The following is a 55,599-nucleotide window of genomic DNA, read 5'->3' as shown; positions in this document are numbered from 1 at the left end:
TCCTTCCGTGTTCTGCTTCCCTTTCTCCTTCTCGACGATCCGCTCCTTCCTCGCGCGTGCTCGTCGTGCTTCCTTCCCCGCTAGGGCCTGGGCGTGCTCTTCGTGGCCTTCGCCGATGTCGCGGCGCAGACGATTCCGAGGAGGAGGGCCAGTGCGCCGATGACGACGTTGTTGGTGATCACGCCGGCGTCCGGGGCGCTGCCCACGATCCACGGAGCGATGATCATCCAGACGCCCAACGCGCACATCGCCCAACTGAGGCCGTACATCCGCTCGGGGGCCCTGGTGAATCCCAGCGCCAGCAGCCCGATCGCGATGCCCATGATCAGGTTGTGGGTCATCAGCGCCGGCTGGCCGGCGGAGTAATGCACGATCCAGGGCGATGCCGCGCAGTACAGACCGAGCAGCAACACCGGCCCGTCCACGAGCGCGACATCACGACCGCCGAGCATGCGGGCGTAGCGTTCCCGCATTTCGGGGACATCGGGGTGGGTCGATATGTCACCCCTGTGCGACACGTTGGCCATGACTTTCGTCTCCTTCGAATGCGCAGGCCAGACCGCTTATGGGAGCGGTGTTCGAGGAGCACCGCACTACCCATTTTGCGCTTGTTCGCGGTTTATGTGTAGCGGTGGGGCGGGTTGTCATGTATGGGGGCACGCACGGGCCGGTACAACCCTGTGCCGGTCGTGGCCGCGGTTGGCGCGCACGACGGGCGTGGCCGGGCCGCGCGGTCGTATGACTACCATCGTGTAGACGGTCCGCACGCGGACGACGAGGAGGGTGAGGACGTTTCCATGACCGACGGCAAGGACGAGCGCCGGCCGGCCGGTGGACTAGAGGCGAGCGTCATGGCCGCGCTCTGGGCCGCCGATGGGCCCCTGTCCCCCGGACAGGTCCAGTCGAGCCTGGGCGCGGACCTGGCGCGCACCACGGTGACGACGATCCTCAGCCGCCTGCACGACAAGGGCGTCGTCGAGCGGCAGCGCAAGGGCCGCGGCTTCGTGTACTTCCCGGTCCAGGAGGTCCAGGACGCCCACGGTCTCACCGCCCGCCGGATGCACAGCGAGCTGGACCGGGACAGCGACCGCGAGACCGTGCTCGCCCGCTTCGTCGCCCAGCTCAACCCGGACGACGAGCGCATCCTGCGGGACCTCCTCGAATCCGACGGCTGATGAGGGCCCCCGCCCGATGACCGCCCTGCTCCTGCTGCCCCTGCTGCTGCCCTGCGCCCTGCCCGCGCTGGCCCGGCGGGCCCTCGCCCGGCTGGCCCCGGCCGTCGCGCTGTGGGCCGTCACGGGCTGCGCGGTGGTTCTCGCCGGCTGCTCGCTCGCCGCGCTCGGCGCCTTCGTGCTGATCGGGCTGCTGCGGCTGCCCCTGTTCGCCGCGTTCGGCGAGTTCATCCACCCGCTGCACACCGCCCCCGCTCTGATCGTGGTGCCGGCCGCCGCCACCTCGGTCGGCGTGCTCGCCGTCTGCTGCTGGACCCTCGTGCGCTCGGTGCTGCGCCAGGGCCGGGCCTTCCGGCTCGCCCGCACCGAGGCCGGGCGCCGGCCCGCCGCCGGTGACCTGTGCGTGGTGGACTCGCCCCGCCCCGACGCCTACGCGCTGCCCGGCCGCCCGCACCGCATCGTCGTCACCACCGCGATGCTGCGCAGCCTGGACGGGCCCGAGCGGGAGGCGCTGTTCGCGCACGAGCGGGCGCACAACGAGGGCGGTCACCACTACTTCCTCGCCGCCGCCGAACTCGCCGCGCACTGCCACCCCGCGCTGCGGCCGGTCCGTACGACCGTCCGGCTCGCCGCCGAGCGGGCCGCCGACGAGGCCGCGGCCGCGCGGGTGGGGGACCGGCGGCTGACCGCACGGGCCATCGCCCGCGCCGCCCTCGCCGGGCACGCCGCCGGCACCGCGCGGCCCGACTTCGTGGCCGGGGCGACCACGGGGCCGGTTCCGCAGCGGGTGCGGGCCCTCCTGGACACGCCCGGCAGGGCCCGCGCGGGCCGGGCCGTCGCCGCGCTGCTCATCGCCTGCACCGCCCTGTCCGGCGCGACCGCCGCGGCCGGGCTGGCCGACTTCCACCACCGGGTGGAGGTGGCCCAGGGCGAGGAAGCGCCCTGAGCCCGCGGCGGCGAGGGGGGTGTTGCCTCGGGCGGAAGCGTCCGGGCACGCGGTGCCCTGAAGCGGCCTCGGGCAAGGGTGTCTGGGGAGGGAGGGGCGGTGCGCTGGGGTGGCTTTGGGTGAGGGTGTCCGGGGGGAGCAGGCTGCGCGCTGAGGCGGCCTTGGGGTGCGGACGCGGGCATCCTGACGCGAGCCGCCCTGACACCGGCCCGCCTCGTACGGCACGCCTGCGCGGGCCCAAAGCCTCCCCCCGCCCCCGGACACGTCCCCCGCCCCGATACGACGTGGCCCGCCGTCCCGCCACGAAGCGCCGTGCCTCCCGCCGCCTCGCCGCGAAGCGCTGTGTCGCCCGCCGCCTCGCCTGTCGCTCGCCGTCCTGCCGCGAAGCGCTGTGTCGCCCGCCGCCTCGCCTGTCGCTCGCCGTCCTGCCGCGAAGCGCTGTGTCGCTCGCCGCCCCGGCCACGAAGCGTCATGCCTCCCGCCGCCCCCGCCACGAAGCGCCGCAACAGCGCGCCTCGTCACCCCGACGCGACCCCCCTGACCGTCCTCCTCCCGACACCCTCCCGACGCCCCACGGACGCGCGTAGACAACTCCTCGGCAACGCGCGTAGACAAGGATCCGGTTTTACGTATAACCTCACCGGCTAACTGCCCCGTCGGCACCGTCGGCCGCCTGATCGACCCCGGTACAACCTGCTGAGGAACGCCCTGCCATGACCGCCCCCCGCATCGACACCGACACCCTCCGCCGCCTCCCCAAGGCCGTGCTGCACGACCACCTCGACGGCGGTCTGCGCCCCGCCACCCTCGTGGAGCTGGCCGCCGAGGTCGGGCACCGGCTGCCCACCACGGACCCGGACGAGCTGGCCGCCTGGTACGTCGAGGCCGCCAACTCCGGTGACCTGGTGCGCTACATCGCCACCTTCGAGCACACCCTCGCCGTGATGCAGACCCGCGAGGGCCTGCTGCGCACCGCCGAGGAGTACGTCCTGGACCTGGCCGCCGACGGCGTGGTCTACGGCGAGGTGCGCTACGCCCCCGAGCTGAACACCCGCGGCGGGCTGAGCCTCGCCGAGGTCGTGGAGGCGGTGCAGGAGGGCCTGGCCGCAGGCATGGCGAAGGCCGCCGCCGCGGGCACCCCGGTGCGCGTCGGCACCCTGCTGTGCGGCATGCGGATGTTCGACCGCGTCGCCGAGGCCGCCGACCTCGCCGTGGCCTACCGGGACGCCGGGGTCGTCGGCTTCGACATCGCCGGCGCCGAGGACGGCTTCCCGCCCGCCGACCACCTCGCCGCCTTCGAGCACCTGCGCCGCGAGAGCGTGCCCTTCACCATCCACGCCGGCGAGGCGTACGGGCTGCCCAGCATTCACCAGGCCGTCCAGGTGTGCGGCGCCCAGCGCATCGGGCACGGCGTGCGGCTGACCGAGGACATCGTAGACGGCAAGCTCGGCCGGCTCGCCTCCTGGGTGCGCGACCGCCGTATCGCCCTGGAGATGTGCCCCACCTCCAACCTCCAGACCGGCTGCGCCACCTCGATCGCCGAGCACCCGATCACCGCGATGAAGGACCTCGGCTTCCGGGTCACCCTGAACACCGACAACCGTCTGGTGTCGGGCACCACGATGACCCGTGAGATGGCGCTGCTGGTCGAGGAGGCCGGCTGGGGCGTCGAGGACCTGCGGACGGTCACGGTGAACGCGGTCAAGAGCGCGTTCATCCCGTTCGACGAGCGCAAGGCCCTCATCGAGGATGTGATCCTGCCCGGTTACTCCGCCGCGCTCTGAACCAGCCCCTTGAGGTAGGCGGCCTGTCCGATGTGCTGGAGATCGTCGGACAGGACGCTCACCAGGCGCACGCCCAGCGTGACCGGCGGGTCCCAGCGCTCGTCCACCACGCCTTCGAGGTCCTTGGCGGCCAGTGAGCGCAGCGCGCCCAGCGTCTGCTCGTGCACCGCGTCGTAGTACCCGGTCAGCAGGTCGGCGCTCGCCACCCGCACCTTGGCGACCTTGGCCGGGGTGTGCCCGTAGCCGGTGTCGCCGCGCGGCAGATCGAGGCCGAACCGCTTCTCCCAGCCGTCAAAGAGCCACACCTGGTCGAGACCGAAGGCGTCGGCGATGTGGTCGTCCTGCACCCGCGTGAGATGCCAGACCAGCCAGGCGATGGTGTTGGCACCGGGCGCCGGACGGCGGTGCAGCTCGTCCGGTCCGAGGCCGTCGAGGGTGTCGTGGACTTCTTCCTGGATGCGGCCGTAGCCGTCGATGAGGATGTCCTTGGCATGCATACCGTCCACCATCACAGACGCACGGCCCGCACGCGCCCGGAATCGGACAGACGTCTCAGCCCCCGGCTTCCAGCAGGGCGACGAGCGCGCGGGCCGCGGGGCTGGTGGACCGCTCCGGCGGCAGCAGCGCCACCGTCTCGTACTCGGCCTCGCCCGTGCCCTTGAGCGGGAGCGCGGTGAGCGTGGGCCGCTTGTGCCGGAAGTGCCGGGGTACGACCGCGATGCCCAGGTTCTCGTCCACCAGGTCCAGCAGCGTGTGGACGTCGTTGACCTCCAGCGCGACGGTGCGCCGTACCCCCGCCGCGGCGAAGGCGGCGTCGGTGGCGCGGCGCGGCCCCCAGTCCGGGTGGAAGTCCACGAAGACCTCACCGGCGAGGTCCTCCGGGTCCAGCAGCCCCCCGGCCGCGGCGAGCCGGTGCCGGGGATGGCACAGCACGGTCATCGGCTCGCTGGTCAGCGACACCGAGCGCGGCTGGTCGCCGTCCGCCCGCGTGCGGTACGCGAACGCCAGGTCCAGGCGCCCCGCCGCCACGTCCTCCGCGAGCGCGCCCGAGCCCGCCTGGCGCAGCCGGATCTCCACGTCCGGGTGCGCGCCCCGGAACCCCGCCAGCAGCCGGGCCACATGCACCCCGGCGATGCACTGCTCGGTGCCCAGCGCCAGCGTGCCGCGCAGCACGCCCTGCACCGCCGCCACCGCCTCGTGTGCGGCGCGCACCTGCGCGAGGATCCGCTCGGCCTCCACCAGCAGCGCCCGCCCCGCCTCGGTCAGCGTCACCCGGCGCGTGGTGCGCACGAACAGCGGCGCCCGCAACTCCCGCTCCAGCGCCCGGATGGACGCGGACAGGCCCGACTGGGACACCATCAGCCGCTCGGCGGCCCGCGTGAAGTGCTGGTCCTCGGCGACCGCCATGAAGTGCTGGAGATGACGCAGTTCCATGATTGAGCAGCCTAATCGCTCAATCCGATCCGATTCTCCCGTTGGACCGCAGGGCGCCACCGGAGGAATCCTGGACCGGGAAGATCCGTGCCGACCCCCTGGAGTCGTGTTGTACACCGCATCCCCCGACCGTTACGCCGAGATGCCCTACCGGCGCACCGGACGCAGCGGCCTCAAACTCCCCGCGCTGTCGCTCGGTCTGTGGCACAACTTCGGCCCCGACCGTCCGGTGGAGACCCAGCGTGCCATCCTGCGCCGCGCCCTCGACCTCGGCGTCACCCACTTCGACCTGGCCAACAACTACGGCCCGCCGCCCGGCGCCGCCGAGTCCGCGCTCGGCGCCGCCCTCGCCGCCGACCTCGCGCCCTACCGCGACGAGCTGGTCATCTCCACCAAGGCCGGCCACCTCATGTGGCCCGGTCCGTACGGCGAATGGGGCTCGCGCAAGTACCTGCTCGCCTCCCTGGACCAGAGCCTGAAGCGGATGGGCCTGGAGTACGTCGACATCTTCTATTCGCACCGCCCCGACCCGGACACTCCGCTGGAGGAGACGATGGGCGCCCTGCACACGGCGGTCCAGCAGGGCAAGGCGCTCTACGTCGGCGTCTCCAACTACTCCGCCGAACAGACCCGGCAGGCCGCGCGCATCCTCGCCGACCTCGGCACCCCGCTCCTCATCCACCAGCCGCGCTACTCGATGCTCGACCGGCGCCCCGAGGACGAGGGCCTGCTCGACGCCCTGGACGAACTGAGGGTCGGCTCCATCGTCTACTCCCCGCTGGAGCAGGGCCTGCTCACCGGCCGCTACCTCGACGGCATCCCGGAGGGCTCCCGCGCCGCCGGCGACAGTCCGTTCCTGGGGCCCGACGCGCTCACCGAGGACCTGGTCGGACGGCTGCGCGCGCTCCAGGAGATCGCCGTCTCGCGCGGCCAGAGCCTCGCCCAGCTGGCCCTCGCCTGGGTGCTGCGCGGGGGCAGGGTCACCTCCGCCCTGGTCGGCGCCAGCAGCGCCCGGCAGCTGGAGGACAGCGTCGGCGCCCTGCGCAACCTGGACTTCGACGCGGAGGAACTGAAGCGGATCGACGCGATCGTACGGTCGTAACACCGCCCCCGGCGCCTCGCCCCGGCGCCCCACCTCCGCGCCGCACTCCCGGCGCCCCACCTCCGCGCCACACCACCCGCGCCGGTCTCCCGGCGCTGCCCCCGCCGGCCCCCGCACGCGGCCCGGCTCCCGCCCCGCTCCGGGGCAGGAAGCCGGGCCGCGTGCCGTCACGCACCCTCGGGCGCCCGGTCCAGGAACCCCATGACCTGCCGGATACGGCCCTCGCCGTCCAGCGTGACCACGTCGAACCCGGCGACCGGCGCCGAGCCGTCGGCCTCGTTCACCAGCTCCCAGCCGAAGCGCGCCACGTCGTGGTGCCCGTCCACCGTGCCCAGCGGGCGGAAGACGAAGCCGGGGAACTGCTCGTGCACCGCGGTGATCACGGCCGCCAGGGCGTCGTGCCCCCGGACGTCGGCGAGCGGGTCGGTGTAGGAGCCGTCCGGGGTCCAGGCGGCGGCGACCGCCTTGCGCAGCGCCTCCGGCTCGGTGGCGTTCCAGGCCTCGAAGTAACGCGCGGCGGCGGTCTCGTAGCGTTCGGTGTTCACGGACATGGCGGATCAGCCTCCATCGGAGTCGTCTGTGCTGGTCGTCGGCCGGATCGGGGATCTCGCCGACCCGGTGGAACCACCATGCCCGAGGGGTGCCGGGCGGGTCGATTACCTCCGGGGTCATGCCCGCACCGCCCGCAGAATCCCACCATTTCCACGGAAAAGGGTGGGGAATATGCCAGCAGAGTGGCCGGAAAGTCGTGGTGACAGTGTTTCGGCCGTGGCGATACTCGAACAGCGAGGGGCACTTCACCGCACGGAGCCGCACGGAGAGCGAGGTCCGCCCGGCACAACCGGACGAGGCGACGGGGGAGTGATACGTGCACGACGAATTCCTGTGCCATGTCACGGCATACGGGATGTGCGACGGCCGCCGCATCGGCGTACCGCTCGGCACCTACCGCGCGCCGACCCTGGCACTGGCCCTGTGGTGGCTGCGCGACCGCGCGTCCTGGATCGCCGAGCGGCTCGACCCCACCCCGGAGGCCGCCCCCTTCCCGGCGGGGGCGCTGGTGCCGGTCGCGGAGACGGTGGCCGACGTGCCCGCCCTGCTGCGCGCCTGGTGCGCCGACGACGTCCGGCAGGAGCGCATCGCCGAGGAACTGGCCCAGGGGCGGCTGGTGCGGATCGCCGCGCACGACGACACCACCGAGTACGAGCTGCTCGCCGAGTCCGTCGACGCGCTACGGATGCAGCGCACCCTTCCCGCGCTCGTGCTGCCCATCGGATGACCGCCGCCCGCGGCGCACCGGCAGCGCGAGCAGATGGCCGAGGAGCCCGGCGACCAGCCCCCACAGCGCGCCCAGGCCCACCGCCTGCCAGGTCCGCGGCCGCAGCAGCAGTTCCCCGGACAGCCCGCCGCCCAGATCGCCGATGCCGAGCAGGGACAGCCCGTAGTGCGCGGAGATCCGGCACAGCAGGCAGATCGCGAGCACGGTGAGGGCGAGCGCGACGCCGAGGCGTACGGCGTCCAGCCACAGCGGGGTCCGGGGCGGTGAGCGCAGGGCCGCCCGGACGGCGACCGCGAGCAGCAGCGCCCCGGCCGCCACCGGCAGCCACGCCATCCGGCCGTCGTACTGCGTCAGCGCCCGCAGATCGACCTCGGAGACGTCGGGGGTGCGCAGCAGGACGTCCAGGACGTGCGGGACCGGCAGCCCGAACGGGCCGTCCACCCGGCCGTTCCAGGTCGCGCCGAGACCGACGGTCAGCGCCGGCCAGACCAGGTTGGGCAGCCCGAGCAGGATCAGCGCGAAGGTCGTACGCGCATCCCCCCGGCCGGCCGCCGTGCCGAGCGCTACCACCAGCCCCACGACGACCGCGGCCAGCAGCAGCTCCACCATCGCGCGGGCGGCGGGGCGCGCCCCCTGTCGCCACCGCGGTGGCCGCCCCGGCAGCGGCACCCCCCGCGCCACCAGCAGCGCCACCACCAGCACCCCGGCCAGCCACAGCAGCGCGAACAGCACGGTCGGCGGCACGTCCGCGGCGAAGCCGACCCGCGGCTCCGCCTCGAACAGCGAGGTCAGATCGTTCAGCGTGCCGCTGCCCACGTCCACGGCGAACGTCTCGCGGGCGGCGAACGCCAGCCCGGTCAGCGCGAGCAGCCACAGCACGGCGATCCGCGCGGCCCAGCCTGCCAGCGCCCCGGCCGAGGCGAGGGTCCGGTGGCGCAGCGGGCGCAGGAAGCCCGCGCCGACCACCAGGGCACCGGCCAGTGTCACGGACAGGGGGAGTACGGTGATCCCGGCCTCGGTCCTGGCCAGGGCGCCGGCGTCGCCGGCGAGCCGGATGCTGCCGCCGACCGCCGTGACCACGGTGGCGGCCAGCACCCGCGGGAACGCGCCGTCCGGCAGACCCGCCGCACCCGCCGCCCACAGCCCGGCCGCGGCCACCAGCACCATCACCGCGAGCCCGGTCAGCACCACGGCCAGCGCCTGCGGCCAGCCGTGCCGGGCGGCGGGCCGCGCGGAGACGGTCAGGGGGCTCACGTCTGCCACGCTAAGCAGCGGCGGGGCGGGCCGCCCGCCGGGAGGGCCGTCCGCGCCGCACCCGGCCGGGACCGTGACGCTCGCCACGGTGCGCGGCGAGCGAACGCCTGGACTGCGGGACGCGGCTCGGGGTAGGAGGACTGGTGCGCATACGGCCGACAGACCGGGCCACCGGCCCGCGAGGAAGACAGCATGACCGAGTATCTGGGCGGGGCAGTGATACCGACCGGCTTTGACGTACCCGTCGAGCCGCTGAGACGCGCGGCGCATTTCACCGGTGAACCCGGTTGCATCGCCGAGGCGCGGGCCTTCGCGGCACAGTTCCTGGAGCAGCTGCGCACCGAGTGGTGCGCGGCGATCGACCGCGCCGCGGACGGCGAGCTGCTCCTGCTGGTGAGCGAGCTGGTCACCAACGCCGACCGGCACAGCGACGGCCCCTACATCCTGGAGCTGGAGGGCACGGACGCCTCCGTCACGGTGTCCGTCTGCGACAGCAGTACGGCCCTGCCGCAGATCTTCCCGAAGAACCCGCGGCGCATCGGGCGGCACGGCCTGGAGATCGTGCACGCCCTCGCCACCGAGGTCACCGTCGAGCGGGTCCCGGTCGGCAAGCGCGTGGTCGCCCGCTTCGCACTGCGGCGCTGAGCGCCCGGACCGTCTTCGGTGCCGGGCGCTCAGCGCGCGGAGAAACCCTCGTACGCCGGCTCGCCTCCCGGCTCAGGCGCAGCCCAGCTCGCCCAGCATGCCCTGCCGCAGCCGGGCGATGATCCGCTTGATCAGCCGTGACACATGCATCTGGGAGCAGCCGAGCCGTTCCCCGATCTCCGCCTGCGTGGCCTCCTCCACGAACCGCAGATGGATGATCTGCCGGTCCCGCTCGCTCAGCTCCGCCATCAGCGGCGCCAGCGCGTGGAAGTCCTCCACCAGGCGCAGCCCCTCCTCCTCCACCCCGATGAAGTCGGCGAGCACCGCCTCGCCGTCCTCGGGGCCGTCGCCGGTGAGGGCGGCGTCCAGCGAGGAGGAGTTGTAGCCGTTGGCGGCGAGCTGGCCCTCCAGCACCTGCTCCTCGGAGAGGTTCATCAAGGTGGCCAGCTCGGCGACGGTCGGCTCGCGGTCGAGGCGGCTGGACAGTTCCTCGCGCGCCTTGGCCAGCTCCACCCGCAGCTCCTGGAGCCGCCGCGGGACGTGTACCGCCCAGGTGGTGTCGCGGAAGAACCGCTTGATCTCGCCGACGATGTACGGCAGCGCGAAGGAGGTGAACTCGACCTCGCGTGACAGTTCGAACCGGTCGATGGCCTTGATCAGCCCGATCATGCCGGTCTGGACGATGTCCTCCATGTCGTCGCCGCGGCCCCGGAACCGGCCGGCCGCGAACCGCACGAGCGACATGTTCATCTCGATGAGGGTGTTGCGCGCGTACTGGTACTCGTGGGTCCCCTCCTCCAGCTCGGTGAGCCGGCGGAAGAACTGGCGGGACAGCTGGCGCGCGTCCCTCGGGGCCACGGAGGTGGGGTCTGCGATGCCGGGCAGTGTCCCCGTGTCCGCCTCGTCCTGCCCGGTCCTCTCGATGACCGCTGTCTGCGCCCGCGTCCCGGCGGTGTCCATTACCTCTCCCACGAAAGTCACGTTTCGACGTCTGCCCATGTCGGCCGCTGTTTCTGGTCCCTGCACTGTTGTGTCCTCGGCGTGTACCCCGGATCCGGCGCTTCATTCCCGCCGGTCGAGTCGTTCACGGCGCGGGTACCCCCGGTGACTCCGTGCATGCTCGCTCCGTACGGCGCTGGCGCGAAATCGCTGTTCCCCGCCACCCCCGCGCACCTCCGCCGGCCCCTGCGGGGATCTGCCGTTCCCCCAGCGGTTCCGGCGAAATCGAGCGCACGTCCCCGCCCGGCGGGCCCCGGTTCCCCCACCGCCGTAAAGTGACCGCCGCGGCCGGATTCCGCCCCCGCCGATGAGTTCCGGGCCGCCCGCCGGTCTGCACCCCGACCGGATGTCCCCACCAAGGAGGTGCTCATGACCACCGACGGTTTCACCACGTGTCTCTGGTTCGACGGCCAGGCGGAGGAGGCCGCGCGGTACTACGTGTCGGTCTTCGAGAACTCCCGCATCGACCGTGTCACCCGGCACACCGCGGCCGGACCCGGCCCGGAGGGCTCCGTGCTGGCCGTGGAGTTCACGGCCAACGGCCAGCGGTTCATGGCGCTCAACGGCGGCCCCCAATTCACCTTCGACGAGGCGATCTCCTTCCAGATCATCTGCTCCGACCAGCGGGAGATCGACCACTACTGGAACCGGCTCACCGAGAACGGCGGCGAGGGCGGCCCCTGCGGCTGGCTCAAGGACCGGTACGGCGTCTCCTGGCAGGTCGTCTACGACCGGCTGCTCACCCTGATGAGCGACCCGGACCCGGAGAAGGCGGCCCGTACGGCTCGCGCCATGATGAGCATGGGCAAACTGGACGCCGCCGCCCTGGAGAAGGCCCACGCGGGGGAGTGACGCGAAGGCCGCCCCGAGCGCGCCGGCGGCTCACCCGGCCTCGGTCAGGATCTGGGCGATCACATGCCGGGAGTTCTCCGCCAGGGCCGGGTTCGTGTCCCAGTAGTACGGGAGCTGGATCAGCGCGACCGACAGCGCCCAGCCCCGCCCCCGCGCCCACTCGGCGTCGTCCGCGCCGACCGCCGCCCGGAAGGTGTCACGGGCGGGGGCGGGCAGCAGGTTCCACGCCGGCATGAGGTCCACGGCCGGATCGCCCGCCCCCGCACAGCCGAAGTCGATGACCGCGCCGAGCCGGCCGCCGTCGACCAGCACATTGCCGGGGGACAGATCGCCGTGTGCCCACCGGGGCGGACCGCTGTGCGCCGGGGCCGCCAGCGCCCGCTCCCACAGCTCCGTGACCGCCTCCGCGTCGATCCGGTCGCCCAGCCCGGCCACCGCGGCGCGGGTGGGCGCGTCCCGCTCCCGCAGCGGGCCGCCCCGGTAGCCGGCCGGCGCGGCCCCCGCGTCGATGCGCCGCAGCGCCCGCACGAACCGCCCCAACTCCTCGGCCAGGCGCAGGGGTTCGGGCAGGGCACCCACCACCGGGTTGCCGCCCGCCAGCCAGCGGTAGACGGCCCAGGGCCAGGGGAAGTCCTCGTCCGGCTCGCCCGCGCCCACCGGCTCCGGCACCGCCACCGGCAGCAGCGGTCCCAGCCGGGGCAGCCAGCGCAGCTCGTGCGCCAGGTCCGGGACCGCGCCGGGGCGCCTCGGGAGCCGTACCACCAGCTCGGTGCCGAGCCGGAACATGGCGTTCTCGGTGCCCGAGGACACGAGGCGGCGTACCGGCAGCCCGGACCACTCGGGGAAGCGGCGGGCGAGCAGACGCCGGACGAGCGGGGCGTCGAGGTCGAGTTCGTCCGGGTGCATCCGCCGCGCGTTCACGGCACCCATTCGAGCGCCCCGACGCCCTTGCTGTCGAGGGGATTTCAGTGCCCGGCGGAAGGGACCAGCACCGCCGCGCCGTCGAAGCGGCCCGCCTTCAGATCGCGCAGGGCCTCGGGGGCCCGGTCCAGCGGATAGGGGTGAGTGGTGGCCCTCACGCCGTAGCGGGCCGCCAGGGTGAGGAACTCCCGCCCGTCCGCACGGGTGTTGGCGGTGACGCTGCGCAGCTCCTTCTCGTAGAACAGGTCCGTCTCGTAGCGCAGCGGCGGTACGTCGCTGAGGTGGATGCCCGCCACCGCGAGCACCCCGCCCCGGTCCAGGGCGCGCAGCGCCACCGGCACCAGATCGCCGACCGGGGCGAACAGGATCGCCCCGTCCAGCGGCTCGGGCGGCGGCTCGTCCAGGTCCCGCGCGGAGGCCGCGCCCAGCCGGCGGGCGAGCCGGCGCGAGACCTCGTCCCGCGTGACCACATGCACGGTGGCGCCCTCGGCGAGCGCGACCTGCGCGCACAGATGGGCGCTGCCGCCGAAGCCGTACAGGCCCAGGCGCCCGCCGCGCGGCAGCGCGCAGCGGCGCAGCGCGCGGAAGCCGATGATCCCGGCGCACAGCAGCGGCGCCGCCGACACGTCGTCCAGCGCGTCGGGCAGCCGGTAGGCGAAGGCGGCCGGCACGGTGGTGTACTCGGCGTAGCCGCCGTCCGCGTCCCAGCCGGTGTACTGCGAGCGCGGGCACAGGTTCTCGGCGCCCCGCGCGCAGTAGGCGCACACCCCGTCGGTGCGGCGCAGCCAGGCCACGCCCACCCGGTCGCCCGGCGCGAAGCCGAAGACCTGGGAGCCGAGCCCCGCCACCTCGCCGACGACCTCGTGTCCGGGCGTCACCCCGGCCCGGCGCACCGGCAGCTCGCCCTCGGTGACATGCAGATCGGTCCGGCACACCCCGCACGCCCGCACCCGCACCAGCAGCTCGTCCGGCCCCGGCGCGGGCACCGGCCGCTCCACCGGCTCCAGCGGCTCGCCCTCGACCGGTCCCGGCGCCACCACCGACCACGCCCGCATCGTCGCCATCGCCCGTGCCCTTCCGCAGCCGACCGGTCCTCCCCCCCCCAGTGTCCGGCAGCACCCCGCTCGGCGCGCGGCCCCGCCGGGGGCTGGCTAGCGTGGGCGGACGGGGGCCCCGACGACATCAGGAGGGCGGCGGGCATGGCCGTACAACCCGAGGGAACGCCCTGCTGGGCCGATGCGATGTTCACCGATCTGGAGGGCGCCAAGAGGTTCTACGGCGACGTCCTCGGCTGGACCTTCGGCGACTCCCCGGCGGAGTTCGGCCGCTACACCCAGGCGACGGTGGACGGCAAGGCCGTCGCCGCCGTCGTCCCGCCCATGCCCGGACAGGAGGGCCAGTCGCGGTGGTGCCTGTACTTCGCCTCGCCGGACGCCGCCGCCACGGCCGAGAAGGTGCGGCGGCACGGCGGTGACGTCCTGCTGGAGCCGATGCGGGTCGGCGACTTCGGCACCATGTGCCTGGCCCGCGAGCCCAGCGGGGCCGTGTTCGGGGTGTGGCAGGCGGGCACCCACGAGGGCTTCGGGGAGACGGCCGTACCGGGCGCCTACTGCTGGGCCGAGGTGTTCACCCGCGAGCCCGAGAAGGCGGACGCGTTCTTCCGCGCGGTCTTCCCGTACCGGATCAAGGACCTCGTGGACGACGCGGTGGACTTCCGGATGTTCGCCGTCGGCGAGGACACCGTGCTCGGGCGGATGCGGATGACCGAGGACTTCCCGCCCGAGGTGCCCTCGTACATCAACGTCTACTTCACCGTCGCCGACTGCGACGAGGCCGTCGCCCGAGCGACCCGGCTCGGCGGCATCGTCCGCTTCGGGCCGATGAGCAGCCCCTTCGGCCGGTTCGCGACGCTCAGCGATCCGCAGGGCGCCGACTTCTCGGTGATCGACATCACCACCACCGAGGGGGAGCCGCCGCGGATCGAGGACGCCTGAGCGGGGACCGCACAGGGCCGGTCGGGGCACCCGCGCCGTCATGGGATGATCGTGCGCATGCGTGAACGAGTGGTGGCCGCGTGCGACGGGGCTTCGAAGGGAAACCCCGGACCGGCCGGATGGGCGTGGGTGGTCTCGGACGACGACGAGCGGACGCCCGCTCGCTGGGAGGCGGGCCCGCTGGGCCGGGCCACCAACAACGTCGCCGAACTCACCGCCCTGGAGCGGCTGTTGAGTGCGGTCGATCCCGACGTGGAGCTGGAGATCCGGATGGACTCCCAGTACGCGATGAAGGCCGTCACCACCTGGCTGCCCGGCTGGAAGCGCAACGGCTGGAAGACGTCCGGGGGCAAGCCGGTCGCCAACCAGGAGCTGGTGGTCGGCATCGACGCGCTCCTGGAGGGCCGCTCGGTGGAGTTCCGCTACGTCCCGGCCCACCAGGTCGACGGCGACCCGCTCAACGACTTCGCCGACCGCGCCGCCAGCCAGGCCGCCATCGCCCAGGAGGCGGCGGGCAGCGCGCTGGGCTCGCCGGTGCCGCCGCCCTCGCCCGACACGCCCAAGTCCGGCGCCCCGCGCAAGAAGACGGCCCGCCGCACCGGAAGCGCCTCGTCCTCCTCGCGCACCATCAAGGCGAAGTTCGCCGGGCGCTGCCTGTGCGGCCGCTCCTACGCGGCGGGCGAGTCCATCGCCAAGAACGCCCAGGGCTGGGGCCACCCGGAGTGCCGTACCGCCGAGGCCTGAGCGGGCGCCGCCCCGAGCGGCCGGCCGCCGGGTGACAGACTGTCGCCATGGACGAACGTGTAATCGACAGGTCGGGTCAGTGGGCGTCGGTGGTCGGACTCGGCACCTGGCAGCTGGGCGCGGACTGGGGCGACGTGGCCGACAAGGACGCGCTGGCCGTCCTGGAGGCCGCCGCCGAGTCCGGGGTCACCTTCTTCGACACCGCCGACGTCTACGGCGACGGGCGCAGCGAGCAGACCATCGCCGCCTTCCTGAGCGGCCGCCCCGATCTGCATGTGCTGGTGGCCACCAAGATGGGCCGCCGCGTGGACCAGCTCCCCGAGAACTACGTCCTCGACAACTTCCGCGCCTGGAACGACCGTTCGCGGCGCAACCTCGGCGTCGACCGGATCGACCTGGTGCAGCTGCACTGCCCGCCCACCGCCGTCTACTCCACCGACGCGGTGTACGACGCGCTGGACACCCTGGTCGAGGAGGAGCGCATCGCCGCGTACGGCGTGAGCGTGGAGACCTGCACCGAGGCGCTGACCGCGATCGCCCGGCCGAACGTGGCCAGCGTGCAGATCATCCTGAACCCGTTCCGGATGAAGCCGCTGCGCGAGGTGCTGCCCGCCGCCCGCGCGGCCGGGGTCGGCATCATCGCCAGGGTGCCGCTCGCCTCCGGCCTGCTGTCCGGCAAGTACACCAAGGACACCGTCTTCGCCGCGAACGACCACCGCACCTTCAACCGGCACGGCGAGGCCTTCGACCAGGGCGAGACCTTCTCCGGCGTCGACTACGCCACGGGCGTGGAGGCGGCCGCCGAGTTCGCGGCGCTCGCCCCCGAGGGCTACACCCCGGCCCAGCTCGCCCTGCGCTGGATCATCGAGCAGGAGGGCGTCACCACCGTCATTCCCGGCGCCCGCAACCCCGAGCAGGCCCGCGCCAACGCGGCCGCCGCGAAGCTGCCGCCGCTGCCCCCGGAGACGTTCACCGCGATCCGGGACCTGTACCAGCGGCGGATCGCGGAGCAGGTCGAGCACCGCTGGTAGCCGCGCCGGCGCGCACCGTTTGAAGGAACGGCCGCGCGGTTACCTGCTTCCCATGACCGAGGAAGGACGACGCAGCGGGCGCGACGAGAGCGGGGAGGAGCGGGCCGACCGGATGTGGGGTGAACTCATCCAGGAGGTCCGCGTCGCCCAGACGGGCGTGCAGATCCTGTTCGGCTTCCTGCTGACCGTCGTCTTCCAGCCCAAGTACGCCCGGCTGCCCGACATCGACCAGCACATCTACATCGTCACCGTGGCGCTCGGCGCCTGCGCCACCGGCGCCCTGATCGGCCCGGTCTCCCTGCACCGCCTGGTCTCCGGCCGCCGGGTCAAACCCCGAGCGGTACGGATCGCCGCCCGCCTGACCTTCGTCGGCCTGGTGCTGCTGCTGGCCACCATGACCTCGGCCCTGCTGCTCATCCTGCGGGTGGCCACGCGGGACAGCTATGTGCCCTGGCTGGTCGCGGGCGTCGTCGCCTGGTACCTGGTGTGCTGGTACGGCCTGCCGCTGTGGGCCCGGCGCCGGCACACCACGGGCACGGAAAACCGGTAACGGGGCCCGGCGAGCGGGGCGCGTAGGGTCCCGCCATGCCCGAGCTGCGACCGCTGTGCCCCGACCACGCCCCCGCGCTGCTCGCCTTCGAGCGGGAGAACCGGGCGTACTTCGCCCGCACCGTCCCCGACCGGGGCGACGCCTACTTCGCCCGGTTCGGGGAGCGGCTGCGCGCCCTGCTCGCCGAACAGGAGGCGGGCGTCTGCCGCTTCCACGTCGTGACCGGCCCGGACGGGGCGATCCTCGGCCGGATCAACCTCGTGGACCTGGCGGACGGCGGCGCCGATCTCGGCTGCCGGATCGCCGAGCGCGCCGCGGGCCGGGGGCTGGCGACCTGGGCGGTACGGGAGTTGTGCGCGCGGGCCGCCGACGCATACGGGCTGACCTTCCTGACGGCGGCGACCACGCTGGACAACGCGGCCTCGCGGACCGTGCTGGGGCGCACCGGGTTCACCGTGACCGGCGAGACCCGGCTGTCCGGCCGGCCGGGCCTCACGTACCGCCGCTCGCTGACCCACGCCCTCTGACCTCGGCCGGCGTTCATCCCAGGGCGAGGATGTCCGCCAACAGCTCGTCCACCGGGGCCCGTTCGCTGCCCGGCGGCACGATCTCGCGGGTCTCGCGCAGGAACGCGGCGACGGCCGGCGCCCAGGCGTACACCACCGCGCGCTGCCGCCCGCCGTCCGGGCGCGCGTCCCCGAGGAACTCCATGCGCAGCTCGTGCCCCACCCCGGTGCCGGCGGGCCGCAGCCGTACGTCACCGATGCCGACCGGCCTGGTCAGACCCTCGGCGAGCATCTCGCGGTCGAGGCGCCACTGGGCCAGCACCCGGCCGTCGTGCGCGAAGACGGCCGTGACCGCGAACGGGTCGGCGGCGTCGTAACCGAGGTGGACGAGGACCGGGAAGCGGCCGGTGCCGGGGGTGTGGAGCTGCACCACCAGGGTCTGGTGCACGAAGGCGTTCACGCGAGGACCTCCCAGGACGATCGGCGTAGAACCCTCAGGTACCCCCGTTCGCCCTGGTCGAGCACTCGATCAGCCGAACGCCTCCCGCAGCGCGGGCAGCAGGGTCTTCGCCGACCAGTCCAGGAACTCCGGCTGGGTGTCCCCGCCGATCTGCACCAGCGCGACCTCCTCGAACCCGGCCTCGGCATACGGCCGTACGGCCTCGATGAAGTCCTCGGGGTTGTTGCCGCACGGGATGGAGGCGGCCACGTCGTCGGGGGTGACGAACTGCGTCGCGGAGTCGAAGGAGTCCGGGTGGGGCAGCTCGGCGTTCACCTTCCAGCCGAGCCCGAACCAGCGGAACTGGGCGTGGGCGCGCTTGACGGCGGTGTCCCGGTCGGGGTCGTAGCTCACCGGCAGCTGGCCGACGCGGGGCTTGCCGCGGCCGCCGTGCCGGTCGAAGGCCGCCAGCAGGTCGGGCTTCGGCTCGGTCGCGATCACCAGGTCGCCGAGCTGCCCCGCGAGCCGGCAGGACTGCTCGCCGGAGACCGCGATGCCGATCGGCGGGGCCTGCTCCGGCACGTCCCACAGCCGGGCCGACTCCACCTGGTAGTGCCGGCCGTGGTGGGTGACGTGCTTGCCCTCGAACAGCGCGCGGATGATCTGTACGGCCTCTTCCAGCATCTCGTGGCGTACGTCGACCGGGGGCCAGCCGCCGCCCACCACATGCTCGTTCAGGTTCTCGCCCGCGCCGAGCCCGAGCCGGAACCTGCCCTCGGACAGCAGCTGCACGGTCGCCGCCTTCTGCGCCACGACGGCCGGGTGGTAGCGCCGGATGGGGCAGGTCACGTAGGTCATCAGCGGAATCCGCGAGGTGGCCTGCGCGGCGGCGCCCAGCACGGTCCACGCGTAGGGGGAGTGCCCCTGCGCCCGCAGCCACGGGAAGTAGTGATCAGAGATCACCGAGAAGTCGAACCCCACCTCCTCGGCCCCGACCACATGCTCCACGAGCTCCCGCGGCCCGGCCTGCTCGGTCATCATCGTGTATCCGATTCGCACCATGCCCCCCGAGTCCCCGGCCCGACGGCCATGAAAACGGGGGCGGGGCGGCGGCCGAACCGAGGACGAGGGGGCGGGCTCGCGGACCGTCGCGCTTGCCGTAGCACCGACCGCAGACCGGGGGCTCACCGCGAGCCGGTGGGCTTTCCCTGAGCCGATGGGCTTGGGGGAGTCCGTCGGGGTCACCGCGTGGTGAGGCGGCTCCGCGGGCCGGCGGGTCTCCTCGCAGACCGACGGGCCCGCCGGGGAACCGCAGAGTCCGCGCTGGCCGACAGAGATGCCGCGCCGCGGGACGCGAGCAGCGGACCGGCGGGCTTACCGCGTGGTGTGTCCGCCGCGGACCGGCGGCCTCACCGCGTTGTGGTGCGCCCGACGCAGAACCGCACGCCTGCCCTGTCGTCGCGCGCGTTCCGCAGACCGGCATGCCCACCGGCTCGCGGCGCGTCCTCCGCGGACCGGCGCCCCGGCCGCCCGGCCGTGGGCGTGCCGGTCTGTTCGCCGTGAGCCGGTGTGCCCGCGCGGCCCGGTGCCCCGGCTACGCCAGCCCGAAGCGCTTTGTCCAGGCGGTCAGCTCGGGCAGGGTCGTGTTGCCGCCGCAGACCACGAGGCCCAGGTGGGCGTCGGGGCCGACGCGGGAGATGACCTCCCGTGCGGCCGGGAGCAGGCAGCCCGCGGCCGGTTCGGTCCAGAGTTTGGCGTGGGTGGCCAGGTCGAGGCTGCCGCGGACGGCCTCCCGGTCCGGGACCACCAGGACGTCCTCGACCAGCTTGACCGCATGGTCGTAGGTCAGCCGGCACACCGTGGGCGCGCTCAGCGTCGTGACCAGGGAGGACAGCGGGACCGGCACCGGGCCGCCCGCCCGCAGCGCGGCCGACATCGCCTCCGCGCCCGCCGTCTCCACGCCCCACACCCGCACTCCGGGCCGCCGCGCCCGCAGCGCCGCCGCGATGCCCGCGATCAGCCCGCCCCCGCCGATGCTGACGACGACGTCCGTCAGCTCCCCGGCGGCGTCCTCGGCCAGTTCGAGGCCGACCGTGCCCTGCCCGGCGATCACCACCGGATCGTCGAAGGGGTGGACCAGCGTCAGCCCCTCGCCCGCGAGCCGCATCCCCAGCTCGAAGGCGCTGTCCATGCCGTCGGTCAGCCGCAGCGACGCCCCGGCCTCCTCGGCGAGCGCGAGCGAACGCGCGGGCGCGGTGCGGGGCATCACCACGGTCGCCTTCACATCGAGCGCCGCCGCCATCACCGCGAGCGCGATCCCGTGGTTGCCGCCGCTGACCGCGACCACGCCCGCCGCCCGCTCCGCCTCGGTCAGCGACAGCAGCTTCGCCGCCGCCCCGCGCGCCTTGAACGAGCCGGTGCGCTGGAGCAGTTCGAGCTTGGCGGTGACCGGCACGCCGAGCAGCGCGCCGAGCCCCGGACTCGCCACCGTCGGCGTCCGCACCACGTGCGGGGCGATCCGTTCGGCCGCGGCTTCGATCTCGGATATGCCGATCAAGGTGTGCCACCCTTCCCGTTCAGCGCTGCTGCGGCTTGTGCTGGGTCAGCTCGCTCGGGCGTACGACGACCACGCCCTCGCCCCGGAGCATCAGCTGTACCGCCTCCCCGGAGCCGCCGCGCAGTATCGACCCTATCGACTGCGAGCGGTGCAGCGAGGTCTCCAGCGCCTCCGTCCAGCCGACCACCGCGTCCGTGTCGACGTACACCGGCTGCTCCGCCGAGACCGGGATGACCAGCGGATTGCCCTCGCAGACCAGCCCGAGCCGGCCGCTGCCCGCGAGCACGGTGTTGAACAGGCCGCCCGCGGTGACACCCGAGCCCTTCACCGTCCGGATCTCGTACGACAGCGACGGGTCGAAGCACAGCACATGCCGGCCGCCCACCGTGAACCGGTCGCCGGGCTCCAGCTCCACCACGAAGCAGTTCTGCGCCTCGTGCGCGAGCCACACCTCGCCCCGCCCGCGCACCGCCATCAGCGGCAGCCCCTCACCGGTCACCGCGCGCTTGAGCATGCCCCCGACGCCCTGCCCCTTGCGCTCGAAGCGCAGGTCACCGCGGTGGGCGACCATCGCGCCCTGCCGGGCGTACATCTCGCCGTCCACCGCGTACCTGAGGCACTTGGCGTTCTCGACGGACATACCGGGTTCGACGGCCGCCCGCACCAGGTGCCGGCTGGAAAAGAGATCACCCTTCATACGGGCATCCTGACCCGGCGGCACACCTTCTGCCAAGATCGACGCTCGGCGCCTACTCCTTGCCCGCCCCCTCGGGCCACCGCTTGCCCTGCTTCCCGCAGAACGCCGAATCCAGCGCACCCCCAAGCGTGTTGAGCACCTTGCCGTTGTTCGACGTGGTGGCGACGGCCGTCATGCTCCGGCCGCCGTCCTTGGTCGCGAACGCGTACGTGTAGTAGCCCTGCACCGTACCCGTGTGCCCGTACACCGAGATCCCGCAGGACAGATCGCGGCGGCGCAGCCCGAGCCCGTACGCGGTGGTGGCGTCGACCCGGTTCATCCTCTCCATCTCGGCGAGCCGCGCCGCGGACATCAGCTTCCCGCCGAGCAGCGCGCTGTAGAAGGTGTTCAGGTCCCGCGCGCTGGAGATGATCGCCCCCGCGCTCTGCGCCCACGACACCGTCTGCTCGGTGGCGTCCACCAGCGGATCGCCCGCCTTGTCGGGGGTGAGGTAGCCGTGGGCGTGCGCGCCGGGGATCGCGGTGTCGGGGTGCACGTAGAACGTGTCCCGGAGCTTCAGCGGCCCGAAGATGCGGTTCTGGTACTCGGTCCGCACCGAGTGCCCGGTGATCTTCTCGATGAGCATTCCGGCGACCACGAAGTTCGTGTTCGAGTACGAGTACGCCGCGCCGGGCGCGTTGGTGCGCGGGTGCTTCAGGGACAGCGCCACCAACTCGCGGTAGCTGAACACCTTGTTGCGGACCGCCTCGAAGCCGGGGACGCTGTCGGCGAACATGTCGTTCGTGAAGTCGTACAGCCCGCTGCGGTGGCCGAGCACCTGGCGCACCGTGATCCGGTCGTCCGGCAGCAGCCCCGGCAGATAGCGGTTCACCGGCGCGTCCAGCTCCAGTCGGTGCTCGTCCACGAGTTGCAGCAGGACGACCGCCGAGAAGGACTTGGTGACGCTGCCGACGCGGAACCGGTCGCCCGCGTCCATGGCCCGCCGGGTGCCGCGGTCGGCGTACCCGTAGGTCGTCCGGTACACCGTGCCGTGGTCGTCGATCCGGGCCAGCGCGCCCGGCGCGCCCTGGGCCACCGCCGACCGCAGCACCGCGGTCAGACCCGCCGTGTCGGGCGCCGCGAGCCCGTCCGCCGCGGCCGACTTCACCACCGGGACCGCGAGCAGCGACAGCGCGACCGCTCCGAGGACCGCGCTCCTGCTCACCGTGGCTGACACCATCCGGCACCCACTCCCATCCGTACGACTGTCGATGCGACATCGGTCACATTCAGGCCTGGGAACCTAGGGGATCGGGACCACGTCTCCACAGCCGACACACAGTTGGTCATTTCCCGATCACTCTCTGGCGCTCATTTGCAAAGGATTGCCATAGAAGATCGCGAAATGGATCATTCCTGGTTTACGTGCTCATGACTGATCCGTAAGGGTGAGCCTTCGGGGCCCGACCAGCCCCGTGGCGCCGAAGCGCGCCATGTCACAGGGCGGTTGACGGTTCGCGCCGCCCTTCACAGAAGGAACCCTGATCAGATTGCGTAAACCGCACATACGCTCAGTGGCGGTCGCCGTCGCGGTGGCGACGGCCGCCACGGGCCTGGCCGGCACGGCCTTCGCGGGACCCACGACGGGGGAGGCGCGCTCCGTCGCGTCCGTCACCGACAGCGCCGCCGTGGTGACCGCGGCCCGTGCCGCGGCCTTCGCGCACGCGTCCGCGACCGGCGTGTCCACGGGTGACGAACTCCAGGCCCAGGACGTCATGCTGGACCCCGAGGGCGCCCGGCACGTCCGCTTCGAGCGCACCCACAACGGCCTGCCGGTGCTCGGCGGCGACCTCGTGGTCCACCTCGACCACAAGCTCGCCTACACGGGCGTGACCCGTGCCGCCGACCAGACCGTCAAGCCGGCCGCCGCCGCCAAGGCCAAGCTGACCGCCCATCAGGCCGCCGCCAAGGCCGCGCAGGCGGCCAAGGGCGAGGCGGGCACCGCCCAGCTCGTCGTGGACGCCCGCGACGGCGCCTCCGCGCTCGCCTACCAGGTCACCGTGACCGACCAGGACGGCACCAGCACCGTCGTGGTCGACGCCGTCACCGGCAAGGTGCGCAGCAACACGCCCGACAGCGACCAGTTCCTGTCGCCGAAGCTCGTCAAGAGCCTCCAGCGGCAGGGCGTGACGGCCACCCCGAGCACGGGTGCCGCCCGCGCCGCCGCCCTCGGCCGCGCCGACGCCCCCACCGGCGTCAAGTCGGCCTACCCGTCCGCCGCGAACGGCACCGGCAAGACCCTCTACGACGGCAGCGTCGGTCTCACCACCACGCAGACCTCGCGCGGCCACTACCAGCTCGCCGACCCGAGCCGGTACGGCACCGAGGTGCGCGACGCCAAGGGCAAGACCACGGAGAGCTTCGGCGCCGGCACGAAGTTCACCGCCACCACCAACGTGTGGGGCAACGGCACGACCGCCAACCGGGCCAGCGCCGCCGCCGACGCCCAGTACGGCATCACCAAGACGCTGGACTTCTACAAGAAGACGTTCGGCCGCAAGGGCATCGCCGGCAACGGCAAGGCCGCCCACGGCCTGGTGCACTGGGGCAGCAAGGTCGCCAACGCCTTCTGGGACCCGACCTGCACCTGCATGCTCTACGGCGACGGTGACGGGCGGACCTTCAAGAAGCCGCTGGTCGTCCTCGACGTCACCGGTCACGAGCTGACCCACGGCGTGGTGGACGCGACCGCCAAGCTGGAGCCGACCTACGTCGACTCCGACGGCAACCAGTTCGGCGAGCCGGGCGCGCTCAACGAGTCGCTGGCGGACATCTTCGGCTCCAACGTCGAGTTCTACGCCAACAACAAGCAGGACAAGCCCGACTACCTGATCGGCGAGAAGCTGGGCCTGTCGCAGAAGTTCCTGCGCCGCCTGGACCACCCCTCGCTGGACAAGCTCGAAGGCACGATCGACTACTGGTCGCCGGCCGCCTACGACACCGAGGTGCACGCCGGTTCCGGTGTCTCCTCGCACGCCTACTACCTCCTCGCGGAGGGCAGCGGCAAGAAGACGATCAACGGCGTGGCATACGACTCGCCGACGTACAACAAGTCCACGGTGAAGGGCATCGGCCGCACCAAGGCCACCGCCATCTTCTACCGTGCGCTGACCCGCTACATGGTCTCCACCACCGACTTCCACGACGCGCGCGTCGCGACGCTCCAGGCAGCCAAGGACCTGTACGGCGCGAACAGCACCGAGTACAAGACGGTGAACCAGGCGTGGGCGGCGGTCAATGTGACCGCCGCGAACACGCCGGCCGCCAGGCACTGACGGCCCCGCGCACGACCGGATGCCCCGCCCCCGCGCGGGGCATCCGCATGTCCGGGCCCGTGCGGGGCAACCGGACCGTCCGGCGCCGCCGGCGCCGAGGACGAGGACGAGCGGACGAGGAGGACCCCCGGATGACCACCCGCCGAGGTGCGGAGCCGTCCCCGCGGCGGGACCATGACGTGCGTGGGATACGCGGGTACGGCCGCGGGCATCCGGCCGGGTTCCGATGGGCCGGGCGCCTCGTGAACGGCCGGACCGGGCGCGGCCTGTGCCTCGCCGCCGCCCTGCTGACGGCCGCCGCCTGCCAAGCCGGGCCCGCCCGCCAGTCGGTGGGCCTGTCCGGCGCCCCCAGCCGGCCCTCCGGCGTGCTCACCTGGGCGGCGAGCGCCGAACGCCTGGGCGTGGGCGTACCCGGCGCGCAGTACCGGATGATCGTGCACACCAGCGTCGGCGGCAGCGCACCGCGGATCCGCTTCACCAACGCCTTCGGCGACCACCCGCTGACCCTCGACCACGTCTACGCCGGCCTGCGCGCCCGCGGCGCCGCCCTGCGCCCCGGCGGCAACCACGTCGTCACCTTCGGCGGCGCCCACCGCGTCACGGTCCCCGCCGGCTCCGTCGCCTGGAGCGACCCGCTGCCCGGCCGGGTGCCCGCCGGCGCCGACCTCGCGGTGAGCCTGCGCACCCCCGGCGCCGCGGGACCGGCCAGCGGCCACCAGCTGGCCCTCCAGACCTCGTACACGGGGCTGGGTGGCGACCTCACCGCCGGGGACGGTGGTACCCGCTGGACGGGTACCACCGGCTCCTGGTGGTACCTCGACGCCGTCGCCGTACGCCCCGACCGCCCGGCCACCGGTGCCGTGGCCGCGCTCGGCGACTCCCTCACCGACGGCCGGCACTCCACCCCCGACCGCAACCGCCGCTGGCCCGACTACCTGGCCCGGCGCCTGCACACGGCCCGCGGCGCCCTCCAGGGCGTGGCCGACGAGGGCATATCGGGCGACAAGCTGCTCACCGACGGCGCCGGGGACGGCGCCGGGCAGAGCATCGGACACCGCCTGGACCGGGACGTGCTGTCCCAGCCCGGTGTGCGCACCGTCGTCCTCTTGGCGGGCGTCAACGACCTCAAGGACCACACCGGCGTCACCGCGGCCCGACTGATCGCCGGATACCGGCAGTTGGCGCACCGGGCGCACGCGGCGCACCTGTGCGTGATGGCCGCCACCATCACCCCGTTCAAGGGCTGGCCGGAGTGGGACCGCGAGGCCGACGCCGTGCGCCGCGAGGTCAACGACTACCTGCGCACGCGCGGGGAGTTCGACGCCGTCGCCGACTTCGACCGGGCCCTGCGCGACCCCCGCGACCCCGCCCGCCTGCGACCCCGGTACGACGGCGGCGACCATCTGCACCCGGACGACCGGGGCATGCGCGCCCTCGCCGACGCCGTCGACCTGAAGCGCCTCGACTGCGCGCGCTGACTCCCGCCGGGTCCGCTCCGAGGGCCGGGGTACGCGTGGGGCGCGCGGTGCCCGATAGTGGGCAGCAGCGGCACGAACGGTCGGCACCACGAGGAGGCCACGGATGACACGGGCGATCACGGCAGGTCTCGACGGCACGGAGGAGTCCCTGGCCGCGTTGGACTGGGCGGCCAGGGAGGCCGTGCGCCGGGGGCTGCCCCTGCGGGTCCTGCACGCCTGGCGCCACGCGGAGAGGGTCGCCGGGGCCGGCCGGGACACCCAGCGCGGGTGGGTCGAGCAGGGCGTCGCGCAGGCGGTGCGCCAGGTCGCCGGGCGGCATCCAAAGCTCACGGTGAGCGTCGACGTGGTCGAGGAGGACGCCGTGCAGGCGCTGGGCCGCGCGGCCCGCGACGCGGAGCTGCTGGTCCTGGGCTCGCGCGGGCACGGGCCGGTCGTCGGCTTCCTGCTTGGCTCGGTGGGACAGCACGTCATCGCGGAGGTCACCCGGCCCGTGGTGCTGGTGCGCGCCGGCGACCGCGCCGCCCTGGAGGCCGCCGGACGCGAGGTGGTGGTCGGCCAGCAGGGCGACGCCGGGGACAGCGCCGCCGCGCTGCGCTTCGCCTTCGAGACGGCCGCGGCCCGCGGCGCCACCGTTCGTGCCGTGCGGGCCTGGACCCTGCCCCCGGTCTTCGCCTACAGCCCCGGCTCGCTCAGGCTGCTGGACGAGGCCGGGGGCCTGGAGCCGTACGAGAAGCAGGCGCTGGCCGACGCGCTGCGGCCCTGGCGCGAGCGGTTCCCCGCGGTGCCGGTGGCGGAGCAGGTGGAGATGGGCAGCGCCGGGCAGGTGCTGCTGTCGCTCGCCGGCCGCGCCCAGCTGATGGTCGTCGGCCGCCGGGCCCACCGCACCGCCGTCGGCGCCCGCATCGGCTCGGTCGCGCACGGGGTGCTGCACCACGCGGACTGCCCGGTGGCGGTGGTCCCGCACGACTGACCGGCCTCAACTCCGGGCAGGCGTACGGTACTTACGGCCTGCCCGGTCCCGAGCCTGTTCGGCGGCGGCGCGCACCGCGCCCCGGTGGACCGGGCCGTGGCCGGGCAGCAGGGTGTCGCCGTCCAGGCCGGCGATCACGTCCAGGGAGGCCAGCACCTCGCCGCGCTCGTGGTGGAAGAAGCAGGGCAGCAGCTGCGGCCCCTTGACGCGGGACACGGCGTGCCCGCTGACCAGGGCGTCGCCGGAGATCACGATGCCGGCCTCGGGCAGGTGGTAGACGCAGTGCCCGTCGGTGTGGCCGGGGGTGTGCACGGGCACCGGGCGGCCCGGCAGATCGAGCGCGCCCGCGCCGGGGAACGGCTCGGGCGCGGTCACCGGGTGCTGTTCCATGCCGCCGACCTTGATGACGTGCGCGGCCCAGGGCAGCATGCCCGGCCGCCAGGCGTTGCGGACCACGTCGCCGAGAGTGGCCTGGTGCAGGAACTCCCGCCGGGCGTGCGGGACTTCGGCCGGATGCAGGTAGACGGGCGTGCCGTGCGTGGCACGCAGGTACTCGGCGGAGCCCAGGTGGTCGTTGTGCGCGTGGGTGATCAGCACGGCGGAGACCGCCTCGGGCGAACCGCCCACCGCCGCGAGGGATTCCAGGATCCCCGGACGGTCGCCGGGATACCCGGTGTCGATCAGGGTGAGGTCGCTCCCGTCCTTCAGGATCACCCAGTTGACGTTGTTGCCGTGCACCAGGTAGGTGCCGTCGGCGACTTGGTGTACCTCTGCCCGCATGGTCTCTCCGCGCCCGAGTGCCAGTGATCGTCGGGAGGACAGCCAATCAGATCGTTCACCGGGGGGCCGCAAGGGGGTGGGATGCCTCAGCGCACGCCGTGCGGCCGGAACTGGATGCTGATCCGGGGTCCCGCCGCCCGCGCCGTCTTGGGCACGCAGTGCTCCCAGGTGCGCTGGCAGGAGCCGCCCATCACGATCAGATCGCCGTGCCCGAGCGGCCGCCGTACCGTTTCGCCACCCCCGCCGGCCGGGCGCAGCAGCAGATCGCGGGGCTCGCCCACGGAGAGGATCGCGACCATGGTGTCCTGCCGGGCGCCCCTGCCGATCCGGTCGCCGTGCCAGGCCACGCTGTCCCGGCCGTCGCGGTAGAAGCACAGCCCGGCGGTGGCGAACGGCTCGCCCAGCTCCTCGGCGTAGTGCCGGGACAGAGCGGCACGGGCCTCGTCCAGGACCGGGTGGGGGAGGGGGTCCGCGGCGCCGTAGAAGGCGAGCAGGCGGGGTACGGCGACCACGTTGTCGTACATCTTGCGTTGCTCGGCGCGCCAGGGGACCTCCGCCGCGAGCCGTTCGAACAGGGCGTCGGCGCCGGTCAGCCAGCCCGGCAGGACGTCGATCCAGGCACCGGCGCCGAGCACGGTGCGGCGCAGGCCGCCGAGGGGGCCCAGGCGCAGCTCGTCGGTCTGGTCGAACAGGGAGCCCTGGAGGTGCGTGGCCATGAGGCCAGCGTACTCCTTATTCGAAAAGCCGTTCTAATACGATCATCGGCTCACAAGCCGGGGCTGGCTCCTCTTTCGATACATCGGTGTATCGGATACATTCCCGTATCGAACGGAGGTGCCGTCATGCGGGAGACCGCCAAACGCGTCACCCGGCGCCGGGCGGAGACCCGCGCCCGGCTGCTGGACGCCGCGTTCCGGGTGTTCGCGGCCAAGGGGTTCGGACGGGTCTCCATCGAGGAGGTCTGCGAGGCCGCCGGGTACAGCCGGGGCGCCTTCTACTCCAACTTCGCCACCCTGGACGAGCTGTTCTTCGCCCTCTACCAGGAGCGCGCCGACCTCATCGCCGCCCAGGTCGCAAACGCCCTCGCCGAGGACGGCCCCGAGCTGGACGTACCGGCCGCCGTGGACCGCGTCACCGAGGTGCTGCTGCTCGACGTGGACTGGCTGCTGGTGAAGACCGACTTCCTGGTGCACGCGGCCCGTGACCCGCGGGTCGCCCGCGTCCTGCTCGGCCATCGCGCCCGGCTCCGGGAGGCCGTCGCCGACCGCCTCTTCCGGGCCCGCGGCCACACCGCGCTGCCCGCCGTGCTCGGCGACACGGCCGGCGCCGCGCACGCCGTCGTCGCGGCGTACGACGGCGTCACCACCCAGCTCCTGCTGGACAAGGACGTCGGACACGCCCGTCGCTGGCTCAAGCAGCTGCTCACCGCGCTGCTCACGGACGGCACCGCCCCCGCCACCTCCACCCACTGAGGAAGGACCCCCACGCCATGGACGCGGACGTCATCGTCGTCGGAGCGGGCCTCGCCGGCCTGGTCGCCGCCCACGAACTCACCCGCCGGGGACGCCGGGTGGCCCTCGTCGACCAGGAGAACGCCGCCAACCTCGGCGGCCAGGCGTACTGGTCCTTCGGCGGCCTCTTCCTCGTGGACTCGCCCGAACAGCGCCGCATCGGCATCAAGGACTCCCTCGACCTGGCCTGGAGCGACTGGCGCGGCAGCGCGCGGTTCGACCGGACCGAGGACGAGGACTCCTGGGCGGTGCGCTGGGCCCGCGCCTACGTGGAGTTCGCGGCCGGCGAGAAGCGGTCCTGGCTCCAGGGACACGGCATCGAACTGCTGCCCACCGTCGGCTGGGCCGAGCGCGGCGACCTCAGGGCCGACGGGCACGGCAACTCCGTGCCCCGCTTCCACATCGCCTGGGGCACCGGCACCGGAGTGGTCGAGCCCTTCGTCCGGTATGCCCGGCAGGCCGCCCGCGACGGACTGCTCGCCTTCCACCACCGCCACCGGGTGGACGAGCTGGTCATCGAGGACGGCACCGCCCGCGGCGTGCGCGGCACCCTGCTCGCCGCCGACGACTCCCCGCGCGGCGTCGCCTCCAGCCGCGAGCGCGCCGGCGACTTCGAACTCACCGCCCAGGCCGTCGTCCTCACCACCGGCGGCATCGGCGCCGACCACGACATCGTGCGCCGCTACTGGCCCGCGCGGCTCGGCACACCCCCCGCCCGGATGGTCACCGGCGTCCCCGCCCATGTGGACGGCCGGATGCTCGACATTAGCGCGGCGGCCGGCGTACGCCTGGTCAACCGGGACCGGATGTGGCACTACACCGAGGGACTCCAGAACTGGGACCCGATCTGGCCCGGCCACGGCATCCGCATCCTGCCCGGCCCCTCCGCCATCTGGCTGGACGCCCTCGGCCGCCGGCTGCCCGACCCCTGCCTGCCCGGCTACGACACCCTCGGCACGCTCAAGTACCTGCGCACCACCGAGGACATCGCGGGCTACGACCACTCCTGGTTCATCCTCACCCGGAAGATCATCGAGAAGGAGTTCGCGCTCTCCGGCTCCGAGCAGAACCCCGACATCACGGCCAGGGACCGCAAGGCGGTGGTGCGCGCCCGCGTCCTCGGCAAGGGCGCGCCCGCACCGGTCCGGGCATTCCTCGACAAGGGCGCCGACTTCGTCACCGCGGACAGCCTGGAGCGGCTGGTCGAGAAGATGAACCGCCTCGCCGGACAGCCGCTGCTGGACCCGGCCGGGGTGCGCCGCCAGATCGAGGCCCGCGACCTCCAGATCGCCAACCCCTACAGCAAGGACTCCCAGATCCAGGGCATCCGCAACGCCCGCCGCTACCTCGGCGACCGGCTCGGCCGGGTGGCCGCGCCGCACCGCCTGCTGGACCCGGCCGCCGGCCCGCTGATCGGCGTACGGATGCATGTGCTGACCCGCAAGACGCTCGGCGGCATCCAGACCGACCTCGACTCGCGCGCCCTCTGCGCCGGCGGCGCGCCGATCGAGGGGCTGTACGCGGCCGGCGAGGTGGCCGGGTTCGGCGGCGGCGGGGTGCACGGCTACAACTCCCTGGAGGGCACCTTCCTCGGCGGCTGCCTCTTCTCGGGCCGCGCCGCGGGCCGGCACGCGGCCCGGCACACCGGCTGACCTCAGCCGCCGAGCAGCTCCAGGAGCACCTGGGCGTGGCTGCGCTCCGGGGACTTCGCCGCCGTCAGCAGCGTCACCGGGCCCTCGCGGACCGACTCCCGCAGGCCGTCGAGCAGCCCGGCGGCCTCGGGGGCGGCCAGCTCCGCCTCGTACCGGGCGCGGAACTCGTCGTACGGCCCGCCGCCGTGGAACCAGGCGCGCAGCTCCGCCGAGGGGGTGAGCCCCTTGGGCCACTCGTCCACGTGCGCCGCCTCCTTGGCCACACCGCGCGGCCACAGCCGGTCGACCAGCACCCGCAGCCCGTCGCCGGACTCGGGCGGTTCGTAGATCCGGCGCACCCGCACGCTCACGATCGGGCCCTTCCTTCGCGACAGCGGCCACTTTCCGCGAGCGTACTGCGGGCAGGGGCAGGATGCCGGTCGGCGGTCCGGCCCCGACCACCCTCGGCCGGCCGGAACGACAAGAGGGGAAAGAGGGGAGACCCGAGGACACCGGCGCCTCTAGTCTGTGGGCCAGTCGATCAGCAGCCACCTCCGAGGAGCGCACGTGACGTCACCCCGCAGACAGCCCGCACGCCGTCGTACCACGGTCCTCGGCCGCAGGGCGGTGCTCGCCACCGTGCCCGTCGCCGTGGCAGCGCTCGTCGGTGCCGCCGGACCGGCCGGCGCGGGCACCACCGGCGCGGCCGGCGCGGGCGACCCGTACTTCCCGCTCAGCGGCAACGGCGGCTACCACGTGCGCCATTACGGCCTCACACTGAGCTACCACAGCGGCGGCCGACTGGACGGCACCGCGGTCCTCACCGCCCGCGCCACCCAGCCGCTCACCCGCTTCGACCTCGACCTCTCGGGGCTGACGGTCGACGGCGTCACGGTCGACCGCGCCGCCGCGGGCGTCAAGCGCTCCGGGCAGGAACTCGTCGTCACCCCGCGCCACGCCCTGCGCACCGGCCAGGACTTCGAGGTCACCGTCGCCTACCACGGCACCCCCAAGCCCGTCACCGACCCCGACGGCTCGGCGGACGGCTGGATCCCCACCGACGACGGCGCGTTCGTCGCGGGCGAGCCGCAGGGCGCGATGACGTGGTTCCCGGCCAACGCCCACCCCAAGGACAAGTCGTCGTACGACTTCACGATCACCGTGCCCCGGGGCCGCACCGCCGTCGCCAACGGCGCCCTGCTCGGACAGCGCACCGCCCAGGGCCGGACCACCTTCCGCTGGCGCGAGACCCAGCCCATGGCCGCCTACCTCGCCACCGCCACCATCGGCACCTTCCAGGTCACGCAGTACACCACCCGCGACGGCATCCGGGTCTACAACGCCGTCGATCCCCGCGAGGCCAGGGCCGCGGCCCCGGTGCTCGAAAAACTCCCCTCGGTCCTGGAGTGGGAGAGCAAGCTGTTCGGGCCCTACCCGTTCAGGTCCGCAGGCGCCATCGTGGACCACGCGGACGTCGGCTACGCCCTGGAGACGCAGACCCGCCCGCTCTACGACTCCGCGCCCGACATCGACACCCTCGTGCACGAGAGCGCCCACCAGTGGTTCGGCGACTCGGTGTCGCTGACCTCCTGGAAGGACATCTGGCTCAACGAGGGCTTCGCCACCTACGCCGAGTGGCTCTACGAGGAGCAGCACGGCGGCGCCAGCGCCCAGCAGACCTTCGACGGCCTCTACGCCCGCCCGGCGGGCAACGACCTGTGGGCCTACCCGCCCGGCGACCCGGGCAGCGGCGCGAACATCTTCGGCACCCCGGTCTACGACCGCGGCGCCATGGCCCTGCACGAGCTGCGCAAGGCGGTCGGCGACCGGACATTCTTCGCGATCCTGCGCGCCTGGGCCGCCGGACACCGCGACGGACACGGCACCACCGCGCAGTTCGTCCGGCTCGCCGAGCAGAAGTCCGGCAAGCCGCTGGACTCCCTGTTCCACACCTGGCTGTTCACGAAGGGCAAGCCCAAGAAGGCCTGAATTCTTACCGATTCCACATAACCGTCCGCCAAGCTCGACAGCATGATCAACCGCAGAACCGCTCTCTCCCTCCTCGCCTCCCCGCTGCTGCTCACCGGCTGCGGCGCGAGCGGCGGGGAGGCCGGGCGCCGGACGCGGCCCACCCGGCCCGCGCCCGCGTCCGGCACCACCTCGCAGGCCGAACAGGCCGCTCGGGGCATACCCGGACTCGGGCCCACCCGGTCCGCGGCGATACCGGAGCAGTGCACCCAGGCCGTCGTCGCCACCGGGCGCGGTCCCAACTCCCCCCAGTGCACGGTCGTCCTGCACCAGCGCACCGCCGACGGCTGGCAGGCGGGCCCGAGCTGGCCCGCGCACAACGCACTGCGCGGCTGGAGCGCCCACCACATGCTGGGCGACCTGCGCTCCCCGCTCGGCGTGTACACCCTCTCCGACGCCGGGGGCCTGCTGCCCGACCCCGGCAGCAAGCTGCCGTACCACCAGTCCGCCGGATTCCACTCGCCCGGCACCGGCTTCGAGGGCGAGCCCCTGGACGGCTGCTTCGACTACGTCATCGCCATCGACTACAACCGCAAGCCCGGCACCTCCCCGCTGGACTGGACCCGCCCCCTCGGCGCCAGACGCGGCGGCGGAGTCTGGCTGCACGTCGACCACGGCGGCCCCACCCACGGCTGCGTCAGCGTCTCCAAGGCGCACATGAAGGACCTGCTGCGCACCCTCGACCCGGCCCGGCACCCGGTCGTCGCCATGGGGTACGCCGACTGGCTCGCCGCCTGAGCCGTCTAGGATCCGCAACCGTGTGCGCACATGTGCTGGTCGCCGAGGACGACGAGAAACAGGCCGAACTGATCCGCCGCTCCCTGCTGGCCGAGGGTCACACCGCGACGGTGGTGCACGACGGCGCGGCGGCGCTCGCCACCGCCCGCCGGCTGCGGCCCGATCTCCTCGTCCTCGACCTGATGCTGCCGGTCCTGGACGGCTTCGGCGTCTGCCGCGAACTGCGCGGCGAAGGCGGTGAACTGGACGTCCCCGTGGTGATGCTGACCGCCCGCTCCGGCGAGGACGATCTGCTGCTCGGCCTCGAACTGGGCGCCGACGACTACCTCACCAAGCCGTACAGCCCGCGCGAGCTGATGGCCCGCATCCGGACGGTGCTGCGCCGCAGCGGGCGGGGCACCGGCGCCCGCGGCGAGGACCCGGTGGTGCGGGCCGCCGGGCTCAGCGTCGATCCCGGACGGCACCAAGTACGCTGCGACGGCGTGCCGGTGGACGTCACCCCGGCCGAGTTCCAGATCCTGCTGGCGATGGCGGCCGAGCCGGACCGCGTGTTCACCCGGCGCCAACTCCTGCACCGCACCCGCGGCTTCGACCGGTCCTCCACCGAACGGGCCGTCGACGTCCACATCATGAACCTGCGCCGCAAGATAGAGGCCGACTCCCGGCGTCCGGTACGGCTGCTCACCGTGTTCGGCGTGGGCTACAAGCTCAGCGGCCGGCTGTGAGACCCCGCACGCGGCAGGGCGCCCGGCGCCGGATCCCGCTGCGCAAGCGGCTCCTGGTCCGGCTGCTGTCCGTCTCCGCCCTGATCGCCGTCTGCTCGGTGGCGGCCACCGCCTGGCTCGCGGTGACCACCACCACCAGCGCCCTCAAGGAGGAACAGGGCCAGGACCTGGCCGCCGACAACAGCATCCTCGCCCAGCTCAGCGGATACGCGGCCACCCACTCCGACTGGTCCGGCGTCCAGCGCTCGGTGCGGGAACTGGCCGCGCGGACCGGCCGCCGGATCGCCCTCACCACCCCCGACCGGACCCTCGTCGCGGACTCCGCGCCGCGCGGCACCCCGCTGCCGCCCCGGCCCGCCGCGAGCGTCGACCCGCTGCGCACCGACACCTACAGCGAGACCGGCGCCCAGCTCGGCGGCATCGACCCGCGCGCCGTCGGCCCCTACCGGCTGCCCGCGAAGGAACGCGCAGGACTGGATGCCCTGGCCGCCCGCAGCAAGCGGTGCTACGCCCGCTACGGCCTCCGGCTCACCACCCGGCGCACCCCCAGCGGACGCCCCCTGCTCACCGGCTCCGACGGCACCGACCCGTCCGGCTACGGCGTGCCGGCATGCGAGGACGCCCGGCTGCGCGCGGCCACGCCCACCGAGACCCGCGCCCTGGACACGCTGTCCGGGCTCGCCCGCCCCTGTCTGCGGCAGGCGGGCCTCGACGTCGGCGACGGCCCCCTCTTCCTCGCCGTCGATCCGGGCAGCAAGGACCACTTCGGCGGTGGCCCCCTGCTCCCCAAGCTCGCGGGCCAGGACAAGGACGCGAGCGCGCGCTCGGCCCAGAACTGTGTGCTCAGCGCCCGCCGCGCCCAACTGGAGCCCTATGTCGCCCCGGCCGCCGACCTGTTCCTCGGCATCGGCGACCAGAGCCCCGCCCGCTTCGACATCTCCCCGGCGAACAAGTCCAAGGTGGTCTCCGCTGCCGGACTGGTCCTCGCCGTCACCGTCGCGGCGGGCGCCGCCGTCGCCATCCGGCTGGTACGGCCGCTGCGCGCGCTGACCGAGGCCGCCCAGGCGCCGCCCGAGCAGCACGTCAGGGTGCCGGTGACCACGCACGACGAGACCGGCATCCTCGCCGAGGCGTTCAACGAACTCACCGAGCGCCGCGAGCGCCTGGAGGCCCAGCGCAAGGCCATGGTCAGCGACATCGCGCACGAACTGCGCAGCCCGCTCACCAACATCCGCGGCTGGCTGGAGGTGATGCGCGACGGCGTCGTCGAGCCTGATCCGGGCCTGCTGGACTCCCTGCACGAGGAGGCGCTCGTCCTCCAGCGGATCATCGACGACCTCCAGGACCTCGCCGCCGCCGACGCGGGCACCCTGCGCCTGCACCGTGAACCGCTGTCCGCCGCCGAGCTGTTCGGGCAGGTCGCCGCCGCCCACCGGGTGGCCGCCGACGCGGCCGGGGTCGCGCTGGTGACCGGGGCCGGGCCCGCGGTCTGGCTGGACGCCGACCCGGTACGGATGCGGCAGGTGCTCGGCAACCTCGTCTCCAACGCGCTGCGGCACACCCCGGCCGGCGGCACCGTCACCCTCGAAGCCCGCCGGGACGGCGCCGACGCCGTGCTCACCGTCGCCGACACCGGCTCCGGCATCGCCGCCGGGGATCTGCCGCATGTCTTCGAACGTTTCTGGCGCGCCGAGAAGTCCCGCAGCCGCCGCACGGGAGGCAGCGGCCTCGGCCTCCCGATCGTCCGCCAGCTGCTCGCCGCGCACGGCGGCACGGCGCGGGCCACGAGCGAGCCCGGCGCGGGCGCGGTGTTCACCCTGCGGCTGCCCGCGACGGAGGCGCCGGGGGAGGGGCCGTGGGCCGGGGAGCCGTAGCAAGGAGAGCCGCAGAGGGGGAGCCATGGCGCCGGAATCCGGTGGCCCGGTTCCGGGGGTGCGCCCTGGGTACTCCGGGGGCCATGAGAACACCGGACTGCCTGCCGACCGTGACCACGCCGGCCGAGGCGCGCCCTGGTCGCCCGGCACCGCGGCCTGTACGTGCGCTGGTCCAAGGGCCCCGGCGTCGATCTCGCGGCGGTCTCCAGCACCGACGAGCTGACCGGCGTCCCGCTGCCGGGCCTGTCCGCCGGCCCCCTGGACGTGGCGCAGTGGCGGGGCGACCGCTCGCCGGAACTGTGGGCGGCCCGCCGCCTGTACGACTACGCGCACCTCCCAGTGGGGGACGCTGCGGCGCGGTGGCCGCTGAACCCGCGCCGGTTCAGCCCGAGCGCGGGTGGGAGCGGGCCCGGCGGCGCAGCTTGCGGCGCTCCAGTTCGGTGGTGCCGCCCCAGACGCCTATGGCCTGTCCGGTGTCCAACGCCCAGTCCAGGCACTGCTCTCGGACCGGGCAGCGGGCGCAGACCACCTTGGCCCGCTCGGCCTGCACCTGGGCGGGGCCGGTGGTGCCGATGGGGAAGAAGAGATCGGGGTCCTCGTAACGGCAGGCGGCGTGTTCGCGCCAGTTCTCCATGGGAAGTCTCCCGGTCGGATCGGAGTCGTCCGCGTCGGGGCGGACGCGTGTCTCGGAAGCGGGTGACCGGTCGGCGCGGCATGAAACGGCGCGCGCCGACAAGAGGGCGGAATCCGGCCGTGCCGCAACGGAGTTCGGCCACTCTTCGGCCGCCCCGGACCTCAGCCGCGCAGCGCCTTCGCCGCCGTCGCCGTCACCGCCTCGGCCAGCGCGGCCAGCGCGGGGGAGTCGAGCTTCCACTGCTGCCAGTACAGGGTGACGTCCATCCACTCGCCGGGCGCCAGCAGGCCCAGCCGGCCGTCGGCCAGCAGGGGATGGGCCTGCACCTCCGGGACCATGCCCCAGCCGAGGCCCGCGGCCACGGCGTCGAGGAAGCCCTCCGAGGTGGGCACGTAGTGGCGCAGCGGGGCCGCCGAGACACCGCCCAGCCGGCGGACATAGCCGTCCTGGAAGTCGTCCTTGCGGTCGAAGACCACCACGGGCGCCGCGGCGAGGGCGTCGAGCAGCGGGCGCCCGGCGACCCGGTTGCGGGCGAACTCCGGTTCCGCGACGGGGAGATAGCGCATCCGGCCGAGGGGACGGGCCGTGCAGCCGGGCACCGGCTCGGGCGAGGAGGTCACCGCCGCCATCACCCGGCCCTCGCGCAGCAGCACCGCCGTATGACCCTCGTCCTCGCGGTGCAGCTCGAAGCAGAGCCCCGGCACCCGGCTCAGCGCGGGCAGGAACCAGGTCGCCAGCGAGTCCGCGTTCACCGCGACCGACACGCGGGTGGGTTCACCGGCGCCACTGAGCCCCAGCTCGCCCCACGCGTCCCGCTCCAGCCGGGCGAGCTGGCGGGCGTAGCGCACCAGCACCGCGCCCGACTCCGTGGGCCGGACCGGCTTGGTGCGCTGGAGCAGCACCCGCCCGGTGCGCTGTTCGAGCGCCTTGACGCGCTGGCTGACCGCCGACGGCGTCACGTGCAGGGCGGCGGCCGCGGCGTCGAAGGTGCCCTCGTCCACCACCGCGAGCAGTGTCCGCACCTGGTCCAGGGGAAGGTCCATCACGAGCGCTAAAGATACGTAAGAATCTTTAGCTGTACTTGAGAGGCCTGGTCTCCTTAGCTTCGGTCCATGAACCACACCGCCCTGACCGCCGCGGCCGCCGGCTTCGGCACCGGCCTGTCCCTGATCGTCGCCATCGGCGCCCAGAACGCCTTCGTCCTGCGCCAGGGGGTGCGCCGGGACGCCGTACTCGCCGTGGTCGGCATCTGCGCCCTGTCCGACGCGGTGCTCATCGCGCTCGGCGTGGGCGGCGTCGGCGCGCTCGTGGTGGCCTGGCCGGGCCTGGTCAGGGCGGTCGGCGTCGTCGGCGGCGTCTTCCTGCTCTGCTACGGCGCGCTGGCCGCCCGCCGGGTCGTACGGCCGGCCGGGACCGGACTGACCGCGCGGGGCGAGGCGGCCGGGTCCCGGCGCCGCGCGGTGCTCACCTGCCTCGCGATGACCTGGCTCAATCCGCACGTCTACCTGGACACCGTGTTCCTGCTCGGCTCGCTCGCCGCCGACCGGGGCCCGCTGCGCTGGACGTTCGGGCTCGGGGCCGCGCTCGCCAGCCTGTGCTGGTTCACCGCACTCGGCTTCGGCGCCCGGCTGCTCGGCCGCTTTCTGGCCCGGCCCGGCGCCTGGCGGGTCCTGGACGGCCTGGTCGCCCTCACCATGCTCGTGCTGGGCGGCTCGCTGCTCGCCGGAGCCTGACAGCGGTCCGCGGGACCGAACCAATGCGTCGCCGGTGCGATGACAGAAACCGTTCGCCGCCGGTGCGATGAGATAGTTAGGCTCTCGAATCGAAAAGATGTAACGAGCAACCAGGACATCCGTGAACACCAGCGAGAGCAGTACCGTGACCGGCGACGAGGCCCCCGAGGCCGCCCCCGCGCCCCACCGCGGCTGGCGCCGCTGGGCGATGGACACCCGCCCGCTGCGCATCCCCGCCTACCGGCGCCTGTGGTCCTCCACCATCGTCACCTCCGTCGGCAGCCAGCTGACCGCCGTCGCCGTACCCAAGCAGATCTACGACATCACGCACTCCTCCGCCTGGGTCGGCTACGCCAGCCTCGCCGGGCTCGTGCCCATGGTGGTGTTCGCGCTGTGGGGCGGCGCGGTCGCGGACACCGTGGACCGGCGCAAGCTGCTGCTGTGGACCAACATCGGGATCGCGGTGACCTCGCTGCTGTTCTGGGCGCAGGCCGTGACCGGGCTGGACTCCGTCGTCGTCCTGATGGTGCTGCTCGCGCTCCAGCAGGCGTTCTTCGGCCTCAACTCCCCGGCCCGCAACGCCTCCATCGCCCGCCTGGTCCCGGCCGGAGAGCTGCCCGCGGCCAACGCGCTCAGCTCCACCGTGATGCAGACCGGCCTGGTCGCGGGCCCGCTGCTCGCCGGTGTGCTCATCCCGGTCATCGGCCTGCCCGAGCTGTACCTCGTCGACGCCCTCGCGCTGTGCGTCACCGTGTGGGCCGTCTTCCGGCTGCCCGCGCTGCCCCCGCTCGGCGACGCCCCCGCGCGCCGCGCCGGGGTGCGCGAGATAGCCGAAGGCTTCCGCTACATATCCCGGCACAAGGTCCTGCTGCTGTCCTTCCTCGCCGACATCGTCGCCATGGTCTTCGGCATGCCCCGCGCGCTGTTCCCGCAGCTGGCGGCGCAGACGTACCACTCCTGGGGCGAGGGCTTCGCGCTCGGCGTGCTGTTCGCCGGCATCCCGGTCGGCGCGGTGCTCGGCGGGCTGTTCTCGGGCGTCTTCTCCCGCGCCCGCCGGCACGGCTGGATGGTGATCGGGGCCGTCGTCGCCTGGGGCGTGGCCATCGCCGGGTTCGGGCTGAGCGGCAACCTCTGGATCGCGCTGGCCTTCCTCGCCGCGGCGGGCGCCGCCGACATGGTCTCGATGGTGTTCCGCGGCGCGATCCTGCTGTCCGCCGCGACCGACGAGATGCGCGGCCGGATGCAGGGCGTGTTCACGGTCGTGGTGGCCGGCGGCCCCCGCCTCGCGGACGTGCTGCACGGCACCGCCGGCGCCGTGTTCGGGCCGCGCGCGGCCGTGGCGGGCGGCGGCGTGCTGGTCGTCGTCCTGATGCTGGCGCTGGCCGCGACGGTGCCCGCGCTGCGGCGCTACCGGATCTGACGAGGCGCGGGCGGGCGCGGCCTACAGCGGGCTGCGGCGGCCCAGCGCGTACTGGTCCATCAGCTTGCCGCGGGTGGTCTCCAGACGGTGCGCGAGGATCTCCGCCACCGAGCGCACCAGCGACAGCCCGAGCAGCGGGTCCTCCACGCACAGTGCGAGCACGGAGGGCCCGTCGAACTCGTAGGCGCGTACGTTGCTGAAGGCCACCGAGCCGAAGTCCCACTGGTACGGCGGAAAGAGCCAGGACCAGCCGAGCAGGTCGCCCGCGCCGAGCGTGGCCACGGTCACCCGCTGCCGCGAGGTGACCTGCTGGTCCAGATGGACCGCGCCGGAGCGGATCACCCAGAACCGGTCGGCCGTGCCACCCGCCTCGAAGATGCGGGTGTCCTCCGGGAAGGACACCTCCTTGGCCAGCTCCATCAGGCGTTCGCGCTGCGCCTGGGGCAGGGCGGTCAGCAGTTTTATCGCTTTGGTCATGGCGCGGGCTCCTCGCCGGCGGCGGCGGTTCGGGTGCTGCGGTGCCTCGTGTGGGCCGGTGCGTTGCGTACACCCATTTCAGCCGCTGGCGGCGGGCAGGGCACCTCGAAGGAAGCGGATTTCTTCGCACCGGTCGTCGTCCGGGCAGAAAAAAGCCCTGGCTGGACGGGGGAAGCCAGCCAGGGCCGCTGAGGGGTGACAGGGCGGGGCTCCATGGCCCGTGCCGCCATCACGTATGTATGAACGATAAACCATTCTCGGTCCGTCCGGGAAATCGGGCAGCGGTCAGGTGACCCGTCTCACGCCGTCATCCCCGTCGTCCGCGGGATGCGCGCCCGGCCGCACGATCTCGTCCAGCACCCGCAGCACGGCCTCGTACGCCCGCGCCGTGGCCACGGCGTCACGGGCGCGGTCCGGCTCGGTCGCCGTGAGGCTCTGTGCGCGCTCCGTCCAGCGCCTGCGTTCCTCGGCCGCGCGGTCCCTGCCCCGCTGGATGCGGCGCAGCAGTTCGTCTGCGTCCACGACATCGCTCATGGGGCGCGGGTACCCCGTCCGGGCCCGGTGATGACTGGGGCACGCAGGGTGTTTGAGGGCGCCGCTCGGGGTCAGCCGGAAGGGGGAGAACGCGAATCCGGCACCGTCGCAGGGAGGGAAGGGATGCCAGAGCCGCACGCGATATCCGTCGACGAGCCCCGCCGCCGGCCGCCGTGCCGTCCGGCCGACGCCCGCAGCACCGTACGGCGTGTCGTCGCCGAGCGCTGCCGGGCCCGTCACCAGCGGCTCGGACCGGGGGCCATGGACGACGCCCTCCTGGTCACCTCCGAACTCGCCACCAACGCCATCGTCCACGGCGGCGGCATCACCGGCTTCGACGTCGACGTCGACTCCGCCGGCATCCGCGTCTCGGTGAGCGACCGCAGCACCGAACTCCCGGTCGCCCCGACCGCCGCGCCCGACCGCACCCAGCGCCACGGCCGGGGCTGGCCGATCGTCTGCCACCTCGCCCGCGACGTCCACGTCTGCGAACTGCCCTGCGGCGGCAAACGCATCACCGCGGTGGTACCGCTGGCGTGAGCCGCCGACGCGTAGATGCCGTTGGCGTGAGCTGACGCGGAGGCCCCGCCGACGTGAGCTGACGCGGAGGCCCCGCCGACGTGAACTGACGCGGAGGTCCTGCCGACGTGAACTGGCGCGGTGGTCCCGCTGACGTGAGCCGACGCGGAGATCCCGCCGAAGTGGCTGACGCGGAGGCCCTGCTGACCTCAGCTGACGCGGAGATCGGCCGGCCCGAGCTGGCGTGGAGGCCCCGCTGGCGTGACCCGACGCGGAGATTCCGTCGGTGTGAGCTGACGCGCTGGTGCCGTCGGCGTGAGCTGGTACGCCGGTCCTCCCGATGCGGCTGGCGCGGTGGTCCCGCCGATGTGGCTGACGCGGAGACGCTGCTGACGTCAGCTGACGCGGAGATCGGGCGGCCCGAGCTGGCGTGGAGGCCCCGCTGGCGTGAGCCGACGTGGAGATCCCGTCGGCGTGAGCTGACGCGGAAGTTCCTCGGATGTGGCTGACGCGGAGGCCCTGCCGGTGCGAGCGGACGCGGAGATCCGGGCGGCCCGAGTCGGCGTGGAGGCCCCTACTGGCGTGAGCCGACGTGGAGATTCCGTCGGTGTGGGCTGACGTGGAAGTTCCTCGGATGTGCTGGCGCGGAGGCTCTGCCGGTGCGAGCGGACGCGGAGATCCGGGCGGCCCGAGCCGGCGCGGAGATCCCCGTCGGTCCGAGCTGAGGCTGCCGGGCTGACGCGGAGAGCGCTGCCGGGAACCGGCGCCCGCCGCCGCCCCCGCCACCGAACGGCCCACGCCCCCGTCCCACCCGCACATGATCTCGGCGGCCGGCCGGAGGCCCTTCGTCCGGGTCCGGTGTCGGCCGGCACTCTCACTTACCGCCCCTATAACCCTCTGACCTGCGGGTTCGACTCGCTTTACCGATTCCTTCCGGCAGGGGTGTTTGCCCGCAGGGGCGGCGGGCAGACGGAATCTCGTGCTTCGGACCGGAGGCGCACGCCGGCGGGTGGACTCACCGCCGGGGCCCCCTCCGGCGGGCCCTGCGCACCCGCGGCGAACCTGACAAGCACCGTTCGGGCCAGAACCGGAATCCCAACTTCCGGCCCGCGCCCAGACACCACGTTCAGGAGCGATTCCGCATGCTGACCGACATGTCGACAGGCCGTCCCGGCACGTCCGACCCCGCCACCCAGACTTCGCGCCGGAGCCATGACGACGCCCCGGAGACCGCGGAACTGTTCACCCGGCTCGCGGCCCTGGACGAGGGTCCCGAGCGGGACGCCCTCCGCGATGAACTGGTCGCGGCCTGGCTCCCCATGGCCCACCGCATCGCCGGCCGCTTCCGCGACCGGGGCGAGTCCGTGGAGGATCTGCGCCAGGTGGCGGCGCTGGGCCTGGTGAAGGCCGTCGACCGGTACGACCCCTCGCGCGGCGCGTTCGAGAGCTACGCCGTGCCGACCATCACCGGCGAGGTCAAGCGCCACTTCCGGGACCGGATGTGGGCGCTCAGGGTGCCCCGCCGGGTGCAGGAACTGCGCAACCGGGTGCGTGTGGCCCGCCGGGAGCTGACCCAGAGCCCCGGCAGCCCCGAACCCACCGTCGCCGCCATCGCCGCCCACACCGGGCTCACCGAGGACGAGGTGGCGGCCGGCCTGGAGGCCCTGGAGAGCTTCAGCACGCTGTCGCTGGACGCCGAACTGGCCGGCGGCGACGACGGCTACAGCCTCGCCGACACCCTCGGCGCCACCGACACGTCGTACGACGTCGTGGTCGACCGCGAGGCCGCCAAGGAGGGCCTGCGCCGGCTGCCCGAGCGCGAACGGGCCATCCTCTACATGCGCTTCTTCGAGGACATGACACAAAGCCGCATCGCCGACAAGCTGGGCATCTCCCAGATGCACGTCTCCCGGCTGATCAGCCGCAGCTGCGCCCGCGTCCGCGAGGAGGCGGTGGGCCGCCGCCCCGGCGGGGCCGCGTGACCAGTCGTCGCGCCGTCGCCGGGCCGGGACGTGTGACCGGTCGCCGCGCCGTCGCCGGCCGGGGCCGCATGACGCGCATGACCGGTCGCCGCGCCGATGCCCGCCGGGTGACCCGTCAGCGCCTCTTCGCCGGGGCCGCCTCCGACGGCCGCAGCCCCAGCGGGCGGGCCAGACCGGAGACCGCCTCGTCGAGGCGTTGCAGATGCCGCAGCACCCGGTCGGTGACCCGGCCGTAGCGCGGGGTGCGCAGGGTTCCCGGCTCCAGCATCGAGGCGATGCTGGGGCCGGTCTCGATCTCCCCGGCCGAGCGCGGGTCCGCGACATGCGCGGCGATCGTCTCGATGTTCCGCACGATCCGCGCGCCCGCCCCGCGCAGCCGGGGATCGGCCGCGATCGAGGGATGCGTGGGCAGCAGCTCGGCCGTCGCCGCGAGGGACCGCCCGTGGTACGCGCAGGTCTCCAGCAGCGCCACCACATAGCGGGCCGTGTTGCGGCGAGCCCGCATCGGCGTGATCGGATGCGTCAGCGGCTGGGTGGCGGCGCGCAAGTCGGCCAGCGCCTGGTCCAGCTCCCGCGCCCGCTCCACCAGATCGCCGCCCGCCCCGCCGCTGAGCTGGTCGACCGCGCCCCGCGTGACCTCCGCGAGCCGGTCGAGGACGGTGACGAGCAGCTCGTTCGTACGGCGGTCCGTGTGGATCGGCAGCACCACCGCGGCCGCGATCACCCCGCAGGCCGCACCCAGCGCCGTCTCCTCGATCCGCAGCACCAGCACGGCCGCGGTGTAGGTGTTGAGCAGCGTGTACAGCAGTCCCAGCGCGGCCGTCACGAAGAACGACATCAGCGTGTACGACAGCGGCGCGGTGTAGAACATCGCGAACACCAGCAGCAGCACCAGCGCGAACGCCGTCCAGGTGTGGTGCCCGACCAGCCCGGCGAGCCCGATACCGGCGATCACGCCGAGCACCGTACCGACCAGCCGCCGGTAGCCCTTGACCAGGATCTCCCCGGTGGACGCGGTGTTGATGAACACGATCCAGCAGGTCAGCACCGCCCAGTACCAGCGCTGGCTGGACAGCAGCTCGCCGCCGACGATGGCGAGCGAGGAGCCGACGGCGATCTGCACCGCGGCCCGCGTGGTGGGCCGGCGCAGCCCGCCCGGCTCCGTCTCCTCGGGCTCGGTCTCCTCGCTGATCTCGATCGCGGTGTCCTCCGCGTCCAGCTCCTCGCGCGAGCGGGTGGTGGCGGGGGAGTCGTCGGACTCGTCCTGCGGCCCGTCGAGCGCGAGCCGCAGGCCCAGCGCGGCCCGTGCCGTCTCGCCGAGCCCCCGGAAGACGTCCTGCACGGCCGGCGCGGCCTGGGGCAGGTTCTCCTCCTCGCGATAGCCGAGCAGCCGGTTGCGCACCTGCGCGAGCGCGGTGCCCGCGGCCTCGCCGGCCGGGCGCAGCGCCAGCAGCCGCAGCGCCTTGAGGTCCCGGCGGAGTTCGGCCCTGGCCTCGTCCCGCACCGGCAGCTCGCCGCCCGAGGGCAGCGGGGCGCCCGGCAGATGCAGGGTGAGGGTGTCGGTGCGCTCGGCGCTGCGGGCCGTGAGCAGCAGCAGACCGAGCCGCTCGGCGGCGATCTCGGCGTCCGCGATCCGGCGCTGGAGCAGCCGGGCCACCGCCTCGTCGGAGGTGCCGTCCTCCAGCCGGCCCTGGATCAGCAGCGCCGTCTCGTGCAGTCGCGCGGTCCCGGTGCGCAGCTCCTCCAGGACCTTCTCCACGTCCTCGGGGCCCGCGTCCAGCAGCTCGATCTGGGTGTCGATCAGCTGGGCCAGCCGGGCCCGGAACGCCTGCCGCAGCCGGTCCAGCGTGCCCGCGGGTGTCTGCGGCAGCAGCGCGAACCGGACCAGGGCGGCGCAGCCGAACGCGACCGCGACGACGCCGTACAGCGTCGGCAGCAGATCCGGGGTGGCGTGTACGAACAGGGAGAGGAAGTACGTCTGGAAGCCGATCAGCCCGAGGGCGTGGCCGCGGTCGCCGAACCGGCGGCTGTAGACGGCGCTGAACATGAGCGCGACGAAGAACAGGTCGCCCGCGACGACGTACCGGCTCAGCAGCGTGCCCAGGGTGACCGAGACGAGGGCCACCGGCAGGCCGATCGCGAGGGTGACGGCCTGCCGCCGGGGTTGCTTCTCCCGGATCGCGAACGTCGCGACCATCGCCGCGATGGCCCCGGCGACCAGCATCGGCACCGGGGCGCCCAGCGCGGCGAGCACGGCGAGGGTCAGGGCGATCGAGGCGACCGTGCGCAGCCCCGCGGTCAGCCGGAGCAGGCCGGGGTCCCATGCCGCGACCCGGTCCCAGATCCGTACCCGCCCCGACCGCCCCGCTGCCCTCACGCCGCCGCGCTCTCCCGTCCGTGACCCGTGCCAGAAATCGATCTTTGCTCCAGCATCGCATGTGCGGCCGGATTACCTGCCCTCGGCCAGGGCCGCGGCCACCAGTGCGTCGGCGTGCCCGTGCCCGATTCCGTGCCCGGACTCCAGCCAGGCCACCGGTTCCCCATGCCCGGTCAGCGGCGAGGAGCCTGCTTCTCGGTCATGAGGACCCGCCCCCTCGGTACGGCGTTTCCCTCAGGGGCTGTTGACACCGCCCTCGACCCGCGCCCGGACCTGCTCCGGCGTCAGATACGAGTCCGTGAACTCGAAGTCCTTCAGCCGGGCGGGCTTGCGGGCCTGGAAGCCGGTGCGCACGAAATCGTCGCCGGCCAGCGCGTTCAGCGTCCAGTTGGTCATCACCCGCGCCTTGGCCACGCCGGTGCGCAGCGCCGACCAGTGGTAGCCGCGGGCCACCACCTGCGCCGGCATCCCGCGCAGCTCGATACCGAGCGGCTTGGACACCGCGTCCTTGCCGCCCAGGTCCACGACCAGGCCCAAGTCCTTGTGGCGGTACGGCTGGAGCGGCTCGCCGCGCAGGGTCGCGATGACGTTCTCGGCGACCCGCTTGCCCTGGCGGGAGGCGTGCTGCGCGGTCGGCGGGCACACTGCGCCCTCCTGGCCCTTGGCGAGATCGGGCACGGCGGCCGAGTCGCCGAGCGCGAACACCCCGTCCTGCCCCGGCACGGTCAGCTCGGGATCGACGACGAGCCGGCCGCGGACCGTCTCCGCGCCCAGCGTGGCGATCAGCGGACTGGCCACCACCCCCGCGGTCCAGATCAGGGTGTGCGTCGGCACCACCCGGCCGTCGGTGAAGGTGACCTCCTCCGCGCCGGCCTTGTCGATCGAGACCCCGAGGGACACGTCGATGCCGCGCCGCCGCAGGATGTCCTGCGCGCTGCGGCCGAGCTTGTCGCCCAGCTCGGGCATCAGCTTGGGCGCGATGTCGATCAGATGCCAGCGGATCAGACCGGGGTCCAGGCGCGGATAGCGCCGTACGGCGGCGTGCGTGAGCCGCTGGAGACAGGCGGCGGTCTCGGTGCCGGCGTACCCGCCGCCGACCACCACGAACTGGAGCCGCGCCGCCCGTTCGGCCGGATCGTCGCTCGCGTCGGCGAGATCCAGCTGGGAGATGACGTGGTCGCGGATGTAGGCCGCCTCGGCGAGCGTCTTCATGCCGAAGGCGTGCTCGGTCAGGCCCGGAATGTCGAAGGTGCGGGTCACGCTGCCCGGCGCCAGCACGATGTAGTCGTACGGCTCGTTGACGATCTTGTCGGTGATGGTGCGCACCACGCAGACCTTGGCCTTCAGGTCCACCCCGATCGCGCCGCCCGGCAGGATGCGGGTGCGGTACCGCCTGCTGCGGCGCAAGGAGAGCGCGATCGACTGCGGTGTGAGCACACCGGAGGCGACCTGGGGCAGCAGCGGCAGATAGAGCTGGTAGGAGACGGGCGTCACCAGGGTGACGTCGGCCTCGTCGGGGGCGAGTTTCCGCTCCAGACGGCGGACGCACTCGACTCCGGCGAAGCCTGCGCCGACCACCAGGATCCTGGGTCGTGTCACGGTGTCCATCCCTTTCTGCGGTTCCGGACGGCGGTCCGGCTCGACGCCGTTCGCATGCCCCGAAGCGCTGCGCACCAACTCCGATACCACCGCGCCCCACGCCGCTGCGCCAGTCGGGTGCGGCACGCGGTGGAGTAACCGGACGGCGCCGGGTTACACCTCGCCGCCCTCACCAGGGCAGGAACACATGGATGTCCTTGCCCTCGTCGTGCACCACCACACTGACCTGGGTGCACAGCGTGTGCACCAGATGCCAGCCGATGCCGCCGCCGCCCGTGCGCGGATGGAAGGGCCGCGGCTCCGGCTTGGTGGTGCTGGTGTCGTGCATCGTCACGTGCACCCCGTCGAAGGTGCGCCGCATCCGCAGGTCGAAGGGACCGGGCGCGTACTGGATGACATTGGCGGCGAGTTCGGTCACCACCAGCAGGATGTCGTCCCAGTATTCGTGCTCGCCGGGCGGCGCGACCCGGGCGAGTCCGCCCAGGAAGTCCTCCGCGGCCAGCCGCGCCTCCGTGACGTTGCGCAGCTCACCCGCGAAGGAGAATTCACGCTCGTACGTCTCCTCCGAAGGCGGTGTCTCGTCCCCACGCGGCTCCGTCGCCATCTCCGCATCCCCCGGCCTCGGCCGCGAGGGGCCTGTGCTGCCCCGTGCGGCCAGGACGGTCGTCGTCGCTGATCTCTCGCTGCGCTGCGGGTTCCCACAGCCGGGCCGGATATCCGTCCGTCTCCCCACCTCACGGGACGGCCTCACCGACTGCGAGCAGCCCGTTGCGCGGCGCGAACGGCTCCGCAGGACACCGTAGACCCTCGGACGCCCCGCGCGGCACACCGCCCTGTCGGCCGCTGCGCGCGCGGGCGCGATCGGCTGGTGAGGTGGGCGCCCGCTGGGGACTCGGGGGACATGAATCCCGACATGAGCCATGTGAACCCCGATCCGGATCCCGAACGCACCACCGGACTCGAGCCCGGCGGCTCGGTGCCGCCCGGCGAGACCCCGCCCGCGGAGAGCAGCATGCCCCAGGCCGCGGTCCGCGAGCGGGGCGCGACCCAGCGCGGCTGGGCCAAGGCGCCCCTCGCGCTGATCCTGGCCCTCGTGGTGCTGTTCGCCGCGTTCTTCCTGGTGTACGCCTTGGTCCTGATCCACTGACCGCGGCCGCGCCGCCCGTCCGCTCACCCCTGCGTCTGCCGCACGCACTCCGTGACGACGTCCCGCAGGGTGCCGCCGCGCTCCACCAGCCGGCGCTGCACCCGCGCGCCGTTGCCGTGCCGGAGCAGTTCCTCGACGCCCTGTTCGGCGCGGTGCGCGTCCCCGCTGCCGTCGAGCGCGTCCCCGACCAGGTCGAGCAGCGAGCGCAGCACCCGCGCGGCGGGCCGCGGCCGCATGGTCGAGGGGTCGAGCAGTTCCCCGTCGATCCCCTCGCGCGCCGCCTGCCAGGAGGCGAGTTTGAGCAGGCTCACGCTGTGGTCCGGCGCCGGGCGGCCCGCGCGCCAGTCCCGCGCGGCCGTCTCCACCAGGCCGCGGGCGAGGGTCGCGACGAGCAGCGCGGTGTCCGCGTGCAGGCATACGTCCGAGACCCGCACCTCGACCGTCGGATAGCGGGCGGACAGCCGCGCGTCGAAGTACACCATCGCCTCGTCCAGGATCACCCCGGTGGCCACCATGTCCGCCACCCGCCGGTGGTACCGCTCGGGCGAGCCGAACAGCTCGGTCGGCCCGGCCGACGGCCAGCGCGACCACACCCGGCTGCGGTAGCTCGCGTAACTGCTGTCATGGCCTTGCCAGAAGGGGGAGTTGGCGCTGATCGCGGTGAGTACCGGAAGCCAGGGCCGCAGCCGGTCCAGGACCGCCACGCCCTCCTCGTCGGACTCCACCGACACATGCACATGGCAGCCGCAGACCAGCTGCTCGCGGGTGCCGACGCCGTACCGCTCGGCCAGCCACTGGTAGCGGTCGTTCACGGTGAGGGAGGGGCTCACCGGCAGCGGCGAGGTGGCGAGCGCGGCGACCGTGCAGCCGATCTGCTCGGCGTGCCGGGCCGCCTCCTTGCGGCAGCGCACGATCTCGTCGCCGAGGTCCGCCATGTCCGACTGCGGATGCGTGGCGAACTCCAGCATCTGCCCGAACAGTTCCTTCTCGAACACGTCCTGTCCGGGATCGTCGCGGTCGGCCCGTGCGAGCACGGGCGCCGCCAGCGCCTTCGGGTCCCCGCTGTCCGGGTCGACCAGAAGAAGCTCCTCCTCCACTCCGACCGTGCGCACTCGGTGCCGCCTTTCCGCCCTGTGACCAGGGGCAGCCAGGATTGTGTATGAACCCCGACTGCCCCTGTCGGGGGCGCCGACACCTGCGCTTTCAGCGCAGCGGCCCCAGGAACACCGTGGCCAGCGGCGGCAGCGTGAGCCGCAGGCACCCGCCGGCCGGCTCCAGCGCCCCCGGCGCGCCGACGGGCACCCCGCTGCCCCCGTAGCCGACGTCGTCGGTGTTGAGCAGCTCCCGCCAGGCCGGCACCTCCTCGGGGACCGCCAGCCGGTAGTCCTCCCGGACGACGGGGGAGAAGTTCGACACCGCGAGCAGCGGGGTGCCGTCGGCCGCGAAGCGCAGGAACGCGAAGACGTTGTCCTCCGCCGCGTCGCACAGCACCCAGCGGAAGCCGCCCGGATCGGTGTCCCGCTGCCACAGCGCCGGGGTCGCCCGGTACAGCGCGTTCAGGTCCCGCACCAACGCCTGCACGCCCCGGTGGTCGCCGGCGGAGTGGTAGTCGTCGGCCAGCAGCCACCACTCGGGCCCCTGCTGCTCCGCCCACTCGGCGCCCTGCGCGAACTCCTGCCCCATGAACAGCAGTTGCTTGCCCGGATGGGCCCACATGAAGCCGAGGTAGGCGCGGTGGTCGGCGCGCCGCTGCCACCAGTCGCCCGGCATCTTCGACACCAGCGCCCGCTTGCCGTGCACCACCTCGTCGTGCGAGATGGGCAGCACGTAGTTCTCGCTGTAGGCGTACACCATCGAGAAGGTCATCTCGTTGTGGTGGTACTTGCGGTGCACCGGCTCCTTCTGGATGTACTGGAGCGAGTCGTGCATCCAGCCCATGTTCCACTTCAGCCCGAACCCGAGCCCGCCGCCGTCGGTCGGCCGGGTCACCCCGTCCCAGGCGGTGGACTCCTCGGCGATGGTCACCACACCCGGACAGCGCCGGTAGACGGTGGCGTTCATCTCCTGGAGGAAGGCCACCGCGTCCAGGTCCTCGCGCCCGCCGAACACATTGGGCTCCCACTGCCCGGAGTCCCGCGAGTAGTCGAGGTAGAGCATGGAGGCGACGGCGTCCACCCGCAGCCCGTCGATATGGAACTCCTCGCACCAGTACACGGCGTTGGCCACGAGGAAGTTGCGCACCTCGGTGCGGCCGTAGTCGAACTCGTACGTCCCCCAGTCGGGGTGCTCGGCCCGCGCCGCGTTGCCGGGTTCGTACAGCGGGTCCCCGTCGAACCGGGCCAGCGCCCAGTCGTCCTTGGGGAAGTGCGCCGGCACCCAGTCCATGATCACGCCGATGCCCGCCCGGTGCAGCGCGTCCACCAGGTACCGGAAGTCGTCCGGCGAGCCGAGCCGGGGCGTGGGCGCGTAGTACGAGGTGACCTGGTAGCCCCAGGAGCCGCTGAACGGATGCCCGGCCACCGGCATCAGCTCCACATGCGTGAAGCCCATCTCCCTGACGTACGCGGGCAGTTCTTCCGCAAGCTGACGGTACGTCAATCCGGGTCGCCAGGACGGCAGATGCACCTCGTACACCGAGAACGGCGCCTCGTGCACCGGGGTGTCGCCGCGGTGCGCCATCCACTGTTCGTCGCCCCACGCGTAGCGCGAGACCGTCACGATCGAGGCGGTGTCCGGCGGGACCTCGGTGCGCCGGGCCATCGGGTCCGCCTTGAGGAACCGGTGGCCGTAGCGGGAGGTGATCTCGAACTTGTAGCGGTCGCCCTCGCCGACTCCGGGCAGGAACAGCTCCCACACCCCGGACGCGCCGAGCGAGCGCATCGGGTACTGCGTGCCGTCCCAGAACGTGAAGTCCCCGGCCACCCGCACCCCTTGGGCGTTGGGCGCCCACACGGTGAACCGGGTGCCGGCCACGCCCTCATGGGTCATCGGCTCGGCGCCGAGCGCCTGCCACAGCTGCTCGTGCCGGCCCTCGCGGATCAGATGCAGGTCCAGCTCGCCCAGGGCGGGCAGGAAACGGTAGGGGTCGTGCACCTCCCGCTCGTCCTCGTCGTACGTCACCAGCAGCGTGTACGGCGGGATCTGCGGGTACGGCAGTACGGCCGAGAACAGCCCGCCGCCCTCGGAGACGAGCGGGTTGGCCATCCCGTCGACCAGGACGCTCACCGCCCGCGCGTTCGGGCGCAGCGCCCGGAACAGGGTGCCGCCCGGCACCGGGTGGGCGCCCAGCAGGGCGTGCGGATCGTGGTGCCGTCCGCCGAGCAGCCGGTCGCGCTCGGCGGGGTCCAGCGCGGTGGCCGCGGCCGGTCCGGGGCCCGCGGTCTCGGGGGGCGACGTGTCGCGCAGTGCCATGCCGTCAGCCTCCCCACACCGCGAGCCGCTTGATCGCGGCCATGGGTACCGGCAGCCAGTCCGGCCGGTGTCTCGCCTCGTACAGCACCTCGTACACCGCCCTGTCCGTCTCGTGCGCGCGCAGCAGCGCGTGCTTCTTGCGTGGGTCCCAGCCCGCGCGGGCCGCGTAGCCCGCGCAGAACGCCTCCCGGCAGCGGCGCGCCCATTCGGGTCGCCAGGGGCGGCGCTGCCGGGCCGCGTAGTCGAAGGAGCGGAGCATGCCCGCCACGTCCCGCACCGGGGACTGCGGGGCCCGCCGCTCGGCGAGCGGCCTGGACGGCTCGCCCTCGAAGTCGATGACGAACCAGTCGCGGCCGGCCCGCAGCACCTGCCCGAGGTGCAGATCGCCGTGGATGCGCTGGGCGGGCGGCCCGGTGTCGCAGGTGGCGAGCGCCCCGAACGCGGCCCGCAGACCGGGCACGTACGGCTTCAGGCCCGGCACGGCGTGCGCGGCGGCCTCCAGGCGTGCGCACATGGCCTCGGCGGGCCGCCCGTTCTCACCGGGCCCGGCCGGCGGGAACGCCTCGGCCAGCGCGAGGTGCACCTCGGCCATGGCACGGCCCAGCTCACGGGCCTCGGCGGTGAAGTCGTCGCCCGCGGCGAGCGCGCCCAGCGCCAGCGTCCAGCCGTCGGTGGCGTCCGGCAGGAACGGCTGGAGCACCCCGAGCGTGGCCGGGCGCGGTGCGCTGGTGGAGAACCAGGCGACGGGCGCGGGCACGCGGGTGCAGCCCTGCGCGGCGAGCGCCGCCGACACCTCCAGGTCCGGGTTGACGCCCGGCTGGATGCGGCGGAACAGCTTGAGGATGTACGCGTCCCCGTACACCAGCGAGGTGTTGGACTGCTCGGCGTCCAGCAGCCGCGGCGGCAGGCCGCCGGGCACCGGGGCGGCGGGGTCCGCCCCGAAGCGCAGCGGGCCCGCGCTGCCCGGCCGGCGCAGCCGCTCCAGGAGCAGGCTCGCCGAGCGCGGGTCGTAGAGCGCGTCGTAGACCGCGAGCCCGGCCAGCGGTCCGGCGGTGGCCCGTCCGATGAACGCCCGCTCCAGGCGCGGCGCGAGCTGCTCGCGCACGCCCAGCAGCAGCTGGTAGCAGTCGCCCGGCGGGGGAGTGCCGCCGGGGGTGGGCACCGGCGCGTGCGAGGCGTGCACCAGCAGATGCAGACATCCGGGGAACAGCTCGGTCACACTGAGCACCGACAGATCGGTCACGGGCCGGTCCTTGCCCGCGAACCAGCGCTGGCGCGGCAGCCACTCGCGCAGCAGCCCGCCGAGCGAGGCGAGGGGGCCGTCGACACCGGCCGCGGTTCTCGGCCGGAGGGTGATGGTCTTCGGCATGGTGACGCGTCCTTTCCCCGGCGCCGTGCGCTCAGCGGCGGCGGCCGATGCGGGATGCGACTCGGGTGAGCCGGAACCAGTAGAAGCCGTGGCCCTGAAGGGTGAGGAGATAGGGCAGTTCACCGATGGCGGGGAAGCGCACTCCGCCGATCAGCTCCACCGGATGGCGGCCGTCGTAGGCCCGCAGGTCCAGCTCGGTGGGCTGGGCGAAGCGCGAGAAGTTGTGCACGCACAGCACCAGGTCGTCCTCGTACTCGCGCAGGAAGGCGAGCACCGCCGGGTTGGACGAGGTCAGCTCGGTGAAGGAACCGAGTCCGAAGGCGGGGTTCTGCTTGCGGATCTCGATCATGCGCCGGGTCCAGTGCAGCAGCGAGGACGGCGAGGACATCGACGCCTCGACATTGGTGACCTGGTAGCCGTAGACCGGGTCCATGATCGTGGGCAGGTACAGCCGTCCGGGGTCGCAGGTCGAGAAGCCGGCGTTGCGGTCGGGGGTCCACTGCATGGGGGTGCGGACGGCGTCGCGGTCGCCGAGCCAGATGTTGTCGCCCATGCCGATCTCGTCGCCGTAGTAGAGGATCGGCGAGCCGGGCAGGGAGAGCAGCAGGGCGGTGAACAGCTCGATCTGGTTGCGGTCGTTGTCGAGGAGGGGGGCGAGGCGGCGGCGGATGCCGATGTTGGCGCGCATGCGGGGGTCTTTCGCGTACTCGGCCCACATGTAGTCGCGTTCCTCGTCGGTGACCATCTCCAGGGTCAGCTCGTCGTGGTTGCGCAGGAAGATGCCCCACTGGCAACCGGAGGGGATCGCGGGCGTCTTGGCGAGGATCTCGGAGACGGGGTGGCGGGACTCGCGGCGTACGGCCATGAAGATGCGCGGCATGACCGGGAAGTGGAACGCCATGTGGCACTCGTCGCCGCCGCGCTCGTAGTCGCCGAAGTAGTCGACCACGTCCTCGGGCCACTGGTTGGCCTCCGCGAGCAGCACGGTGTCCGGGTACCCCGCGTCGATCTCCCGGCGCACCCGCTTCAGGAACTGGTGCGTGGCCGGCAGGTTCTCGCAGTTGGTGCCCTCCTGCGCGTAGAGGTAGGGGACCGCGTCCAGCCGGTAGCCGTCGATGCCCAGGTCCAGCCAGAACTTCAGGGCGGCCAGGATCTCCTCCTGCACCGCCGGGTTCTCGTAGTTGAGGTCCGGCTGGTGGGAGAAGAAGCGGTGGAAGTAGTACTGGCCGCGCACGGGGTCGTACGTCCAGTTGGACGCCTCGGTGTCCACGAAGATGATGCGGGCGTCCTGGTACTGCTTGTCGTCGTCGGCCCAGACGTAGTAGTCCCCGTAGGGGCCGTCGGGGTCCTTGCGGGACTCCTGGAACCACGGGTGCTGGTCGCTGGTGTGGTTCATGACGAAGTCGATGATCACGCGCATACCGCGCTGGTGGGCGGCGTCCACGAACTCCACGAAGTCGGCGAGGTCGCCGAACTCCGGCAGTACGGCGGTGTAGTCGGCGACGTCGTAACCGCCGTCCCGCAAGGGGGACTTGAAGAACGGCGGCAGCCACAGGCAGTCCACGCCGAGCCACTGGAGGTAGTCGAGCTTGGCGGTCAGGCCCTTGAGGTCGCCGACGCCGTCGCCGTTGCTGTCCTGGAAGGAGCGGACCAGAACCTCGTAGAAGACGGCACGCTTGAACCACTGCGGGTCACGGTCGCGGGCGGGGGTGTCCCCGAAGGTGTCCAGTACGGGTTCGTTCACGGTCATGGCGCTGCGGGCCCTCCGTTCCGGTGCGTCGACCGCTGGACGTGGAGCACGTGCGCCGGCGCGCGGCCCGGCGTGAGGCGCACGTAGTTGGTCCTGCCCCAGTGGTACGCCTCGCCCGTCAGTTCATCGTGTACGGACAGGTCGGCGTCCCAGTCCAGGCCGAGTTGCGGCATGTCCAACGAGACCGTGGCCTCCTGGGCGTGGTGCGGGTCGAGATTGACGACCACGATGACCGTGTCCGGCCCCGTGCTCTTGCTGTAGGCGAGCACGGCGTCGTTGTCGGTCCGGTGGAAACGGAGGTTGCGCAGGCGCTGTAGCGCCGGGTGGGCACGGCGGACGGCGTTCAGCCGGGTGATGAGCGGCGCGATCGTACGGCCCTCACGTGCGGCCGACTCCCAGCCCCGTGGCCTGAGTTGGTACTTCTCGGAGTCGCGGTACTCCTCGCTGCCCTCCCGCAGCGGGGTGTTCTCGCACAGCTCGTAGCCGCTGTAGATGCCCCAGGAGGGGGAGAGGGTGGCGGCCAGCACGGCCCGGACCTCGAAGGCGGGCCGGCCGCCGTGCTGGAGGTAGGCGTGCAGGATGTCCGGAGTGTTCGCGAAGAAGTTGGGCCGCATGTAGGCCGCGGTCTCACCGGTCAACTCGGTGAGGTATTCGGTGAGTTCCTGTTTCGTGTTGCGCCAGGTGAAGTAGGT

At 73.3% G+C, this 55,599-nt stretch carries 54 protein-coding genes and 2 pseudogenes; 27 read left to right on the top strand and 29 right to left on the bottom strand.

Features of this window, described 5'->3' with window-relative positions:
* Nucleotides 1-80 precede the first annotated feature (80 nt).
* Entirely contained in the window at nt 81-527 is a 447-nt protein-coding gene (locus AC069R_RS17300) for an SPW repeat protein (protein WP_478767624.1), read from the bottom strand.
* Nucleotides 528-797: 270 nt separating this feature from the next.
* Here AC069R_RS17300 and AC069R_RS17295 point away from each other — a divergent pair, with 270 nt between their 5' ends.
* The 3 genes from AC069R_RS17295 to AC069R_RS17285 all read left to right on the top strand — a co-directional run bounded on the left by AC069R_RS17295 (nt 798) and on the right by AC069R_RS17285 (nt 3,902).
* Nucleotides 798-1,175 carry a BlaI/MecI/CopY family transcriptional regulator gene (locus AC069R_RS17295; protein ID WP_478767623.1) on the top strand — a complete coding sequence of 126 codons (378 nt, stop codon included), beginning with the start codon at nt 798-800 and terminating at the stop codon, nt 1,173-1,175.
* Between the two features lie 16 nt (nt 1,176-1,191).
* Nucleotides 1,192-2,118 carry a M48 family metalloprotease gene (locus tag AC069R_RS17290; RefSeq protein WP_478767622.1) on the top strand — a complete coding sequence of 309 codons (927 nt, stop codon included), beginning with the start codon at nt 1,192-1,194 and terminating at the stop codon, nt 2,116-2,118.
* Nucleotides 2,119-2,831: 713 nt separating this feature from the next.
* Nucleotides 2,832-3,902, top strand: a complete 1,071-nt coding sequence (locus tag AC069R_RS17285) for an adenosine deaminase (protein ID WP_397987733.1) — start codon at nt 2,832-2,834, stop codon at nt 3,900-3,902.
* Here the strand turns inward: AC069R_RS17285 and AC069R_RS17280 are convergent.
* A complete protein-coding gene (locus AC069R_RS17280; protein WP_478767621.1) occupies nt 3,884-4,399 on the bottom strand; it encodes a mycothiol transferase in 516 nt (171 codons plus the stop codon). The two genes, AC069R_RS17285 and AC069R_RS17280, sit on opposite strands and share 19 nt — an antisense overlap.
* A gap of 55 nt (nt 4,400-4,454) precedes the next feature.
* A complete protein-coding gene (locus tag AC069R_RS17275) occupies nt 4,455-5,336 on the bottom strand; it encodes a LysR family transcriptional regulator (protein WP_478767620.1) in 882 nt (293 codons plus the stop codon).
* A gap of 109 nt (nt 5,337-5,445) precedes the next feature.
* Between AC069R_RS17275 and mgrA the strand changes: the two genes are divergently transcribed.
* Nucleotides 5,446-6,438 carry an L-glyceraldehyde 3-phosphate reductase gene (gene mgrA, locus AC069R_RS17270; protein ID WP_397988267.1) on the top strand — a complete coding sequence of 331 codons (993 nt, stop codon included), beginning with the start codon at nt 5,446-5,448 and terminating at the stop codon, nt 6,436-6,438.
* 167 nt (nt 6,439-6,605) lie between these two features.
* On the opposite strand, the gene AC069R_RS17265 is transcribed toward mgrA, so the two are convergent.
* Nucleotides 6,606-6,989: a nuclear transport factor 2 family protein gene (locus AC069R_RS17265; RefSeq protein ID WP_397987736.1), complete on the bottom strand. Its 384-nt coding sequence runs from the start codon at nt 6,987-6,989 to the stop codon at nt 6,606-6,608.
* 317 nt (nt 6,990-7,306) lie between these two features.
* On the opposite strand from AC069R_RS17265, the gene AC069R_RS17260 reads away from it, so the two are divergent.
* Nucleotides 7,307-7,717, top strand: a complete 411-nt coding sequence (locus tag AC069R_RS17260; protein ID WP_478767619.1) for a hypothetical protein — start codon at nt 7,307-7,309, stop codon at nt 7,715-7,717.
* Here the strand turns inward: AC069R_RS17260 and AC069R_RS17255 are convergent.
* On the bottom strand, nt 7,670-8,971 hold the full coding sequence (locus tag AC069R_RS17255) for a streptophobe family protein (RefSeq protein WP_478767618.1): 1,302 nt from the start codon (nt 8,969-8,971) through the stop codon (nt 7,670-7,672). The two genes, AC069R_RS17260 and AC069R_RS17255, sit on opposite strands and share 48 nt — an antisense overlap.
* A gap of 192 nt (nt 8,972-9,163) precedes the next feature.
* Between AC069R_RS17255 and AC069R_RS17250 the strand changes: the two genes are divergently transcribed.
* Entirely contained in the window at nt 9,164-9,616 is a 453-nt protein-coding gene (locus AC069R_RS17250; protein WP_471061001.1) for an ATP-binding protein, read from the top strand.
* A 72-nt stretch (nt 9,617-9,688) separates the two neighbouring features.
* Here AC069R_RS17250 and AC069R_RS17245 read toward each other — a convergent pair whose 3' ends face one another.
* On the bottom strand, nt 9,689-10,576 hold the full coding sequence (locus tag AC069R_RS17245) for an RNA polymerase sigma factor SigF (RefSeq protein ID WP_397988268.1): 888 nt from the start codon (nt 10,574-10,576) through the stop codon (nt 9,689-9,691).
* A 408-nt stretch (nt 10,577-10,984) separates the two neighbouring features.
* On the opposite strand from AC069R_RS17245, the gene AC069R_RS17240 reads away from it, so the two are divergent.
* Nucleotides 10,985-11,467 (top strand): VOC family protein, encoded by a 483-nt coding sequence (locus AC069R_RS17240; RefSeq protein WP_478767617.1) that lies wholly within the window; start codon nt 10,985-10,987, stop codon nt 11,465-11,467.
* Nucleotides 11,468-11,497: 30 nt separating this feature from the next.
* Here AC069R_RS17240 and AC069R_RS17235 read toward each other — a convergent pair whose 3' ends face one another.
* Entirely contained in the window at nt 11,498-12,397 is a 900-nt protein-coding gene (locus tag AC069R_RS17235; RefSeq protein WP_478767616.1) for an aminoglycoside phosphotransferase family protein, read from the bottom strand.
* A gap of 35 nt (nt 12,398-12,432) precedes the next feature.
* Nucleotides 12,433-13,443 carry a zinc-binding alcohol dehydrogenase family protein gene (locus AC069R_RS17230; RefSeq protein WP_478767724.1) on the bottom strand — a complete coding sequence of 337 codons (1,011 nt, stop codon included), beginning with the start codon at nt 13,441-13,443 and terminating at the stop codon, nt 12,433-12,435.
* Between the two features lie 144 nt (nt 13,444-13,587).
* Here AC069R_RS17230 and AC069R_RS17225 point away from each other — a divergent pair, with 144 nt between their 5' ends.
* From AC069R_RS17225 to AC069R_RS17205, 5 genes are read left to right on the top strand one after another with little or no spacing between them, the layout of a single operon-like run.
* The gene (locus tag AC069R_RS17225) at nt 13,588-14,382 is read left to right on the top strand and encodes a VOC family protein (protein ID WP_478767615.1); all 795 of its coding nucleotides are present in this window, start codon (nt 13,588-13,590) and stop codon (nt 14,380-14,382) included.
* Between the two features lie 45 nt (nt 14,383-14,427).
* Nucleotides 14,428-15,126 (top strand): ribonuclease H family protein, encoded by a 699-nt coding sequence (locus AC069R_RS17220; RefSeq protein WP_478767614.1) that lies wholly within the window; start codon nt 14,428-14,430, stop codon nt 15,124-15,126.
* Nucleotides 15,127-15,173: 47 nt separating this feature from the next.
* Nucleotides 15,174-16,157: an aldo/keto reductase gene (locus AC069R_RS17215; RefSeq protein ID WP_478767613.1), complete on the top strand. Its 984-nt coding sequence runs from the start codon at nt 15,174-15,176 to the stop codon at nt 16,155-16,157.
* 52 nt (nt 16,158-16,209) lie between these two features.
* Nucleotides 16,210-16,707, top strand: a complete 498-nt coding sequence (locus AC069R_RS17210; protein ID WP_478767612.1) for a DUF6328 family protein — start codon at nt 16,210-16,212, stop codon at nt 16,705-16,707.
* Nucleotides 16,708-16,742: 35 nt separating this feature from the next.
* Nucleotides 16,743-17,234, top strand: coding sequence for a GNAT family N-acetyltransferase (locus tag AC069R_RS17205; RefSeq protein WP_478767611.1), 492 nt, complete (start codon nt 16,743-16,745; stop codon nt 17,232-17,234).
* 13 nt (nt 17,235-17,247) lie between these two features.
* Here the strand turns inward: AC069R_RS17205 and AC069R_RS17200 are convergent, their stop codons facing one another.
* From AC069R_RS17200 to AC069R_RS17180, 5 genes are all read right to left on the bottom strand, one after another.
* Nucleotides 17,248-17,673: an SsgA family sporulation/cell division regulator gene (locus AC069R_RS17200; protein WP_478767610.1), complete on the bottom strand. Its 426-nt coding sequence runs from the start codon at nt 17,671-17,673 to the stop codon at nt 17,248-17,250.
* Nucleotides 17,674-17,742: 69 nt separating this feature from the next.
* Complete coding sequence (locus tag AC069R_RS17195) at nt 17,743-18,714, bottom strand: LLM class F420-dependent oxidoreductase (RefSeq protein ID WP_478767609.1); 972 nt, start codon at nt 18,712-18,714, stop codon at nt 17,743-17,745.
* A gap of 532 nt (nt 18,715-19,246) precedes the next feature.
* Entirely contained in the window at nt 19,247-20,209 is a 963-nt protein-coding gene (locus AC069R_RS17190) for a pyridoxal-phosphate dependent enzyme (protein ID WP_478767608.1), read from the bottom strand.
* Nucleotides 20,210-20,228: 19 nt separating this feature from the next.
* Nucleotides 20,229-20,906 (bottom strand): AIM24 family protein, encoded by a 678-nt coding sequence (locus AC069R_RS17185; protein ID WP_478767607.1) that lies wholly within the window; start codon nt 20,904-20,906, stop codon nt 20,229-20,231.
* Nucleotides 20,907-20,958: 52 nt separating this feature from the next.
* On the bottom strand, nt 20,959-22,125 hold the full coding sequence (locus AC069R_RS17180) for a serine hydrolase domain-containing protein (RefSeq protein WP_478767606.1): 1,167 nt from the start codon (nt 22,123-22,125) through the stop codon (nt 20,959-20,961).
* Nucleotides 22,126-22,459: 334 nt separating this feature from the next.
* Between AC069R_RS17180 and AC069R_RS17175 the strand changes: the two genes are divergently transcribed.
* The 3 genes from AC069R_RS17175 to AC069R_RS17165 all read left to right on the top strand — a co-directional run bounded on the left by AC069R_RS17175 (nt 22,460) and on the right by AC069R_RS17165 (nt 26,668).
* Nucleotides 22,460-24,220: a M4 family metallopeptidase gene (locus tag AC069R_RS17175; protein WP_478767605.1), complete on the top strand. Its 1,761-nt coding sequence runs from the start codon at nt 22,460-22,462 to the stop codon at nt 24,218-24,220.
* A gap of 242 nt (nt 24,221-24,462) precedes the next feature.
* Nucleotides 24,463-25,698 carry an SGNH/GDSL hydrolase family protein gene (locus tag AC069R_RS17170; protein ID WP_478767723.1) on the top strand — a complete coding sequence of 412 codons (1,236 nt, stop codon included), beginning with the start codon at nt 24,463-24,465 and terminating at the stop codon, nt 25,696-25,698.
* A gap of 103 nt (nt 25,699-25,801) precedes the next feature.
* Entirely contained in the window at nt 25,802-26,668 is an 867-nt protein-coding gene (locus tag AC069R_RS17165; RefSeq protein ID WP_478767604.1) for a universal stress protein, read from the top strand.
* A 6-nt stretch (nt 26,669-26,674) separates the two neighbouring features.
* On the opposite strand, the gene AC069R_RS17160 is transcribed toward AC069R_RS17165, so the two are convergent.
* Together AC069R_RS17160 and AC069R_RS17155 are read right to left on the bottom strand one after the other, a co-directional pair.
* The gene (locus AC069R_RS17160; RefSeq protein ID WP_478767603.1) at nt 26,675-27,448 is read right to left on the bottom strand and encodes an MBL fold metallo-hydrolase; all 774 of its coding nucleotides are present in this window, start codon (nt 27,446-27,448) and stop codon (nt 26,675-26,677) included.
* Nucleotides 27,449-27,534: 86 nt separating this feature from the next.
* Nucleotides 27,535-28,164 carry an alpha-ketoglutarate-dependent dioxygenase AlkB gene (locus AC069R_RS17155; RefSeq protein ID WP_478767602.1) on the bottom strand — a complete coding sequence of 210 codons (630 nt, stop codon included), beginning with the start codon at nt 28,162-28,164 and terminating at the stop codon, nt 27,535-27,537.
* 126 nt (nt 28,165-28,290) lie between these two features.
* On the opposite strand from AC069R_RS17155, the gene AC069R_RS17150 reads away from it, so the two are divergent.
* Together AC069R_RS17150 and AC069R_RS17145 are read left to right on the top strand one after the other, a co-directional pair.
* Nucleotides 28,291-28,920, top strand: a complete 630-nt coding sequence (locus tag AC069R_RS17150) for a TetR/AcrR family transcriptional regulator (protein WP_478767601.1) — start codon at nt 28,291-28,293, stop codon at nt 28,918-28,920.
* 17 nt (nt 28,921-28,937) lie between these two features.
* Nucleotides 28,938-30,611, top strand: a complete 1,674-nt coding sequence (locus tag AC069R_RS17145) for an FAD-binding dehydrogenase (protein ID WP_478767600.1) — start codon at nt 28,938-28,940, stop codon at nt 30,609-30,611.
* A gap of 2 nt (nt 30,612-30,613) precedes the next feature.
* Here AC069R_RS17145 and AC069R_RS17140 read toward each other — a convergent pair whose 3' ends face one another.
* Nucleotides 30,614-30,961, bottom strand: coding sequence for a DUF488 domain-containing protein (locus AC069R_RS17140; RefSeq protein ID WP_478767599.1), 348 nt, complete (start codon nt 30,959-30,961; stop codon nt 30,614-30,616).
* A gap of 196 nt (nt 30,962-31,157) precedes the next feature.
* Here AC069R_RS17140 and AC069R_RS17135 point away from each other — a divergent pair, with 196 nt between their 5' ends.
* The 5 genes and pseudogenes from AC069R_RS17135 to AC069R_RS17115 all read left to right on the top strand — a co-directional run.
* A complete protein-coding gene (locus AC069R_RS17135; RefSeq protein WP_478767598.1) occupies nt 31,158-32,579 on the top strand; it encodes a M1 family metallopeptidase in 1,422 nt (473 codons plus the stop codon).
* Between the two features lie 42 nt (nt 32,580-32,621).
* Nucleotides 32,622-33,356: a L,D-transpeptidase family protein gene (locus AC069R_RS17130; protein ID WP_478767597.1), complete on the top strand. Its 735-nt coding sequence runs from the start codon at nt 32,622-32,624 to the stop codon at nt 33,354-33,356.
* Between the two features lie 20 nt (nt 33,357-33,376).
* A complete protein-coding gene (locus AC069R_RS17125) occupies nt 33,377-34,081 on the top strand; it encodes a response regulator transcription factor (RefSeq protein WP_478767596.1) in 705 nt (234 codons plus the stop codon).
* Entirely contained in the window at nt 34,078-35,955 is a 1,878-nt protein-coding gene (locus AC069R_RS17120) for a sensor histidine kinase (RefSeq protein WP_478767595.1), read from the top strand. Before AC069R_RS17125 ends, AC069R_RS17120 begins: the two co-directional genes overlap by 4 nt.
* A 162-nt stretch (nt 35,956-36,117) precedes the next feature.
* Nucleotides 36,118-36,246 (top strand): annotated as a pseudogene (locus AC069R_RS17115) (DUF6098 family protein); the annotation flags it as partial.
* Between the two features lie 91 nt (nt 36,247-36,337).
* Here the strand turns inward: AC069R_RS17115 and AC069R_RS17110 are convergent.
* Together AC069R_RS17110 and AC069R_RS17105 are read right to left on the bottom strand one after the other, a co-directional pair.
* A complete protein-coding gene (locus AC069R_RS17110) occupies nt 36,338-36,589 on the bottom strand; it encodes a WhiB family transcriptional regulator (protein ID WP_478767594.1) in 252 nt (83 codons plus the stop codon).
* A 161-nt stretch (nt 36,590-36,750) separates the two neighbouring features.
* Nucleotides 36,751-37,632 carry a LysR family transcriptional regulator ArgP gene (locus AC069R_RS17105; RefSeq protein ID WP_478767722.1) on the bottom strand — a complete coding sequence of 294 codons (882 nt, stop codon included), beginning with the start codon at nt 37,630-37,632 and terminating at the stop codon, nt 36,751-36,753.
* Nucleotides 37,633-37,701: 69 nt separating this feature from the next.
* On the opposite strand from AC069R_RS17105, the gene AC069R_RS17100 reads away from it, so the two are divergent.
* Both AC069R_RS17100 and AC069R_RS17095 read left to right on the top strand, forming a co-directional pair.
* The gene (locus AC069R_RS17100; protein ID WP_478767593.1) at nt 37,702-38,322 is read left to right on the top strand and encodes a LysE/ArgO family amino acid transporter; all 621 of its coding nucleotides are present in this window, start codon (nt 37,702-37,704) and stop codon (nt 38,320-38,322) included.
* Between the two features lie 121 nt (nt 38,323-38,443).
* Nucleotides 38,444-39,742: an MFS transporter gene (locus tag AC069R_RS17095; RefSeq protein ID WP_478767592.1), complete on the top strand. Its 1,299-nt coding sequence runs from the start codon at nt 38,444-38,446 to the stop codon at nt 39,740-39,742.
* Nucleotides 39,743-39,763: 21 nt separating this feature from the next.
* On the opposite strand, the gene AC069R_RS17090 is transcribed toward AC069R_RS17095, so the two are convergent.
* Nucleotides 39,764-40,219 carry a cyclic nucleotide-binding domain-containing protein gene (locus tag AC069R_RS17090; RefSeq protein WP_478767591.1) on the bottom strand — a complete coding sequence of 152 codons (456 nt, stop codon included), beginning with the start codon at nt 40,217-40,219 and terminating at the stop codon, nt 39,764-39,766.
* A gap of 285 nt (nt 40,220-40,504) precedes the next feature.
* The gene (locus AC069R_RS17085; protein WP_478767590.1) at nt 40,505-40,753 is read right to left on the bottom strand and encodes a hypothetical protein; all 249 of its coding nucleotides are present in this window, start codon (nt 40,751-40,753) and stop codon (nt 40,505-40,507) included.
* Between the two features lie 123 nt (nt 40,754-40,876).
* Here AC069R_RS17085 and AC069R_RS17080 point away from each other — a divergent pair, with 123 nt between their 5' ends.
* Nucleotides 40,877-41,293 (top strand): ATP-binding protein, encoded by a 417-nt coding sequence (locus AC069R_RS17080; protein WP_478767589.1) that lies wholly within the window; start codon nt 40,877-40,879, stop codon nt 41,291-41,293.
* A 1,121-nt stretch (nt 41,294-42,414) separates the two neighbouring features.
* The gene (locus AC069R_RS17075; RefSeq protein WP_478767588.1) at nt 42,415-43,254 is read left to right on the top strand and encodes a SigB/SigF/SigG family RNA polymerase sigma factor; all 840 of its coding nucleotides are present in this window, start codon (nt 42,415-42,417) and stop codon (nt 43,252-43,254) included.
* Nucleotides 43,255-43,369: 115 nt separating this feature from the next.
* On the opposite strand, the gene AC069R_RS17070 is transcribed toward AC069R_RS17075, so the two are convergent.
* The 4 genes and pseudogenes from AC069R_RS17070 to AC069R_RS17055 all read right to left on the bottom strand — a co-directional run bounded on the left by AC069R_RS17070 (nt 43,370) and on the right by AC069R_RS17055 (nt 47,834).
* Nucleotides 43,370-45,631 (bottom strand): FUSC family protein, encoded by a 2,262-nt coding sequence (locus AC069R_RS17070; RefSeq protein WP_478767587.1) that lies wholly within the window; start codon nt 45,629-45,631, stop codon nt 43,370-43,372.
* 72 nt (nt 45,632-45,703) lie between these two features.
* Nucleotides 45,704-45,817, bottom strand: a pseudogene (locus AC069R_RS17065) (DUF4287 domain-containing protein); the annotation flags it as partial.
* Nucleotides 45,818-45,865: 48 nt separating this feature from the next.
* Nucleotides 45,866-47,239: an NAD(P)/FAD-dependent oxidoreductase gene (locus tag AC069R_RS17060; protein WP_478767586.1), complete on the bottom strand. Its 1,374-nt coding sequence runs from the start codon at nt 47,237-47,239 to the stop codon at nt 45,866-45,868.
* A gap of 160 nt (nt 47,240-47,399) precedes the next feature.
* Entirely contained in the window at nt 47,400-47,834 is a 435-nt protein-coding gene (locus AC069R_RS17055) for an ATP-binding protein (protein WP_478767585.1), read from the bottom strand.
* A gap of 309 nt (nt 47,835-48,143) precedes the next feature.
* On the opposite strand from AC069R_RS17055, the gene AC069R_RS17050 reads away from it, so the two are divergent.
* Nucleotides 48,144-48,377, top strand: a complete 234-nt coding sequence (locus AC069R_RS17050; protein ID WP_478767584.1) for a DUF6480 family protein — start codon at nt 48,144-48,146, stop codon at nt 48,375-48,377.
* Between the two features lie 23 nt (nt 48,378-48,400).
* On the opposite strand, the gene AC069R_RS17045 is transcribed toward AC069R_RS17050, so the two are convergent.
* From AC069R_RS17045 to AC069R_RS17025, 5 genes are all read right to left on the bottom strand, one after another.
* Nucleotides 48,401-49,489, bottom strand: a complete 1,089-nt coding sequence (locus AC069R_RS17045; RefSeq protein ID WP_478767583.1) for a glutamate--cysteine ligase 2 — start codon at nt 49,487-49,489, stop codon at nt 48,401-48,403.
* Between the two features lie 91 nt (nt 49,490-49,580).
* A complete protein-coding gene (gene glgB / locus AC069R_RS17040; protein WP_478767582.1) occupies nt 49,581-51,788 on the bottom strand; it encodes a 1,4-alpha-glucan branching enzyme in 2,208 nt (735 codons plus the stop codon).
* Nucleotides 51,789-51,792: 4 nt separating this feature from the next.
* Nucleotides 51,793-53,157: a maltokinase N-terminal cap-like domain-containing protein gene (locus tag AC069R_RS17035; RefSeq protein WP_478767581.1), complete on the bottom strand. Its 1,365-nt coding sequence runs from the start codon at nt 53,155-53,157 to the stop codon at nt 51,793-51,795.
* Nucleotides 53,158-53,188: 31 nt separating this feature from the next.
* Nucleotides 53,189-54,907: a maltose alpha-D-glucosyltransferase gene (gene treS / locus AC069R_RS17030; protein WP_478767580.1), complete on the bottom strand. Its 1,719-nt coding sequence runs from the start codon at nt 54,905-54,907 to the stop codon at nt 53,189-53,191.
* On the bottom strand, nt 54,904-55,599 hold a 696-nt coding region (locus tag AC069R_RS17025), incomplete at its 5' end, for an alpha-glucosidase C-terminal domain-containing protein (RefSeq protein ID WP_478767579.1). The genes treS and AC069R_RS17025, both read right to left, overlap by 4 nt.

The sequence above is a fragment of the Streptomyces sp. NPDC043952 genome (genome assembly GCF_056435325.1).
This window is presented reverse-complemented; position numbering and strand designations above follow the sequence as displayed.

Coding starts and splice junctions, on each gene's coding strand:
- AC069R_RS17300 (WP_478767624.1), bottom strand. CDS start 527: ATGGCCAACGTGTCGCACAGGGGTGACATATCGACCCACCCCGATGTC.
- AC069R_RS17295 (WP_478767623.1), top strand. CDS start 798: ATGACCGACGGCAAGGACGAGCGCCGGCCGGCCGGTGGACTAGAGGCG.
- AC069R_RS17290 (WP_478767622.1), top strand. CDS start 1,192: ATGACCGCCCTGCTCCTGCTGCCCCTGCTGCTGCCCTGCGCCCTGCCC.
- AC069R_RS17285 (WP_397987733.1), top strand. CDS start 2,832: ATGACCGCCCCCCGCATCGACACCGACACCCTCCGCCGCCTCCCCAAG.
- AC069R_RS17280 (WP_478767621.1), bottom strand. CDS start 4,399: ATGCATGCCAAGGACATCCTCATCGACGGCTACGGCCGCATCCAGGAA.
- AC069R_RS17275 (WP_478767620.1), bottom strand. CDS start 5,336: ATGGAACTGCGTCATCTCCAGCACTTCATGGCGGTCGCCGAGGACCAG.
- AC069R_RS17265 (WP_397987736.1), bottom strand. CDS start 6,989: ATGTCCGTGAACACCGAACGCTACGAGACCGCCGCCGCGCGTTACTTC.
- AC069R_RS17250 (WP_471061001.1), top strand. CDS start 9,164: ATGACCGAGTATCTGGGCGGGGCAGTGATACCGACCGGCTTTGACGTA.
- AC069R_RS17245 (WP_397988268.1), bottom strand. CDS start 10,576: ATGGACACCGCCGGGACGCGGGCGCAGACAGCGGTCATCGAGAGGACC.
- AC069R_RS17240 (WP_478767617.1), top strand. CDS start 10,985: ATGACCACCGACGGTTTCACCACGTGTCTCTGGTTCGACGGCCAGGCG.
- AC069R_RS17235 (WP_478767616.1), bottom strand. CDS start 12,397: ATGGGTGCCGTGAACGCGCGGCGGATGCACCCGGACGAACTCGACCTC.
- AC069R_RS17230 (WP_478767724.1), bottom strand. CDS start 13,443: ATGCGGGCGTGGTCGGTGGTGGCGCCGGGACCGGTCGAGGGCGAGCCG.
- AC069R_RS17225 (WP_478767615.1), top strand. CDS start 13,588: ATGGCCGTACAACCCGAGGGAACGCCCTGCTGGGCCGATGCGATGTTC.
- AC069R_RS17220 (WP_478767614.1), top strand. CDS start 14,428: ATGATCGTGCGCATGCGTGAACGAGTGGTGGCCGCGTGCGACGGGGCT.
- AC069R_RS17215 (WP_478767613.1), top strand. CDS start 15,174: ATGGACGAACGTGTAATCGACAGGTCGGGTCAGTGGGCGTCGGTGGTC.
- AC069R_RS17210 (WP_478767612.1), top strand. CDS start 16,210: ATGACCGAGGAAGGACGACGCAGCGGGCGCGACGAGAGCGGGGAGGAG.
- AC069R_RS17205 (WP_478767611.1), top strand. CDS start 16,743: ATGCCCGAGCTGCGACCGCTGTGCCCCGACCACGCCCCCGCGCTGCTC.
- AC069R_RS17195 (WP_478767609.1), bottom strand. CDS start 18,714: ATGGTGCGAATCGGATACACGATGATGACCGAGCAGGCCGGGCCGCGG.
- AC069R_RS17185 (WP_478767607.1), bottom strand. CDS start 20,906: ATGAAGGGTGATCTCTTTTCCAGCCGGCACCTGGTGCGGGCGGCCGTC.
- AC069R_RS17180 (WP_478767606.1), bottom strand. CDS start 22,125: ATGGTGTCAGCCACGGTGAGCAGGAGCGCGGTCCTCGGAGCGGTCGCG.
- AC069R_RS17165 (WP_478767604.1), top strand. CDS start 25,802: ATGACACGGGCGATCACGGCAGGTCTCGACGGCACGGAGGAGTCCCTG.
- AC069R_RS17160 (WP_478767603.1), bottom strand. CDS start 27,448: ATGCGGGCAGAGGTACACCAAGTCGCCGACGGCACCTACCTGGTGCAC.
- AC069R_RS17155 (WP_478767602.1), bottom strand. CDS start 28,164: ATGGCCACGCACCTCCAGGGCTCCCTGTTCGACCAGACCGACGAGCTG.
- AC069R_RS17150 (WP_478767601.1), top strand. CDS start 28,291: ATGCGGGAGACCGCCAAACGCGTCACCCGGCGCCGGGCGGAGACCCGC.
- AC069R_RS17145 (WP_478767600.1), top strand. CDS start 28,938: ATGGACGCGGACGTCATCGTCGTCGGAGCGGGCCTCGCCGGCCTGGTC.
- AC069R_RS17130 (WP_478767597.1), top strand. CDS start 32,622: ATGATCAACCGCAGAACCGCTCTCTCCCTCCTCGCCTCCCCGCTGCTG.
- AC069R_RS17110 (WP_478767594.1), bottom strand. CDS start 36,589: ATGGAGAACTGGCGCGAACACGCCGCCTGCCGTTACGAGGACCCCGAT.
- AC069R_RS17105 (WP_478767722.1), bottom strand. CDS start 37,632: ATGGACCTTCCCCTGGACCAGGTGCGGACACTGCTCGCGGTGGTGGAC.
- AC069R_RS17100 (WP_478767593.1), top strand. CDS start 37,702: ATGAACCACACCGCCCTGACCGCCGCGGCCGCCGGCTTCGGCACCGGC.
- AC069R_RS17090 (WP_478767591.1), bottom strand. CDS start 40,219: ATGACCAAAGCGATAAAACTGCTGACCGCCCTGCCCCAGGCGCAGCGC.
- AC069R_RS17085 (WP_478767590.1), bottom strand. CDS start 40,753: ATGAGCGATGTCGTGGACGCAGACGAACTGCTGCGCCGCATCCAGCGG.
- AC069R_RS17080 (WP_478767589.1), top strand. CDS start 40,877: ATGCCAGAGCCGCACGCGATATCCGTCGACGAGCCCCGCCGCCGGCCG.
- AC069R_RS17075 (WP_478767588.1), top strand. CDS start 42,415: ATGCTGACCGACATGTCGACAGGCCGTCCCGGCACGTCCGACCCCGCC.
- AC069R_RS17060 (WP_478767586.1), bottom strand. CDS start 47,239: ATGGACACCGTGACACGACCCAGGATCCTGGTGGTCGGCGCAGGCTTC.
- AC069R_RS17055 (WP_478767585.1), bottom strand. CDS start 47,834: ATGGCGACGGAGCCGCGTGGGGACGAGACACCGCCTTCGGAGGAGACG.
- AC069R_RS17050 (WP_478767584.1), top strand. CDS start 48,144: ATGAGCCATGTGAACCCCGATCCGGATCCCGAACGCACCACCGGACTC.
- glgB (WP_478767582.1), bottom strand. CDS start 51,788: ATGGCACTGCGCGACACGTCGCCCCCCGAGACCGCGGGCCCCGGACCG.
- AC069R_RS17035 (WP_478767581.1), bottom strand. CDS start 53,157: ATGCCGAAGACCATCACCCTCCGGCCGAGAACCGCGGCCGGTGTCGAC.
- treS (WP_478767580.1), bottom strand. CDS start 54,907: ATGACCGTGAACGAACCCGTACTGGACACCTTCGGGGACACCCCCGCC.